The organism is Pseudomonas capsici, assembly GCF_017165765.1.
GTDB classification, from domain to species: Bacteria; Pseudomonadota; Gammaproteobacteria; order Pseudomonadales; family Pseudomonadaceae; genus Aquipseudomonas; species Aquipseudomonas capsici.
Genome location: NZ_JAFGZD010000007.1, coordinates 226,926 through 283,600, shown reverse-complemented (window position 1 = coordinate 283,600; position 56,675 = coordinate 226,926). Strand labels below are relative to the sequence as shown.

General features: G+C 58.7%; 56 protein-coding genes and 1 other RNA gene (2 of these 57 cut by a window edge). 27 read left to right on the top strand and 30 right to left on the bottom strand.

Annotated features, from left to right (window positions below):
- The 6 genes from JSY17_RS12730 to JSY17_RS12705 all read right to left on the bottom strand — a co-directional run.
- A protein-coding gene (locus JSY17_RS12730) for an ABC transporter permease (RefSeq protein ID WP_206401849.1) crosses the window boundary here: on the bottom strand, positions 1–1,444 show its 5' portion. It extends 173 nt beyond the left edge of the window; the window shows 1,444 of its 1,617 coding nt (coding positions 1–1,444); its start codon is at positions 1,442–1,444; its stop codon lies beyond the left edge, outside the window.
- A gap of 135 nt (positions 1,445–1,579) precedes the next feature.
- On the bottom strand, positions 1,580–2,581 hold the full coding sequence (locus JSY17_RS12725; protein ID WP_206401848.1) for an extracellular solute-binding protein: 1,002 nt from the start codon (positions 2,579–2,581) through the stop codon (positions 1,580–1,582).
- A 185-nt stretch (positions 2,582–2,766) separates the two neighbouring features.
- A complete protein-coding gene (locus JSY17_RS12720) occupies positions 2,767–3,987 on the bottom strand; it encodes a 2-octaprenyl-3-methyl-6-methoxy-1,4-benzoquinol hydroxylase (protein ID WP_117182619.1) in 1,221 nt (406 codons plus the stop codon).
- Between the two features lie 51 nt (positions 3,988–4,038).
- Complete coding sequence (gene ubiH, locus JSY17_RS12715; protein ID WP_122371981.1) at positions 4,039–5,226, bottom strand: 2-octaprenyl-6-methoxyphenyl hydroxylase; 1,188 nt, start codon at positions 5,224–5,226, stop codon at positions 4,039–4,041.
- Positions 5,223–6,557: a Xaa-Pro aminopeptidase gene (gene pepP / locus JSY17_RS12710; RefSeq protein WP_122371980.1), complete on the bottom strand. Its 1,335-nt coding sequence runs from the start codon at positions 6,555–6,557 to the stop codon at positions 5,223–5,225. Before pepP ends, ubiH begins: the two co-directional genes overlap by 4 nt.
- Positions 6,558–6,630: 73 nt before the next feature.
- The gene (locus tag JSY17_RS12705; RefSeq protein WP_117182622.1) at positions 6,631–7,185 is read right to left on the bottom strand and encodes a YecA/YgfB family protein; all 555 of its coding nucleotides are present in this window, start codon (positions 7,183–7,185) and stop codon (positions 6,631–6,633) included.
- Between the two features lie 148 nt (positions 7,186–7,333).
- On the opposite strand from JSY17_RS12705, the gene JSY17_RS12700 reads away from it, so the two are divergent.
- The 4 genes from JSY17_RS12700 to JSY17_RS12685 all read left to right on the top strand — a co-directional run bounded on the left by JSY17_RS12700 (position 7,334) and on the right by JSY17_RS12685 (position 8,790).
- On the top strand, positions 7,334–7,543 hold the full coding sequence (locus tag JSY17_RS12700; RefSeq protein ID WP_117163697.1) for a TIGR02449 family protein: 210 nt from the start codon (positions 7,334–7,336) through the stop codon (positions 7,541–7,543).
- Positions 7,540–7,869: a cell division protein ZapA gene (locus JSY17_RS12695; protein ID WP_117163698.1), complete on the top strand. Its 330-nt coding sequence runs from the start codon at positions 7,540–7,542 to the stop codon at positions 7,867–7,869. Before JSY17_RS12700 ends, JSY17_RS12695 begins: the two co-directional genes overlap by 4 nt.
- A gap of 30 nt (positions 7,870–7,899) precedes the next feature.
- Positions 7,900–8,078: non-coding RNA, 6S RNA (ssrS, locus tag JSY17_RS12690), on the top strand.
- 91 nt (positions 8,079–8,169) lie between these two features.
- Entirely contained in the window at positions 8,170–8,790 is a 621-nt protein-coding gene (locus JSY17_RS12685; protein ID WP_117163699.1) for a 5-formyltetrahydrofolate cyclo-ligase, read from the top strand.
- 51 nt (positions 8,791–8,841) lie between these two features.
- Here JSY17_RS12685 and JSY17_RS12680 read toward each other — a convergent pair whose 3' ends face one another.
- Positions 8,842–8,994 (bottom strand): hypothetical protein, encoded by a 153-nt coding sequence (locus tag JSY17_RS12680; protein WP_038399728.1) that lies wholly within the window; start codon positions 8,992–8,994, stop codon positions 8,842–8,844.
- A gap of 188 nt (positions 8,995–9,182) precedes the next feature.
- On the opposite strand from JSY17_RS12680, the gene JSY17_RS12675 reads away from it, so the two are divergent.
- A complete protein-coding gene (locus JSY17_RS12675; RefSeq protein ID WP_206401847.1) occupies positions 9,183–9,632 on the top strand; it encodes an EVE domain-containing protein in 450 nt (149 codons plus the stop codon).
- A gap of 6 nt (positions 9,633–9,638) precedes the next feature.
- Here JSY17_RS12675 and JSY17_RS12670 read toward each other — a convergent pair whose 3' ends face one another.
- The gene (locus JSY17_RS12670; protein WP_206401846.1) at positions 9,639–10,049 is read right to left on the bottom strand and encodes a flagellar basal body-associated protein FliL; all 411 of its coding nucleotides are present in this window, start codon (positions 10,047–10,049) and stop codon (positions 9,639–9,641) included.
- 130 nt (positions 10,050–10,179) lie between these two features.
- Here JSY17_RS12670 and JSY17_RS12665 point away from each other — a divergent pair, with 130 nt between their 5' ends.
- From JSY17_RS12665 to glpT, 6 genes are all read left to right on the top strand, one after another.
- On the top strand, positions 10,180–11,157 hold the full coding sequence (locus JSY17_RS12665) for an NADPH:quinone oxidoreductase family protein (RefSeq protein ID WP_206401845.1): 978 nt from the start codon (positions 10,180–10,182) through the stop codon (positions 11,155–11,157).
- Positions 11,158–11,445: 288 nt separating this feature from the next.
- Positions 11,446–13,317 (top strand): S-type pyocin domain-containing protein, encoded by a 1,872-nt coding sequence (locus tag JSY17_RS12660; RefSeq protein WP_206401844.1) that lies wholly within the window; start codon positions 11,446–11,448, stop codon positions 13,315–13,317.
- Complete coding sequence (locus JSY17_RS12655) at positions 13,314–13,589, top strand: bacteriocin immunity protein (protein ID WP_117182627.1); 276 nt, start codon at positions 13,314–13,316, stop codon at positions 13,587–13,589. Before JSY17_RS12660 ends, JSY17_RS12655 begins: the two co-directional genes overlap by 4 nt.
- 33 nt (positions 13,590–13,622) lie before the next feature.
- A complete protein-coding gene (locus JSY17_RS12650; RefSeq protein ID WP_206401843.1) occupies positions 13,623–14,396 on the top strand; it encodes a cell envelope integrity protein TolA in 774 nt (257 codons plus the stop codon).
- A gap of 252 nt (positions 14,397–14,648) precedes the next feature.
- Positions 14,649–15,527 carry a hypothetical protein gene (locus JSY17_RS25680; RefSeq protein WP_232849421.1) on the top strand — a complete coding sequence of 293 codons (879 nt, stop codon included), beginning with the start codon at positions 14,649–14,651 and terminating at the stop codon, positions 15,525–15,527.
- 294 nt (positions 15,528–15,821) lie between these two features.
- Positions 15,822–17,165 (top strand): glycerol-3-phosphate transporter, encoded by a 1,344-nt coding sequence (gene glpT / locus JSY17_RS12640; RefSeq protein WP_117163707.1) that lies wholly within the window; start codon positions 15,822–15,824, stop codon positions 17,163–17,165.
- A gap of 1 nt (position 17,166) precedes the next feature.
- Here glpT and JSY17_RS12635 read toward each other — a convergent pair whose 3' ends face one another.
- The 6 genes from JSY17_RS12635 to JSY17_RS12610 all read right to left on the bottom strand — a co-directional run bounded on the left by JSY17_RS12635 (position 17,167) and on the right by JSY17_RS12610 (position 23,321).
- On the bottom strand, positions 17,167–17,841 hold the full coding sequence (locus JSY17_RS12635; protein ID WP_117163708.1) for a gamma-glutamylcyclotransferase: 675 nt from the start codon (positions 17,839–17,841) through the stop codon (positions 17,167–17,169).
- A gap of 202 nt (positions 17,842–18,043) precedes the next feature.
- Complete coding sequence (locus JSY17_RS12630) at positions 18,044–19,012, bottom strand: CDP-6-deoxy-delta-3,4-glucoseen reductase (RefSeq protein WP_206401841.1); 969 nt, start codon at positions 19,010–19,012, stop codon at positions 18,044–18,046.
- Entirely contained in the window at positions 19,012–20,478 is a 1,467-nt protein-coding gene (gene ubiD, locus JSY17_RS12625; protein WP_206401839.1) for a 4-hydroxy-3-polyprenylbenzoate decarboxylase, read from the bottom strand. The genes JSY17_RS12630 and ubiD overlap by 1 nt, the downstream gene beginning before the upstream one ends.
- 199 nt (positions 20,479–20,677) lie before the next feature.
- Positions 20,678–21,937 carry a transcription termination factor Rho gene (rho, locus tag JSY17_RS12620; RefSeq protein WP_025257997.1) on the bottom strand — a complete coding sequence of 420 codons (1,260 nt, stop codon included), beginning with the start codon at positions 21,935–21,937 and terminating at the stop codon, positions 20,678–20,680.
- Between the two features lie 227 nt (positions 21,938–22,164).
- Complete coding sequence (gene trxA, locus JSY17_RS12615; RefSeq protein WP_117163711.1) at positions 22,165–22,494, bottom strand: thioredoxin TrxA; 330 nt, start codon at positions 22,492–22,494, stop codon at positions 22,165–22,167.
- A 122-nt stretch (positions 22,495–22,616) separates the two neighbouring features.
- Entirely contained in the window at positions 22,617–23,321 is a 705-nt protein-coding gene (locus tag JSY17_RS12610) for a FadR/GntR family transcriptional regulator (protein ID WP_117163712.1), read from the bottom strand.
- A gap of 251 nt (positions 23,322–23,572) precedes the next feature.
- Here JSY17_RS12610 and JSY17_RS12605 point away from each other — a divergent pair, with 251 nt between their 5' ends.
- From JSY17_RS12605 to ppx, 5 genes are all read left to right on the top strand, one after another.
- Positions 23,573–24,358, top strand: coding sequence for a transporter substrate-binding domain-containing protein (locus tag JSY17_RS12605; RefSeq protein ID WP_117163713.1), 786 nt, complete (start codon positions 23,573–23,575; stop codon positions 24,356–24,358).
- Between the two features lie 29 nt (positions 24,359–24,387).
- Complete coding sequence (locus JSY17_RS12600; protein WP_117163714.1) at positions 24,388–25,053, top strand: amino acid ABC transporter permease; 666 nt, start codon at positions 24,388–24,390, stop codon at positions 25,051–25,053.
- Positions 25,050–25,700: an amino acid ABC transporter permease gene (locus tag JSY17_RS12595; RefSeq protein ID WP_162881662.1), complete on the top strand. Its 651-nt coding sequence runs from the start codon at positions 25,050–25,052 to the stop codon at positions 25,698–25,700. Before JSY17_RS12600 ends, JSY17_RS12595 begins: the two co-directional genes overlap by 4 nt.
- The gene (locus JSY17_RS12590) at positions 25,687–26,424 is read left to right on the top strand and encodes an amino acid ABC transporter ATP-binding protein (RefSeq protein WP_117182632.1); all 738 of its coding nucleotides are present in this window, start codon (positions 25,687–25,689) and stop codon (positions 26,422–26,424) included. The genes JSY17_RS12595 and JSY17_RS12590 overlap by 14 nt, the downstream gene beginning before the upstream one ends.
- A 108-nt stretch (positions 26,425–26,532) precedes the next feature.
- Positions 26,533–28,035, top strand: coding sequence for an exopolyphosphatase (gene ppx / locus JSY17_RS12585; protein ID WP_117163954.1), 1,503 nt, complete (start codon positions 26,533–26,535; stop codon positions 28,033–28,035).
- On the opposite strand, the gene ppk1 is transcribed toward ppx, so the two are convergent.
- Both ppk1 and hemB read right to left on the bottom strand, forming a co-directional pair.
- Positions 28,022–30,229, bottom strand: a complete 2,208-nt coding sequence (gene ppk1 / locus JSY17_RS12580; RefSeq protein ID WP_117182633.1) for a polyphosphate kinase 1 — start codon at positions 30,227–30,229, stop codon at positions 28,022–28,024. The two genes, ppx and ppk1, sit on opposite strands and share 14 nt — an antisense overlap.
- Positions 30,230–30,245: 16 nt before the next feature.
- Positions 30,246–31,256 carry a porphobilinogen synthase gene (gene hemB, locus JSY17_RS12575; protein ID WP_117163718.1) on the bottom strand — a complete coding sequence of 337 codons (1,011 nt, stop codon included), beginning with the start codon at positions 31,254–31,256 and terminating at the stop codon, positions 30,246–30,248.
- Positions 31,257–31,488: 232 nt separating this feature from the next.
- Between hemB and JSY17_RS12570 the strand changes: the two genes are divergently transcribed.
- Positions 31,489–32,133: a DedA family protein gene (locus tag JSY17_RS12570; RefSeq protein ID WP_117182634.1), complete on the top strand. Its 645-nt coding sequence runs from the start codon at positions 31,489–31,491 to the stop codon at positions 32,131–32,133.
- A gap of 64 nt (positions 32,134–32,197) precedes the next feature.
- On the opposite strand, the gene JSY17_RS12565 is transcribed toward JSY17_RS12570, so the two are convergent.
- The gene (locus JSY17_RS12565; protein WP_122372015.1) at positions 32,198–34,075 is read right to left on the bottom strand and encodes an FTR1 family protein; all 1,878 of its coding nucleotides are present in this window, start codon (positions 34,073–34,075) and stop codon (positions 32,198–32,200) included.
- A 336-nt stretch (positions 34,076–34,411) separates the two neighbouring features.
- Between JSY17_RS12565 and JSY17_RS12560 the strand changes: the two genes are divergently transcribed.
- From JSY17_RS12560 to JSY17_RS12545, 4 genes are read left to right on the top strand one after another with little or no spacing between them, the layout of a single operon-like run.
- Positions 34,412–35,806, top strand: coding sequence for a COG3014 family protein (locus tag JSY17_RS12560; protein WP_206401838.1), 1,395 nt, complete (start codon positions 34,412–34,414; stop codon positions 35,804–35,806).
- A 13-nt stretch (positions 35,807–35,819) separates the two neighbouring features.
- Positions 35,820–36,191, top strand: a complete 372-nt coding sequence (locus JSY17_RS12555; RefSeq protein ID WP_117185847.1) for a YcfL family protein — start codon at positions 35,820–35,822, stop codon at positions 36,189–36,191.
- A 26-nt stretch (positions 36,192–36,217) separates the two neighbouring features.
- Positions 36,218–36,805, top strand: a complete 588-nt coding sequence (gene lpoB, locus JSY17_RS12550) for a penicillin-binding protein activator LpoB (protein ID WP_404823347.1) — start codon at positions 36,218–36,220, stop codon at positions 36,803–36,805.
- A gap of 3 nt (positions 36,806–36,808) precedes the next feature.
- Positions 36,809–37,546 (top strand): penicillin-binding protein activator LpoB, encoded by a 738-nt coding sequence (locus JSY17_RS12545; protein WP_206401837.1) that lies wholly within the window; start codon positions 36,809–36,811, stop codon positions 37,544–37,546.
- Between the two features lie 74 nt (positions 37,547–37,620).
- Here JSY17_RS12545 and JSY17_RS12540 read toward each other — a convergent pair whose 3' ends face one another.
- From JSY17_RS12540 to JSY17_RS12530, 3 genes are all read right to left on the bottom strand, one after another.
- The gene (locus JSY17_RS12540; protein WP_122372019.1) at positions 37,621–38,253 is read right to left on the bottom strand and encodes a LysE family transporter; all 633 of its coding nucleotides are present in this window, start codon (positions 38,251–38,253) and stop codon (positions 37,621–37,623) included.
- A 66-nt stretch (positions 38,254–38,319) separates the two neighbouring features.
- Complete coding sequence (locus tag JSY17_RS12535) at positions 38,320–38,913, bottom strand: mechanosensitive ion channel family protein (RefSeq protein WP_117163725.1); 594 nt, start codon at positions 38,911–38,913, stop codon at positions 38,320–38,322.
- 16 nt (positions 38,914–38,929) lie between these two features.
- Positions 38,930–40,840: an ATP-binding cassette domain-containing protein gene (locus JSY17_RS12530; RefSeq protein ID WP_206401836.1), complete on the bottom strand. Its 1,911-nt coding sequence runs from the start codon at positions 40,838–40,840 to the stop codon at positions 38,930–38,932.
- Between the two features lie 46 nt (positions 40,841–40,886).
- Here JSY17_RS12530 and JSY17_RS12525 point away from each other — a divergent pair, with 46 nt between their 5' ends.
- A complete protein-coding gene (locus tag JSY17_RS12525; RefSeq protein WP_206401835.1) occupies positions 40,887–41,351 on the top strand; it encodes a TIGR02444 family protein in 465 nt (154 codons plus the stop codon).
- On the opposite strand, the gene JSY17_RS12520 is transcribed toward JSY17_RS12525, so the two are convergent.
- Positions 41,348–42,340 carry an AlgP family protein gene (locus tag JSY17_RS12520; protein WP_206401834.1) on the bottom strand — a complete coding sequence of 331 codons (993 nt, stop codon included), beginning with the start codon at positions 42,338–42,340 and terminating at the stop codon, positions 41,348–41,350. The two genes, JSY17_RS12525 and JSY17_RS12520, sit on opposite strands and share 4 nt — an antisense overlap.
- 216 nt (positions 42,341–42,556) lie before the next feature.
- Here JSY17_RS12520 and JSY17_RS12515 point away from each other — a divergent pair, with 216 nt between their 5' ends.
- Positions 42,557–43,231, top strand: a complete 675-nt coding sequence (locus JSY17_RS12515; protein ID WP_117163728.1) for an FKBP-type peptidyl-prolyl cis-trans isomerase — start codon at positions 42,557–42,559, stop codon at positions 43,229–43,231.
- A gap of 60 nt (positions 43,232–43,291) precedes the next feature.
- Here the strand turns inward: JSY17_RS12515 and rsd are convergent, their stop codons facing one another.
- From rsd to JSY17_RS12475, 8 genes are all read right to left on the bottom strand, one after another.
- Complete coding sequence (rsd, locus tag JSY17_RS12510; protein ID WP_117163729.1) at positions 43,292–43,765, bottom strand: sigma D regulator; 474 nt, start codon at positions 43,763–43,765, stop codon at positions 43,292–43,294.
- Positions 43,766–43,938: 173 nt separating this feature from the next.
- Entirely contained in the window at positions 43,939–44,454 is a 516-nt protein-coding gene (locus JSY17_RS12505) for a disulfide bond formation protein B (protein WP_122372022.1), read from the bottom strand.
- 218 nt (positions 44,455–44,672) lie between these two features.
- Positions 44,673–45,917 (bottom strand): heme biosynthesis protein HemY, encoded by a 1,245-nt coding sequence (locus JSY17_RS12500; protein WP_117180469.1) that lies wholly within the window; start codon positions 45,915–45,917, stop codon positions 44,673–44,675.
- Complete coding sequence (locus JSY17_RS12495; protein ID WP_206401833.1) at positions 45,914–47,032, bottom strand: uroporphyrinogen-III C-methyltransferase; 1,119 nt, start codon at positions 47,030–47,032, stop codon at positions 45,914–45,916. The genes JSY17_RS12500 and JSY17_RS12495 overlap by 4 nt, the downstream gene beginning before the upstream one ends.
- Positions 47,033–47,082: 50 nt before the next feature.
- Complete coding sequence (locus JSY17_RS12490) at positions 47,083–47,862, bottom strand: uroporphyrinogen-III synthase (RefSeq protein WP_122372024.1); 780 nt, start codon at positions 47,860–47,862, stop codon at positions 47,083–47,085.
- Complete coding sequence (gene hemC, locus JSY17_RS12485) at positions 47,859–48,800, bottom strand: hydroxymethylbilane synthase (protein ID WP_117180472.1); 942 nt, start codon at positions 48,798–48,800, stop codon at positions 47,859–47,861. The genes JSY17_RS12490 and hemC overlap by 4 nt, the downstream gene beginning before the upstream one ends.
- 227 nt (positions 48,801–49,027) lie before the next feature.
- A complete protein-coding gene (locus JSY17_RS12480) occupies positions 49,028–49,774 on the bottom strand; it encodes a LytR/AlgR family response regulator transcription factor (protein ID WP_117163735.1) in 747 nt (248 codons plus the stop codon).
- A complete protein-coding gene (locus JSY17_RS12475; protein ID WP_117163736.1) occupies positions 49,771–50,838 on the bottom strand; it encodes a sensor histidine kinase in 1,068 nt (355 codons plus the stop codon). The genes JSY17_RS12480 and JSY17_RS12475 overlap by 4 nt, the downstream gene beginning before the upstream one ends.
- Positions 50,839–50,985: 147 nt before the next feature.
- On the opposite strand from JSY17_RS12475, the gene argH reads away from it, so the two are divergent.
- Positions 50,986–52,380 carry an argininosuccinate lyase gene (argH, locus tag JSY17_RS12470; RefSeq protein ID WP_117180473.1) on the top strand — a complete coding sequence of 465 codons (1,395 nt, stop codon included), beginning with the start codon at positions 50,986–50,988 and terminating at the stop codon, positions 52,378–52,380.
- Positions 52,381–52,430: 50 nt separating this feature from the next.
- Here the strand turns inward: argH and JSY17_RS12465 are convergent, their stop codons facing one another.
- A complete protein-coding gene (locus tag JSY17_RS12465) occupies positions 52,431–53,105 on the bottom strand; it encodes a glutathione S-transferase family protein (protein ID WP_117180669.1) in 675 nt (224 codons plus the stop codon).
- Positions 53,106–53,281: 176 nt separating this feature from the next.
- Between JSY17_RS12465 and JSY17_RS12460 the strand changes: the two genes are divergently transcribed.
- From JSY17_RS12460 to JSY17_RS12450, 3 genes are all read left to right on the top strand, one after another.
- On the top strand, positions 53,282–53,557 hold the full coding sequence (locus JSY17_RS12460; RefSeq protein ID WP_117163738.1) for a hypothetical protein: 276 nt from the start codon (positions 53,282–53,284) through the stop codon (positions 53,555–53,557).
- A 194-nt stretch (positions 53,558–53,751) separates the two neighbouring features.
- Positions 53,752–54,000 carry a TIGR02647 family protein gene (locus JSY17_RS12455; RefSeq protein ID WP_025257964.1) on the top strand — a complete coding sequence of 83 codons (249 nt, stop codon included), beginning with the start codon at positions 53,752–53,754 and terminating at the stop codon, positions 53,998–54,000.
- Between the two features lie 185 nt (positions 54,001–54,185).
- Positions 54,186–56,675: the 5' portion of a class I adenylate cyclase gene (locus JSY17_RS12450; RefSeq protein ID WP_206401832.1), read on the top strand. It continues 357 nt past the right edge of the window; only the first 2,490 of its 2,847 coding nucleotides appear in the window; the start codon lies at positions 54,186–54,188; its stop codon lies off the right edge, out of view.

Genomic DNA, 56,675 nt, shown 5'->3' with positions numbered 1-56,675 from the left:
GCATCTCCTTGAGCACGTCGACGAAGACCAGCAATGCCGCGCTCAAGGCCCCCGGCACCAGCAGTGGCAGATACACTTTGAAAAACAACTTTGGCCCACTGACCCCAAGGCTGCGGGCAGCCTCCGGCAGCGAAGGACGAATCCGCGACAGGCTGTTTTCAAGCGGTCCATAGGCCACCGCAATGAAGCGCACCAGATAGGCCAGCACCAGAGCCGACAGGCTGCCCAGCAGCAAGGGTTTGCCAGCGCCACCCAGCCAGCCGGAGAGCGGGATCACCAGTTGTCGGTCCAGATAACTGAAGGCCAGCATGATCGAAACGGCCAGCACCGAACCGGGCAGTGCATAGCCGAGATTGGCCAGACTCACGCCGGAGCGAATCGCTGGAGTGGGCGCCATGCGTCGGGCAAAAGCCAGAATCAGCGCCACGCAAACGGTGATGAACGCAGCAATGCCACCCAGATAGAGCGTATGCAGGATCAGACCGGTATAACGCTCATCCAGATCGAAACGCCCACGCTGCCAGACCCAGACGATCAACTGCAGCATGGGCACGGCAAAGGCGCAGATGAACACCAGCCCGCACCAGCCACTGGCCGCCAGCGCTTTCATGCCCCGCAGATGATAGAGCGCCTTGCCTCGTGGCCGCTCGTTGGTCGCCCGACTGGCGCCCCGCGCACGGCGCTCGCCATAGAGCACCAGCATGACGGCCAACAGCAGCAGGCTCGCCAGTTGCGCGGCACTGGAAAGGCTGAAGAAGCCGTACCAGGTCTTGTAAATGGCCGTAGTGAACGTATCGAAGTTGAATACCGACACCGCGCCGAAATCCGCCAGGGTTTCCATCAAGGCCAGTGCCACACCGGCACCGATGGCCGGGCGCGCCATGGGCAGCGCCACCCGCCAGAAAGCCTGCAACGGCGACTGCCCCAGCACCCGGGCCGCTTCCATCAGGCCTTTGCCCTGCGCCAGAAACGCCGTGCGTGCCAACAGATAGACGTAGGGATAGAACACCAGCACCAGAACGATGATCACCCCGCCCGTGGAGCGCACGCGGGGCAGTCGCAGGCCGTTGCCGAACCATTCCCGCATCAGGGTCTGAACGGGGCCGGAGAAGTCCAGCAGGCCGACAAAGACAAAGGCGAGCACATACGCCGGAATCGCGAAGGGCAGCATCAAGGCCCAGTCCAGCCAGCGCCTGCCGGGAAACTCGCAGAGGCTGGTCAGCCACGCCAGACTGACGCCCAGCAGCGTGACACCGATGCCCACTCCCAGCACCAGAATCAGCGTGTTGCTCAACAGGCGAACCATCTGGGTTTCCAGCAGATGGGACCAGATCTCCCGGTCGATGCTCTCCCAGGACAGCAGCAACACGCTCAGCGGCAACAGCACCAGAGCGGCGATGGCAAAAACCAGGGGATACCAGCGACGTTGGACGGGATGGGCCAAGGGATATCTCGGAAATCATGAGGAAACGTGTAGGAGCGGATTTATCCGCGAAGCAGTTTGGGCCTCGACATCATCAGTGTCTGGCGGGCTGCTTTCGCGAATGAATTCGCTCCTACGGGGCGTGGCGGTATTAAATCAATTCCAGCCAGCACGATCCATCATGCGAATCGCTTCGGCCTGACGCTTGCCCGCCACTTCGACAGGAATGGTGTCAGCCTTGAACGCGCCCCAACTGGCGACTTCTGCCGATGGCGCGACTTTCGGATTGGCCGGGAACTCCTGGTTGGTGCCAGAGAAGATGGCTTGCGCCTCTGGCCCTGTCATCCACTCCACCAGCGCCTTGGCGGCCTCGGGGTGTGGTGCGTATTTGGTCAGGCCAATACCCGACAGGTTGACGTGTACACCACGATCCGACTGGTTCGGCCAGAACAGCTTCACTGCCAGGTCGGGGTTTTCCTTGTGCAGGCGGCCATAGTAATAGGTGTTGACGATGCCGACGTCGCATTGTCCGGCATCGATGGCCTCAAGCACCGCAATGTCATCGGAGAACACATCGGTGGACAGGTTATTGACCCAGCCCTTGAGAATCTTCTCGGACGCTTCGGCACCATGGGTTTCGATCAGGGTCGCTGTCAGGGACTGGTTGTAGACCTTCTTGGCGGTGCGCAGGCACAGACGCCCTTCCCAGTTTTTGTCTGCCAGGGCTTCGTAGGTGCTCAGCTCGGCAGACTTAACGCGATCCGTCGAGTAGGCGATGGTGCGCGCACGCAGGCTCAGGCCGGTCCAGGCATGGCTGGAGGAACGGTATTGGGACGGGATATTGGCATCGATCACCGGCGAGGTGAACGGCTGCAGAATACCCATCTGCTCGGCCTGCCACAGGTTACCGGCATCGACGGTCAGCAGCAGGTCAGCCGTGGCGTTTTCGCCTTCGGCCTTGATGCGCTGCATCAGCGGAGCTTCCTTGTCGGTGATGAACTTGATCTTCACCCCGGTCTTGGCCGTGTAGGCATCGAAGACCGGCTTGATCAGTTCATCGATACGCGATGAATACACCACGACCTCGTCAGCGGCCTGGGCAGTACTGCCGAGTACTGTCAGTGTCAAAGCAGCCAGAAGACGCTTGCTAGCCTGCATGGGAGTCTCTCGCGTTCGAAAAATGAGGCGAAATGGTAGTTAATCCCATTTTCGATCACAATCGAACAGCCACCCGAGGCGTTACCGAATGTTTCAACGCCATATGGCGGATGGCTGCCAATGATGCGGAAGGCGTCGCCAGCAAGCTGCCTCCCGCAATCGAACTGGCCTGACAGCACTTGCTCCTACAGGCGGGCAAGCTCCGGCAGCTCTCCTGACAAGCCCAGCGCTTCACGCACAAACATGGCCTTGGCTTCCGGCATCTGGTTGACCATCTTCAGGCCGGTGTTGCGCAGCCAGCGCAGCGGCAGCGGGTTAGCCTGGAACAGGCGCTCGAAACCTTCCATGGCCGCCATCAGGGCCAGGTTGTGTGGCATGCGACGGCGCTCGTAACGGCCCAGCACCCGAACATCGGCCAGACGCTCGCCACGCTCGGCAGCATGCAACAGCACTTCGGCCAGCACCGCAGCATCCAGGAAGCCCAGGTTCACGCCCTGCCCGGCCAGCGGGTGAATGGTGTGGGCAGCATCGCCAATCAGCGCCAGCCCCGGCGCGACATAACGTTTGGCATGACGCTGACGCAACGGCACACACACTCGCGGGTCGGCGGCCAGCACCGTTCCCAGGCGGTCCTCGAAAGCCCGCTCCAGCTCGCGACAGAAGGCTTCGTCATCCAGCGCCATCAGGCGCTCGGCCTCAAGCGGAGTCACCGACCAGACGATGGAGCACCAGTGCTCGCCTTCACGCTCCAGCGGCAGGAACGCCAGCGGACCATCGTCGGTAAAACGCTGCCAGGCCGTTCTGCGATGTGAGTCTGCGGTGCGCACGCTGGTGACAATGGCGTGATGCAGATAATCCCATTCCCGGGTCGGCGTGCCTGTCAGGCGGCGCACCGCCGAATTGGCACCATCGGCCGCAATGACCAGCGGCGCACGCAACTGACGACCGTCGGCCAGGGTCAGCAGCCAGTCATCGCCGGAGTGGCGCATGTGCTCCAGACGGGCATTGCCCAGCAAGCCGATATCGCTGTCGTGCAGCCGTTCCAGCAAGGCATCCTGCACCACGCGGTTTTCGACGATATGGCCCAGCACTTCGGCATGCACGCTGGATGCAGAGAAATGGATTTCGCCGGTACCGCTGCCATCCCACACATGCATCTGCCCATAAGGGCTGGCGCGACGGGCGGCGATGCCTTCCCAGACATCAAGGCGTTGCAGAATCCGTTGGCTGGCCGCCGACAGGGCACTGACGCGGGGCTCGAAGGACGATTGCGGGTCGAAGGGTTTGACGCTCAGCGGGCCGCCATCGACCACGACCACATCCAGGCCACTGCCTTGCAGGGCCAATGCAAGGGCGCTGCCGACCATTCCGGCTCCGACAATCAGCACATCTGCGCGGGTTTCCATGCTTAGATCGTTCTCGCTTGCGGCCAAAGCCGTGTTCTAAAAGTTCGTGGGTCACACATCGGATCGAGTCCCCAGGCCCATGGCCTGGCGGGCAAACCAGCGTTTGGCCGGTGGCAGCAGGTCCAGCCCCAGCAATCCGAGGTTACGGCCTGCCGTGATCACCGGCTGCGTACTGCCGAACAGCCGGGTGACCTTGTCGGAAAAGCCCACGGTCATCTGTTGATCGAGGCGCTGCCTTTCGCGATAGGCCAGCAGGGTCGTCAGATCACCCGGTGACTTGTCGCTTTCCAGCAGGGCTTCAGCCAGGGCATCGGCATCACGCAGCGACAGGTTGAAACCCTGACCGGCAATCGGATGCAGGCTGTGAGCGGCATTGCCCAGCACAACCAGATGCGAGCGAACCTGTTCTTCGGCTTCCACCAGAGAAAGCGGATACACATGGCGCGTACCGACCTGACGCAAGGTGCCAAGGCGGTAACCGAATACATTCTGCAGTTCGCTGAGGAAGCTGCGGTCATCCAGCGCTGCAAGCCGCTGGGTGTCATTGCCCTTGCGGGTCCAGACCAGCGCACAGCGGTTTTCCGGCAAGGGCAGCAGAGCCATGGGGCCGTCATCGGTGAAGCGCTCGAACGCCTGCCCGCAATGGGCTTCGCTCGGGGTGATATTGGCGATCAAGGCGCTCTGATCGTAAGTACGCTCGCGTACCGCAATGCCTAACTGCTCGCGCAGGCTGGAGCGGCCACCATCGGCCAGCACCGCCAGATCGCACTCCAGTTCGGTTTCGTCATTGAGGGTCAGTCGATAGCCATCGGCCAATACCTGCATGTGCCTGACCTCAGCGGGCACGCGCCATGTCACGACCTCGCGATCCAGCCCCGCCCACAGGCATTGACCGAGCCAGGCGTTTTCCACCACATAACCCAGCGCAGGAACACCTTCTTCCATGGCGGCAAGACGGGTCGCACCGAAGCGCCCGCGATCAGACACCTGAATCTGCAGGATGGGCTCGGCACGCCGGGTGATCTGCTGCCACAGGCCAAGACGCTCATAAATGCGCCGCGCTCCGAACGACAGCGCCGAAGAGCGAGCATCGTAGCTGGGCTGATAACTGTCGCCCGGTGCAAAAGGTTCGATCAGTACGATCTTCCAGCCTCGCGCCTTTGCACCTGCCTGCAAGGCCAGAGCAAGGCTGGCTCCCACCAGACCACCCCCGATGATTGCAAGATTGAAACGGCTCATGCGGCCTGATTCCGTGCAGCGGCCATCAGGGCCTCGATTTCAGCGACGGTCTTGGGCACGTCACCGGAAAGAATCTCGCACCCTTTCCTGGTCACCACTACGTCATCCTCGATTCGCACACCGATACCTCGCCATTTCTTCGCGACATTCTGATTGTCGGGAGAGACATAAATCCCCGGTTCCACGGTCAGCGCCATGCCGACCTCCAGTACCCGCCATTCGCCGCCGACCTTGTATTCGCCGACATCATGCACGTCCATGCCCAGCCAGTGCCCGGCGCGGTGCATGTAGAACGGCTTGTACGCTTCGGTCTCGATCAACTCGTCCACATCGCCCTGCAACAGGCCCAGCTCCACCAGCCCGGCAGTAATAACCCTGACCGTCGCTTCGTGTGCCTGGTTCCAGTGCTTGCCGGGGCCGATGGCCGCAAACGCCGCTTCCTGAGACTTGAGCACCAGCTCATAAATCGCCTTCTGCTCTGCCGAGAATTTCCCGCTGACCGGAAAGGTGCGGGTGATGTCGCTGGCATAGCAATCAATCTCGCAACCGGCATCGATCAACACCAGATCGCCATCCTTGAGCGGCGCGTCGTTCTGCTGATAGTGCAGGATGCAGGCATTACGGCCCGAAGCGACGATGGACCCGTAGGCAGGCATTCTGGCCCCGCCCTTGCGAAACTCGTAATCCAGCTCGGCTTCCAGGCTGAATTCATGGAGCCCGGCACGACTGGCCTGCATCGCCCGGATGTGGGCGCGAGCGGAAATCTGCGCAGCCTCGCGCATGACCTTCACTTCCGCTGCCGATTTATACAGGCGCATATCGTGAAGCAGATGATCCAGCGCAACGAACTCGTTCGGCGGTTGCGCCCCCAGATGAGCCTTGGAACGAATCGTATTGATCCACTCCATCAGATGCCGGTCGAATTCAGGGTTGCTGCCCATGGCCGAGTACACCCGCTCCCGTCCTTCGATCAGGCCCGGCAGGATGTCGTCGATATCGTTGATCGGGAAGGCATCGTCGGCCCCGTAATCCCGAACGGCACCTTCCTGACCGGCACGCAGCCCGTCCCACAGTTCTCGCTCCGGGTTGCGCTCGCGGCAGAACAGCACGTACTCGCCATATTCGCGCCCCGGAATCAGCACCACCACAGCCTCGGGCTCGGGAAAGCCGCTCAGGTACTGGAAGTCACTGTCCTGCCGGTAGACATGCTCGACATCACGATTGCGAATCGCAACAGCCGCAGCCGGAAGAATGGCGATGCTGTTGGGCACCATCTGGGCCATCAGGGCCTTGCGTCGGCGGGCGTATTCGGACTTCGGGATATGGATCATGGGCAGACGGGGTCCCCTGGTTGAGCAAGCCGGTCAGGGCTGTCGAAATCCTGACCCGGCATGCGATGAACAATCAGTGCAGGGAAGGCTTGGGCTGTGGCGCAACGGCCTTGCTGCACTCCGTGTACAGCAGCAGTGGCGCGACACGCAGGTACTCCATGACTTCCATGTAGTCGCTTTCGCCGTCCTCGGATTCTTCCAGTGCATCCTGTACCTGGGCGATGGCCGCCAGATCCTGCAGCACTTCAGTGGCTTCGATGCTCAGAACCGCATCTCCGACCGCCAGGCCAAAGCCCGACAGGAAACCCTGGCACCATTGGCCCAGTGCGGCAGCGCGCTCGGCCAGCGGCTCGTCGTCGCCGGGCAGCAACAGCACGACGGTCATGTCGTCGCTGGTCAGTTCGCCCTTGACCATCTCCTGCAGACCGATCAATGCCTGACGAACATTGTCCTCAGGCTCGGTCTCGAGCAGTACGGAAGCATCGGCAAACCAGCCTTCGCTATCGAAGCCGGCACCGGCACAACTGCGCCCCAGCAACAGGCCGTGCAGTTCGGCAGGGGAAACCGGATGGCCACTGGTATTGAGCAGAGTGGCAAATGCTTTGTACGGGGAATTCTGAATGGGCATGGGCAGCTAGTCGCCAAACGGCGCAATGTCTAGAATGAAGGCCTTGTATCCTAGACTATCCGCGCAACAAGATCATCAACACGGCGGTTAGAGGCAGTGGCGTTACCTGACTGCGTGCCATTCATCAGAAAGTATTCAGTGGAAAACAATGGAAGACACCGATCTGCAAGCCCTGATGAACCGGCTCGAATTGCTGCTCAAGCACACCGAGCAACTTAAAAGCCAAAATGCACTCCTATTAGCTCAGGAAAAATCCTGGCGCGAGGAACGCGCCCACCTCATTGAAAAGAACGAAATCGCCCGGCAGAAGGTCGAGTCCATGATTTCGCGCCTCAAGGCCCTGGAGCAAGACTCATGAGTAATGGCAACAGCGTTACCGTTCAAATCCTCGACAAGGAATATTCGATCATTTGCCCTCAGGAAGAGCGCACCAACCTGGTCAGCGCCGCCCGCTACCTGGATGGCAAGATGCGTGAAATCCGCAGCAGCGGCAAAGTGATCGGCGCAGACCGCATTGCGGTCATGGCTGCCCTGAACATCACTCACGACCTGCTGCACAAACAGAATCTGCCTGACGTGCAAACCAGCGGTTCGACCCGCGAAAAGGTGCGCGACCTGCTGGAAAGAGTCGATCTGGAGCTGTCCACAAACACTCCGGCAACACCCGATTCACCTCGAGGCTGATTATTTCCGGTCATTTCTGTATACTTGCGCCGCTCCCTGGAGTGCTTGCCAGTCGGTCATGTCCCTGAGCCGATACGCACAACCACGGGGGTTGCACGTTGGGGTCGGTGTGCATGTCCGCTTGACGGAAAGCCTTAAGACCTCCTGCAATCACCACCTTGAACTTTCGGGTTCAAGGGCTACACCGACAGCGGTTCGTCGGGGAGTCCCAATTCAATCCATTGCCAGTCCCGCTGTCTGGCAATGTCGATTCCGTCTCCGGTTTCAACCTCACGGATCAGCCTGCATGACCTTGCGTTCATGACCAGCAACCCGACACTCACACGCCCGCAACTGCGCCGCCAGCTACGCAAGGCGCGTCGTGCGTTGACTCCCGGCCAGCAACGCGCTGCCGCTCTGGGCCTGTATCGCCAACTGGCACAACATCCCCTGTTTCGCCGCGCCCGTCATGTCTCGCTCTACCTGCCCATGGACGGCGAGATCGATCCACGGCTTTTGCTGCGGGCCGCCCAACGTCGGGGCAAGGCGACTTACCTGCCGGTGCTCGATGCCTGGCCACGTACCAAGATGGTTTTCCAGCGCGTGCGCCCTGGCGAGAAATTCATCCCCAACCGTTTTCGCATCCCGGAACCGCGCATCAATCGCGCACGGCAACGCAGGATCTGGGCACTGGATCTGATCCTGATGCCTCTGGTCGGATTCGATGACGAAGGCGGACGCCTGGGAATGGGCGGCGGTTTCTATGACCGCAGCCTGGCGTATCTGGCACGCAGAAAGACCTGGAAAAAACCGCTGCTGCTGGGCCTGGCCCATGAGTGTCAGAAAGTCGAACGGCTCGCGCAGGCAAGCTGGGATGTTCCGCTGCAAGGCACGGTATCGGACAGCCGCTGGTATCTGGCACAACAGGAAGAAGAGAAGTGACGCGACGGGAGCTACAGGCATAGCCCCCGGAAAAGAAAGAAGCTTAAAACATCAATGCCGCCCGGGCACCTTTTGTTGCTGCTGAGTGATCTCGACAGGTGCATCCACCTTGTTGGCCCACAGGCTCTGCGCATAACCGGTAGTCACGATACCCAAGCCGAACAACGCCACTAAAACCCACAGTAAATCCGGCTTGCGTTTCATTGACTGCCCTCCTTCGACAAATCAATACGCTGCCAACAGCCGCTCTCGTAAAGGCCATGTAACAGCAGGGTGCTTAAAAAGGCGGCATTTTGCGATAACGTGAACCAGTACGCAAATAGTGGCGCCAACCGACTGTCGGTTTGTCATAAAAACATCCCGATGTTGTGTATTCCCATGGAGAACACCCAATGGCCTATTGGCTGATGAAGTCAGAACCCGACGAACTCTCGATCAGTGACCTGCAACGCCTCGGCAAAGCCCGCTGGGATGGCGTGCGCAACTATCAGGCCCGCAATTTCATGCGCAGCATGTCGGTGGGAGACGAGTTCTTTTTCTATCACTCCAGTTGCCCGGAGCCGGGAATTGCCGGAATCGGCAGGATTATCGAAGCCGCCTACGCTGACCCCACGGCCCTTGAGCCGGAAAGTCACTACTTCGACGCCAAGGCCAGCGCCGAAAAGAACCCATGGAGCGCAATCGATGTCGCCTTCGTGGAGATCTTCCCGAAAGTGCTGGGGCTGGGTTACCTGAAACAACAGGCGGCGCTCGAGCAACTGCCTCTGGTGCAAAAAGGCAGCCGACTCTCGGTCATGCTGGTGACCGCCGAACAATGGTCGGCGATCCTGGCACTGCGCTGAAGGACGTTACTGAACGATAAAGTTGTTGAACAGCAAGTCTTCGACGATCGGCTTGCCCTCTTCGCTGGTCATCACTTGCTGGACCTGCTTGAGTGCTTCCTGACGAATCTTTTCCTTCGCATCGGCGCTGCTCATGGAGTCGACAGTCTGCTGGGTAAACAGGGCAACCAGCAGATTACGGATCAGCGGGTCATTGCGCTTGACCGCCGTCTGGGCATCGGCACCGGTAACGCGCAGGGCGATATCGGCCTTGTAGACGCGCAACTTCGGCCCGCCATCAAGGGCATAGTTGCCCACAAACGGAGGTGTCAGGGAAACATAGGCCGCCTTGGGCTCTGCGCCCTCGCCTTCTTTGGCTTCTTCCTGCGCCAGGGCAGGCAGCGACAAGGCCAACAACATCAAGATCCACGCTTTCACAGTCCACTCCTCAATACGGGTTGCCGCGTAGGTTACAGCTTATACACGCTTATAAGGCCGGGCCATGCTCATTGACCCGAAAACCTGCATATCCGACCTTATCGGCCATTACCGGAAAAGGAATAGCCCGATGAAAGCCCTGCTGTGCAAAGCCTTCGGTCCTGCCGACACCCTGACCCTGGAAAACGTCGACAGCCCCGCTATCAAGAAGAACGAAATCCTGCTCGATGTACAGGCTGCGGGCGTCAACTTCCCGGACACGCTGATCATCGAAGGCAAATACCAGTTCAAGCCGCCTTTCCCCTTTTCACCGGGCGGCGAAGCAGCAGGCATCATCTCGCAGGTCGGTGAAAAGATAACCCACCTCAAACCCGGCGACCGGGTCATGGCCCTCACCGGTTGGGGCAGCTTCGCCGAGCAGGTTGCGGTACCGGGCTACAACGTACTGCCGATTCCCGAAGCCATGGACTTCACCACCGCCGCCGCTTTCAGCATGACCTACGGCACCTCCATGCACGCCCTCAAACAACGCGCCAACCTGCAACCCGGCGAAACCCTGCTGGTGCTCGGCGCCTCGGGCGGCGTGGGCCTCGCCGCCGTGGAAATCGGCAAAGCCCTGGGGGCTCGCGTCATTGCCGCCGCCAGCAGCGCCGAAAAACTTGAAGTTGCCAGAAATGCCGGTGCAGACGAGCTCATCAACTACAGCGAAACCAGCCTCAAGGACGAAGTGAAACGCCTGACAGCAGGCAACGGCGTCGACGTCATCTACGACCCGGTCGGCGGCGACCTCTTCGACCAGGCCATACGCTCCATCGCCTGGAACGGCCGCCTGCTGGTCGTCGGCTTCGCCAGCGGCCACATCCCCGAACTACCCGTAAACCTCGCGCTATTAAAAGGCGCATCCGTAGTGGGCGTGTTCTGGGGTTCTTTCGCGCAAAGACAACCCCAAGAAAATGCCGCGAACTTCAAGCAATTGTTCGATTGGTATGCAGAAGGAAAGTTGAAACCGCTGGTATCGCAGGTTTATCCGCTGGAAAGAGGGGCCGAAGCGATTGAGGTGTTGGGGAAAAGGAGTGCGGTGGGGAAGGTGGTGGTATCGATTGGTTAAAAGCAGGTTAAACCTGGGTCGCTGCAAGGGTGACTCAGGTGAGCATTTTTAAAATCGGAAAGTCATGAAGTTAAACAGGCAAATCGGCGGTGTTCTCACTGTCCAGCTCACGAATAAATTCGCCCCTACAACTAGTGCGGCGAAATTATAACCATTAATAAATATTTATTGCCCTCCAAAAAACCTGACAGACACTTAAGTCACAACCCACTCTAAAAACAACATACATATACCGCACCACCCACCATCAAATTCGTAACGTTCAGCCATACAAACAAGGAGAACTGTATGGCTACACGAAGGAAGCGACAAACCAACGTATTACATGACACTACAACCGGAACGGTAAATATATCCCCCAGTAGCAACCCTGCGCCTCAAAATACCGGATTCTTTGATCGAAGTTTCACTAATACGGGCTCTTCAAAACGTAGAAAACGGCGTCGACGATTACATGCTCAAGCCCGGCAACAGGCCGCTCAGGCTAGAGCGGCTGCAGAAGCCCAAGCCCAGGCTGAACAGCAGGCACGCGCTCAGGCTCATGCTCAAGCACAAGCCGCAGAACAAGCACGCGCTCAAGCCGCCGCTCAGGCACAGCGTGAGCAGGCGTATAGGCAAACAATCAACGACCTCACCCAGACTCAACAGGTAGTCAAATCTGATCTTGCCCTGCGCTACGAACAGACCACACAAGAGCTGCCTGCAACGCTGCTAGACGAGATTCAAACTGACCTCGCCCCCCTGACGGGCAACCCGACCAGTCAACAGCTTGCGGATCTGATCCTTCAGGAAAAGTCCCGGATCAACTATCTGCTGGCCGGCAAACAGGCCGAGCTTGAACAACGCAACCTCAAAACACTGACGCATGGCGAAGCACTGTCGGCCAGCACACCGGAGCAGTATCGCCACTACCTGGAATCCCGCAGCCAGGGCGATCCGCAGCGAGCTCAAGAAACCCATCAGGCCTGGACGGATGCCGTCAACAATGAACATGAAGCCAGGCTGCTCGCCGAATCGGCAGCATTTCTGGAACAGCGTTCCACAGAGTTATCCGAGCACCATGCCCGGGTGTCTCAAGCCCGCCAGAACACCGCTCCATCACCACGAGCAGGCGCCGAGCGCTTGTGGTCGGCAATCACCCCATCGAGCACCTCAAGTCCCTCCGAAGCTCTGGAAAAGGCCGGGCAGATCGCTAAAGAGATATTCATCAAAACGGCAATCAACCGACTGAAGCTTAACCCCGGAGTTGCCTTGGCACTGTACTCGCCAACGTTAGGCGATGCCGAACGCACAGCCACCATCGTTGCAAGCCCGGTTTCGCAACTCAACCTGCCACCTGATGTGGACATGGAATACGTTGCCAGCGTCAAGGGCAGCATCGATGTTCCGCAACGGCTGGTCATGGAAGATGACGGGCAACAATCGGTCGCCAAGTGGGTGGCAGCGGACGGCGTAAAAGTCGGCACCAAAGTTCGTGTCCGACATTTCACATACAACGCTCAGAACAATACCTACGAATTCATTCGTGACGGCGATACCCGGCCAGCATTGGTCTGGACTCCAATTGAGCAACCGGCAGACAGCTCCACCCGTTTTCCAGGCCAGAAACCGGTCTTGCCGGTCGACCCAGGCGTGGATGTATCGCCACAGGGCACCCGCGTTGACGAACTGCCGAGCTTCGTCAATGACGACCCCGACGATTACATCCTGGTATTCCCGCCAGGCTCCGGCCTGCCTGACACGTATCTGCTTTTCAAGGACCCGCGAACTATTCCGGGGGTCGCGACAGGATACGGAAAACCGGTAACAGGTACTTGGCTAGGCGAAAGCACCCGCGCGCAAGGAGCTCCCATTCCTTCGCAGATTGCGGATCAGTTGCGGGACAGGCAGTTCAGTAGTTTTGGCAGATTACGAGAAGAAATCTGGAAGGCGATAGCCAGTGACCCAGAGCTTCAGAAGCAATTTAATCCTTACAACCTTGAGCTTATGAAGTCAGGACGCGCTCCCCAACCAAAGCAGGCTGATCAAGTGGGGAGACGAAAAACATTTGAAATTCATCATCAGCATGAAATAGCAAACGGCGGAGCTGTTTACGACATTGACAACTTGAGGGTACTTCCCCCCAAACAGCACATTGAACATCACAGGAGACTGCAATGAACCTCAAAAGAAAACTCGAAGATTACACAGAGCAAGAGTTCCTAGAACTTATCAACGAATTCACCAACCCTAGAAACCTCCCAGGGAAAGAATTTGAAAGACACACGAGATTTTTATTGGACCATTTTAAAGAAATAACGGAGCACCCTGACGGGTCAGATTTGATTTATTACGCAGAAGTCCCCACCAATCAGGGCATTCTGGAAACCGTAAGAGAATGGCGCGCTCAGAACGGAAAACCAGGATTCAAGAAATCCGATAACCATCAATGACTAATGACAACCTTCAGACAGGAGTAAGAAATCATGGAAGAACTTCAACACCATCTTCATAAACTGCCGAGCTTTCTAAAAGCAGAACTGACCGCACAAGCTGGCAACACGAACGGACTCAGTGAACTGCAAATCATCAGGCAATATTACAATTCTACCGATCAACTCATTAACAGCAAACGTGCAGGGTTGGCGCAAGAACACGTTGATGCGGCAGTTGCAAATTTTGGTGGAACACCCTGGAGCAAGGAGGATCTGGAACTCAGCGAACAACTTCGCAATATGCCGGGTATACGATCAATGGATCCCTACTCCATGAGTATTAATGCTCATTTCTTTTTGGAATCCAACCGTTTCCTGAATGAGCTCAAGCCCAGGATGAAGGAGATTGAAGCCCGACTTGTAGCCGAGCAAGCGCAACGCCAGGCCGCCGAAGTCGCTCGTCTCCAGGCTCAACGCGCCGCTGAAGAGGCTGCGCGGATCAAAGCCGAAGAAGAGGCTCGCGAACTGGCCAGACGTCAGATCGAAGAAGCAAAACAGGCCGCTCTGGCGCTTGCACGCCGTCAGGTCGAGGAGGCTGCACAAGCACTGGCCACACGTCATAACCAACCGCAGGTTACCAATCAATCGGTAGCGTGGACTCCAGGACCAGAAACCAGTCAGCAGATCACATTGGCACTGAGCAATCTTGGTACAAGCATCGAGGTGGCGATCACGGCGTTTCATGAGGTGCTCCAGCCGCATGCGAACCTGTCCGACAGCGCTCATTTTGATGAGGTCCTGAAGATGAGCCAGGCAGCGGCCTGAGTCTTCGCGAATGGATTCGCTTCTACGAAAGTTGTAGGAGCAACCGGGCGGCGTTCCGTTTTATTTGCGAAAGCCCAACAATACCATCGCAAGGAAAACAACTCTGCTACGACCTACCAACAGCCCGAATTCAACAGGAAATCACTTCCGAGCATTTCAAAATAAAAAGAAATAAATTCCACTTTCATAAAAGGAACCACTGGACGTGGAAGAACCACCTACAACGCGTAGAAATAACTATGGAGAACTGTCATGCGCGTTGGAAACACTCATACACCTTTATCTGGCTATCTGGCCGAATCAAGCCCACCGACAACCACAGGAACTGCTGGAGCTTCCACAAGCAGGACCTCTGCTCAAGACGCAAATCCTGAGCTGAAGGATCGCACCAAACGAGGAGCAAGTGGTGTACAGGGCACCACAGCCGTCTTCAATGAAAAGCTTAAAAAAAGCGATCTGTCAGCAGGAGACATTCTCATATTGATGGATCAACCTGACAACACAACACTCACTCATAAAATAATAAAAACCGGCCAGCTTTTACCTTCTCTTTCTCTACTGCGCCATAACAGAGGCGACTCGGCTCTGGTACATGCCGTCATGTGGTCGAAAACACCAAACAATCCGGGCAAGGTCGAGGCAAAAGGAAAAGGCGAATCAGAGATCGTAGAGATGCGAGGTGGAACTCAACTTTCGTCATCTTCAGGTCCAGTGCAACAAGGTTTGTACAAGGTGTACTCGCCCAAGGATAAAAATCTGGGCGACTGGGCTGCACAGATTGGACAAGTCTGGAGCGAAGACAAGACGATTCCTTATTCAAAACTCAAATGTGTATTGAGCGTCGTAAGAAACTCCAATTTCAAGAGTGGCGCCAAGGATGCGAGCGACAAATATGGAGACCAAGCGTTTGAAAACACGCCCCGAATCCAGGGCGCATTTTGCTCACATTTCGTACTTGCCGCTTACCAAGCGGCAGCAAAAAGAACAGGTACACCATTAACTGGCGCATTGAAAACCGATGCAGAAGCAACCTCTGTAAGAACACTGGAGCATTTTCTGAAAAAGGATGAACAAGGCTTTGACTTCAAGGGTTACTTGAAAATCGAACCCCAGGATGTGATCTACAAATAGCGAAAAATCGGCTTGTCAAAAAAGCCTTACAGACCTCTCGCGCACGACCTTACACATCTGGAACGTCGTGCCGGGAACCTGATGAGAGAACAGATGGACATCGCTCAATACGATGAAGATCAAGCCTCCTAACAGATAGCCAGCACTAGATCATCAACGTCCCACCTCCTAATGTTCACAAAAGAACACGATCAACCTCACATTTCCTACACGGCCTCTAGAAAAGTACTGCTTTTTTCTGTAACGAAAATGTAACATTCGCTTTCGCAAAAAATAAAAACCCGGAGCGTCTGCATGTTTGCGTTTTTCCGTCCTGCCAAGCACTTGGCACCCCTACCCGAAGAAAAGGTCGACAGCACTTACCGCCGTCTGCGCTGGCAGATCTTCGCCGGTATTTTCATCGGCTACGCCGGTTACTACCTGCTGCGCAAGAACTTCTCCCTGGCCATGCCTTACCTGATCGAAGAAGGCTATACGCGCGGTCAGTTGGGGGTGGCCATGTCGGCCATCGCGATTGCCTATGGCTTGTCGAAATTCCTGATGGGGCTGGTTTCGGATCGTTCCAACCCGCGCTATTTCCTGCCGTTCGGGCTGCTGGTGTCGGCCGGGGTGATGTTCATTTTCGGTTTCGCGCCCTGGGCGACGTCCAGTGTCACGATCATGTTTGTGCTGCTGTTCATCAACGGCTGGGCGCAAGGCATGGGCTGGCCGCCGAGCGGACGGACGATGGTGCACTGGTGGTCGCAGAAAGAGCGCGGCGGTGTAGTGTCGGTCTGGAACGTGGCGCATAACGTGGGCGGCGGCCTGATCGGCCCGCTGTTCCTGCTGGGCATGGGCTGGACCAACGACTGGCACGCCGCATTCTATGTGCCGGCAGCCGTTGCCCTGATGGTAGCGGTCTTCGCTTTCGCGACCATGCGCGACACTCCGCAATCGGTTGGCCTGCCGCCCATCGAGCATTACAAGAACGATTATCCGGAAGGCTACGATGCCAGCCATGAAGAAGAATTCAGCGCCAGGGAAATCTTCGTCAAATACGTGCTGCGCAACAAACTGCTGTGGTACATCGCCTTGGCCAACGTGTTCGTTTATCTGTTGCGCTATGGCGTGCTGGACTGGGCACCGACCTACCTCAAAGAGGCCAAGCATTTCACGGTCGACAAGACTTCATGGGCCTACTTCCTGTACGAGTGGGCCGGTATTCCGGGCACGCTACTGTGTGGCTGGATGTCGGACAAGATCTTCAAGGGCAACCGCGGCCTGACCGGCATGGTGTTCATGTTCCTGGTGACCGTCGCCACGCTGGTGTACTGGCTGAACCCGGAAGGCAACCCGACCGTCGACATGATCGCTCTGGTTTCCATCGGCTTCCTGATCTACGGCCCGGTGATGCTGATCGGTCTGCAGGCACTGGAACTGGCACCCAAGAAAGCAGCCGGTACTGCGGCAGGCTTCACCGGGCTGTTCGGTTACCTGGGCGGCTCGGTCGCGGCAAGCGCGGCAATGGGCTACACCGTTGACCACTTCGGCTGGGATGGCGGTTTCGTGCTGCTGATCGGCGCGTGCATCCTGGCCATGGCGTTCCTTGCACCGACGCTACGTCACAAACAGGTTGCCAGCACGTCTCGGGAAGCCTGAGTCACAGCGCAACCGGCTTGGACCGGCAACGCTTGAGCCGCGCCTCCAGATTCAGATCTGGCATGGCGTGGCTGCGCAGGGCGTTGGCGGTCTGCTCGACGTAATCGCGGGTCGTGCCATACCGCCCGCTCGCGCTGGCCAGCACCTGGCTCAGCACACTGTCCGGCAGGTTGCCCGCATAGCTGGGCAAATGCCGCTCCAGCACAAATCCCAGAGCCTGCACCTGTGTGCCATCTTCAAGACGGCAGCTCAGCCAGTGCGGGCGATACGAGGGATAAGGCATCTCGCGCTGCCAGAGCGCGAACAGGGATTCTTCAAGGCATTCATCCGGCAAGCGATAGGCGAATCCCGTGCAGGAACCGCCACGGTCCAGACCGAATACCAGACCTGGCACCTCCGGCGTGCCCCGATGTTCGTGGGACCACAGGTACAAGCCACGGTGATAGCCATGAACCCGTGCGCGCTGACGCTCGACTGCCTTGCATTCCGGGCGCCAGATCAGCGAGCCATAAGCGAACAGCCAGACAGGGCCGCCCTTGTGGCGACGCAGAGTGGCGTTCATTGAGGCGAGCAGTTGCTCGCGGGTGAGTTGCGGGCCAAGATCGATTACTGGCGGATATTTCAGACCAAGGCCGTCATGCACGGCCGCCGCCAACTCATTGACTGGATTGTCCATTTGCCTCCCTGACAGTCTGACTGTCAGTCAACCGAGCCCTGAGGACCCGCTCATGGATAAGCGGCTTCAAGGTATCGCGGTACGGGTGCTACTACAGGACCGAGCCTGTATTGCCAGCTGCAACTGGCGATGCTTTTCATCGCCATAAGCTATAAGCGAATGAAAAAAATTGCAATCCGGTTACAAGGCCGCCAGTCAGAAGTTATGAGCGCGGTGCGTAGGCAAAAACGTCGGCACGCATCTGATGAGGGTCCATTCCGGCACCGACCAGAGCATCCAGGGTCGCGTAGATCATGGCCGGCGAGCCGCTTGCATAGACATGGATCGAGGACAGGTCGCGGATGTCATCGCGGACGGCTTCATGCAACATCCCGCAGCGCCCTTCCCAACCGCAAAGATCACTGACGACCTTGTGCAGGAACAGGTTGGGTAGCGTTGCCCATTCGTCCCACTGACGGATTTCGTAAAAATCCTCGGGACGGCGCACGCCCCAATACAGATGCACCGGATGGCTGAAGCCCTTGGCACGACAATGCTCGATCAGGCTGCTCATCTGTGCCATGCCCGTACCGGCGGCAATCAGGACCAGCGGGCCGTCGGGCAGATCGGCAAGATGGGTGTCGCCAAAAGGCAGTTCGACTCGTGCCATTGCATTGCGCTGAAGCTGTTCGATCAGCGTGCGGGCGCTGGCCTCACGGACCAGCACGTGCAATTCCAGATCACGCCCCCTGTGCGGCGCCGACGCCAGCGAGAAGGCTGACTTTTCGCCGTTCTCGCGCTCGATCATCAGGTATTGCCCGGCGTGATAGCGTGGCAGCTTGCCAGCTGGCGCCCGCAGGCCGACCCGCCAGACATCGCCGCCCACTTCCACGCATTCGCTGAGCTGGCAGGCGAACTTGCGTACCGGCAGTTGGCCAAGAGGCAGAACCGCATCCCAGAGCACTTCGCAGGTTTCCAGCGGCTCGGCCAGGCAGGTGTAGATTTCACCGTGGGTCAGCTCATCGCTGGCCTGCTTTACACGCCCCTTTACCAGCAGCGCCGAGCAGACATGGCAATTGCCATTGCGACAGCTTTGCGGGCACTCATAACCCAGACGCTGTGCAGCATCGAGAATCCGCTCGCCCGGCAGGGTTTCCAGCACTGCACCCGACGGCTGCAACGTTACACGCATCAATCTATTCCCAGTTGATTCCAGATTTCATCGACCCGACGTGTCGTCGCCTCGTCCTTGACGATAGTCCGGCCCCACTCACGCGTGGTTTCGCCCGGCCATTTGTGCGTGGCATCCAGCCCCATCTTGGAACCCAGACCGGAAACCGGTGAAGCGAAGTCCAGGTAATCGATCGGCGTGTTTTCGATCATCACCGTGTCGCGCTTGGGGTCCATGCGCGTGGTGATGGCCCAGATCACGTCGTTCCAGTCACGGGCGTTGATGTCGTCGTCGGTGACAATAACGAACTTGGTGTACATGAACTGTCGCAGGAACGACCACACACCCAGCATCACGCGCTTGGCGTGGCCAGGATACTGTTTTTTCATGGTCACGACGGCCATGCGATAGGAACAGCCTTCGGGCGGCAGGTAGAAGTCGGTGATTTCCGGGAACTGCTTTTGCAGGATCGGCACGAACACTTCGTTCAGCGCCACGCCCAGAATCGCCGGCTCATCAGGCGGACGACCAGTGTAAGTGCTGTGGTAGATCGGCTTGATGCGATGAGTGATGCGCTCGACGGTGAATACCGGGAAGCTGTCCACTTCGTTGTAATAACCGGTGTGGTCGCCATAAGGTCCCTCATCGGCCATTTCACCGGGATGGATCACGCCCTCAAGGACGATTTCTGCACTGGAAGGCACTTGCAGATTGTTGCCACGGCATTTGATCAACTCGGTGCGTGTGCCGCGCAGCAGGCCTGCAAACGCATACTCGGACAGGCTGTCAGGCACAGGCGTCACGGCCCCCAGAATGGTCGCCGGGTCCGCGCCCAGGGCAACCGCCACCGGGAACGGTTCGCCGGGATGCTTGATGCACCATTCCTTGAAGTCCAGCGCACCGCCGCGATGGCTGAGCCAGCGCATGATGACCTTGTTGCGACCGATCACCTGCTGGCGATAGATGCCCAGGTTCTGGCGTTCCTTGTTCGGACCGCGTGTAACCGTCAGGCCCCAAGTGATCAGCGGGGCGACATCGCCCGGCCAGCAGGTCTGGACAGGCAGCATGTTCAGATCGACATCATCGCCTTCGATGACAATCTCCTGGCACGGCGCATCCTTGACCACTTTGGGGGCCATGGAGATGACTTTCTTGAAGATAGGCAACTTCGACCAGGCGTCTTTCAGGCCCTTGGGCGGCTCCGGTTCCTTGAGGAAGGCCAGCAACTTGCCGATTTCCCGCAGCTCGTCGACGGATTCGGCCCCCATGCCCATGGCGACACGTTCCGGCGTTCCGAACAGGTTGCCCAACACCGGGATGTCAAAACCGACCGGCTTTTCAAACAACAGGGCCGGGCCTTTGGCGCGCAGCGTACGGTCGCAGATTTCCGTCATTTCCAGCACAGGGGAAATAGGCATCTGAATGCGTTTCAACTCTCCGCGCTGCTCAAGCTGCTGCACGAAATCCCTTAGGTCCTTGAATTTCATTAACCTGGCCACTTATTCAAATAGATGCACATCGTACCTGCTCTGCAGATTCGTGGCAGCCATGAACTGTGAAAACGGAACAATCCCGCTCCTGATTCCGTTCAGGAGCGGCCTATGAATTCGCTCCTGCAGGCTGGGTGTTCGCCAACAAAAATGGCGCCCCATGGGGCGCCATCTTCTACTGCGGTTCAGCCTGCGGTTACTTGCGTTTCATCGACAGGAAGAACTCATCGTTGGTCTTGGTCTGCTTGAGCTTGTCGACCAGGAACTCGATGGCAGCGACTTCATCCATCGGATGCAGCAGCTTGCGCAGGATCCACATGCGTTGCAGTTCGTCATCGGCAGTCAGCAGCTCTTCACGGCGGGTGCCGGAGCGGTTGATGTTGATGGCCGGGAACACACGTTTCTCTGCAATCTTGCGATCCAGAGGCAGTTCCATGTTGCCTGTACCCTTGAACTCCTCGTAGATCACTTCGTCCATCTTCGAGCCGGTTTCAACCAGCGCGGTGGCGATGATGGTCAGCGAGCCGCCTTCTTCGATGTTACGCGCAGCACCGAAGAAACGCTTCGGCTTCTCGAGGGCGTGAGCATCGACACCACCGGTCAGTACCTTGCCGGAGCTTGGGATCACGGTGTTGTAGGCGCGAGCCAGACGAGTGATGGAGTCGAGCAGGATCACCACGTCCTTCTTGTGCTCGACCAGGCGCTTGGCCTTCTCGATCACCATTTCGGCAACCTGCACGTGACGGGTCGGTGGCTCGTCGAACGTGGAAGCAACCACTTCGCCGCGTACGGTACGCTGCATTTCGGTCACTTCTTCCGGACGCTCGTCGATCAGCAGAACGATCAGGTGCACTTCCGGGTTGTTACGGGTGATGTTCGACGCGATGTTCTGCAGCATGATGGTCTTGCCCGCCTTCGGCGGAGCAACGATCAGACCACGCTGGCCTTTGCCGATTGGAGCGCACAGATCGATCACACGACCGGTCAGGTCTTCGGTGGAACCGTTACCGGCTTCCATCTTCATGCGCACGTTCGGGAACAGCGGCGTCAGGTTTTCGAACAGAATCTTGTTCTTGGCGTTTTCCGGACGATCGAAGTTGATCGTGTCGACCTTGAGCAGTGCGAAGTAACGCTCGCCTTCTTTCGGCGGGCGGATCTTGCCAACGATGGTGTCGCCGGTACGCAGGTTGAAACGACGGATCTGGCTGGGCGAGACGTAGATATCGTCCGGGCCAGCGAGATAGGAAGCGTCTGCGGAGCGCAGGAAGCCGAAGCCGTCCTGGAGGATCTCCAGCACGCCATCACCGGAAATTTCCTCGCCGCTTTTGGCATGCTTTTTCAGCAGGGAGAAAATCACATCCTGCTTGCGCGAACGGGCCATATTTTCTATGCCCATCTGTTCGGCCATTTCGAGCAGATCGGTAATCGGCTTTTGCTTGAGTTCAGTCAGGTTCATATGGGAATGACGTAATCATGTATGAAGGGAAATTAAGCTTTTGGCTTAATGAGGCCGCGCCGCAGAGAAGGCGACAGGATCGCGTACTAAATCGAAAAGGAGAGCGTCGGCGACGGCTAGCAGGGGGCAATGGAGAATCCATTGCGGGGCCGAATGTACCACTTGATTTTCCGGGCGTCTAGTACGAAGCCAGAAAAAACCCCGCTGTTCGCGGGGCTTTAAATACATCAAAGATTGGCGTCGATGAAGGCTGCCAATTGCGACTTGGACAAGGCGCCCACTTTGGTGGCTTCGACGTTACCGCCCTTGAACAGCATCAGCGTCGGGATACCGCGCACGCCATGCTTGGCCGGGGTTTCCTGGTTGTCGTCGATGTTCAGCTTGGCAACGGTCAGCTTGCCTTCGTAGGTGCTGGCGATTTCGTCCAGAACGGGTGCAATCATCTTGCATGGGCCGCACCACTCAGCCCAGTAGTCAACAAGCACAGGGCCCGCAGCCTTGAGGACATCGGCTTCGAAGCTGGCGTCGGTGACGTGTTTGATCAGGTCGCTACTCATGGAGATCTCCGAGGTCGTAGGCTAAAAACGACGCCCATCATAGCGGGCCTGATGTCATTCAGGAAGCCGGGGCTCATTGAGTCTGGCTATGGGAACCCATGAATATGGTTATAACCCCGTATTTAACTGGCGGGTGAAACAAAGACGATCCCCGTGCGCAGTGCAGCACCACGGATATGCTCCTGCATGGCCTTCTGCGCAGGACCGGAGGCATGCCGGGAAAGAGCCCGCAAAATCTTGCGATGTTCCTGCCAGGTTTCCATGACTCTTCCTGCACGAATAAAAGGCATTTTCTGACTTTCGAGGAAGATATCCGCACCCGCCGTCACAATGCCCAGCATGGCCTGATTGCCACTGGCGACCAGAATATGCCGGTGAAACTCGAAATCCAGCCTGGCTGCCGCCTCGAAATCCCCGGCGCGCAACTCCAGGCGCATGGCTTCGACATTATCCTCCAGCACATCCCGCTCGTCGGCGGTCAGGGTGACTGCGGCAAGACCAGCGGCAAAGCCTTCCAGCGCATAACGCAACTGAAAGGTATCGGCCGGAGAAACCCGAGCATCGAAAGGCCAGGAAAAACCGGTCGTGCGCTGTTCTGGTTCAGAAATCGACTGAATGAACACGCCTTTGCCCGGCTGCACGCTGACAATTCCCAAGGCACTGAGCGACGACAGGGCTTCGCGCAACGAGGCCCGGCTGACGCCCAGCAACACCGCCAGATCCCGTTGCGAGGGCAGGCTGTCGCCAGGTTTGTAGCCTTGCTCGGCAATCAGTTTGCGAATGGCTCGAAGGGCCGATTCGGGTACTGCGAGGGCGTTCTGCGGCATCACTGTTCAGGCCAGTCAGTCCAGTAAAAACTCCTTTTATCGTCATCTCGATAATCCGGCAAGCGACGCCCAGCACTGGGGCGACGCGGCTTTCAGGCGCGCCAAAGCAGGGCATGCCTCTCGCCAACTGTTCAGACCAGTAAGACCAAATACAGCCCGCAAAGCCCGACTTATGGCCCAAACGGTCTGAATGGCATGGGCTGTGCACTGGGGGACAGGCCAACATCTTTCGTTCCGTTCGGAGATTCCCCATGACCAAGCGTTACAGCGCACTGCTTACTGCCTTGTTTGCCAGCCTGATGCTGAGCCAGGCCCCCGCCCAAGCCAACGGCCTGGATGACGTCGTAGCGCGCGGCACTCTGAAAGTCGCTGTACCTCAGGACTTCCCGCCGTTTGGCTCCGTAGGTCCGGACATGAAACCGCGCGGCCTGGATATCGACACAGCCCAACTGCTGGCCGACAGACTGAAGGTCAAACTCGAGCTGACGCCGGTCAACAGCACCAACCGCATCCCGTTCCTGACCACCGGCAAGGTCGATCTGGTGATTTCCAGCCTCGGCAAGAACCCGGATCGCGAGAAGGTCATCGATTTCTCCCGTGCCTATGCGCCTTTCTACCTGGCGGTATTCGGTCCACCCGAGTCACCAGTCAAGGAAATCAGTGACCTCAAGGGCAAGACCATCAGCGTGACCCGTGGCGCTATCGAAGACATCGAGCTGACCGCCGTCGCTCCCGAAGGCGCAACCATCAAGCGCTTTGAAGACAACAACTCGACCATCGCCGCTTACCTGGCGGGTCAGACCGATCTGATCGCCAGCGGTAACGTGGTGATGGTCGCCATCAGCGAGCGCAACCCGAAACGCATTCCGGCCCTGAAAGTGAAACTCAAGGACTCGCCGGTCTACGTCGGCGTGAACAAGGGTCAGCCTGAGCTGCTGGGCAAGGTCAACGAAATCCTCAATGCCGCCAAGGCCGACGGTGCGCTGGAAAAAGCCTCCGTGACCTGGCTCAAGCAACCGCTGCCAGCCGATCTCTGATCACTGCTTTCTGATCACAGGACCTGCCAATGGCCTATCAATTCGACTTTACACCGGTCCTGCAAAGCGCTGATCTCTTGCTGCGCGGGGCCTTGTTCACGCTGGAACTGACTGCCATTGGCACCTTGCTCGGGGTCGGCCTGGGCATCGTTGGCGCGGTCGTGAGGGCCTGGAAGATCCAGCCCTTCGCCACGATCTTCGGCATCTATGTCGAGCTGATCCGCAACACCCCGTTCCTGGTACAGCTGTTTTTCATCTTCTTCGGCCTGCCGTCTCTGGGCTTGCAGATTTCGGAGTGGCAGGCAGCCATTCTGGCAATGGTCATCAACCTGGGTGCCTATTCGACGGAAATCATCCGCGCCGGCATCCAGGCGATTCCCAAGGGGCAACTGGAGGCCGCCGCCGCACTGGCCATGAACCGCTATGAAGCGTTTCGTCATGTGGTGCTGGCTCCGGCGCTGAGCAAGGTCTGGCCGGCACTGAGCAGCCAGATCATCATTGTCATGCTCGGCTCGTCGGTCTGCTCGCAGATCGCCACCGAAGAACTGAGCTTTTTCGCCAACTTCCTGCAGTCGCGCAACTTCCGCGCCTTCGAGACTTACATCGTCACCACGCTGGTCTACCTGTGCATGGCGTTGCTGATCCGGCAATTGCTGGCCTGGGTCGGGCGTCGCTACATATCGAGGAGCCGCTGATGGATTTCACCCTCTGGGACATCCTGCGCAACCTGCTGACAGGCCTGCAATGGACAGTGGCCCTCTCGCTGGTGGCCTTTGTCGGAGGCGGGCTGATCGGCCTGCTGATAATGGTCATGCGCATCTCGGACAAAACCGGGCCACGAGGCGCAGCCACTCTTTATATAGAACTGTTTCAGGGCACGCCGCTGCTGATGCAGTTGTTCCTGGTGTTCTTCGGCGTGGCACTGATGGGTGTGGACATTTCCCCCTGGGCCGCCGCTGCACTGGCCCTGACGCTGTTTACCAGCGCCTATCTGGCCGAGATCTGGCGCGGTTGCGTCGAGTCGATATCGAAAGGCCAGTGGGAAGCTTCCGCCAGCCTGGCAATGACGCCCATCGAGCAGATGCGCTACGTGATCCTGCCGCAGGCACTGCGCATCGCCGTGGCACCGACGGTCGGTTTCTCGGTGCAGGTGATCAAGGGCACAGCCGTGACCTCGATCATCGGCTTCACCGAGCTGACCAAGACCGGCAGCATGCTGGCCAACGCTACCTTTGAACCCTTCATGGTCTACGGCTTCGTTGCCCTGGGCTACTTCATCCTTTGCTACCCCTTGTCGCTCTGTGCGCGCCATCTGGAAAGGAGACTTCATGCCTCTGCTTAGAATTTCCGCCCTGCATAAATATTATGGCGACCATCACGTGCTCAAAGGCATCGACCTTTCTGTCGAGGAAGGCCAGGTCGTGGCGATCATCGGGCGCAGTGGCTCGGGCAAGAGCACGCTGCTGCGCACCCTCAACGGGCTGGAGTCGATCAACGATGGCGTGATCGAAGTCGACGGCGAATACCTGGACGCTGCACGCGCAGACCTGCGCACCTTGCGGCAGAAAGTCGGCATGGTGTTCCAGCAGTTCAACCTGTTCCCGCACCTGAGCGTCGGCGAAAACGTCATGCTCGCCCCTCAGGTCGTACAGAAAGTGCCCAAGGCCGAAGCTGCAAAGCTGGCCAGGCAAATGCTGGAGCGTGTAGGGCTGGGCGAGAAATTCGACGCCTTCCCGGATCGTCTTTCCGGCGGTCAGCAGCAGCGCGTGGCCATCGCCCGAGCCCTGGCGATGTCGCCCAAAGTGTTGCTGTGCGATGAAATCACCTCGGCGCTGGACCCGGAACTGGTCAACGAAGTACTCAGCGTCGTGCGCCAGCTAGCTGCCGACGGCATGACCCTGATCATGGTGACCCACGAAATGCGCTTCGCCCGTGAAGTCGGCGACAAGCTGGTGTTCATGCATCAGGGCAAGGTTCATGAAGTGGGCGACCCGAAAGAGCTGTTCGCCAACCCGAAAACCCCGGAACTGGCAAATTTCATCGGTTCGGTAGAAGGGAAGCAGTAGCAGATTCATTCGCGAAGATTCCCCCACAGAGCGGTTCCCATGCCTGATACGTTGGCGGCAGGCATGGATCGTGGCACGATGGCGCGGTTATCGAACGAGATTTTGATCATGCCGCACACCAAAGCCAAGAATCTTTCCCTGATCGCAGCGATCGACCTGGGCTCCAACAGCTTTCATATGGTCGTTGCCAAGGTGCATCAGGACGAGATACGCATCCTTGAGCGCCTGGGTGAAAAGGTTCAGCTGGCGGCGGGCATCAATGACGAGCGCCAGCTCAACGAAGAGTCCATGCAGCGCGGGCTCGATTGCCTCAAGCGCTTCGCCCAACTGATCAACGGCCTGCCACTGGGCGCGGTACGTATCGTGGGCACCAACGCCTTGCGTGAAGCACGCAACCGCAACGAATTCATCCATCGCGCCGAAAAAATCCTGGGACATCCCGTGGAAGTCATTTCCGGCCGCGAGGAAGCACGCCTGATCTATCTCGGCGTCTCGCACACCCTGGCCGACACACCGGGCAAGCGTCTGGTGGCCGATATCGGCGGCGGCAGCACCGAGTTCATCATTGGCCAGCGCTTCGAGCCCCTGCTGCGTGAAAGCCTGCAGATGGGCTGTGTGAGCTTCACCCAGCGCTACTTCAAGGACGGCAAGGTCACCCCGGCCCGTTACGCCCAGGCGTACACCGCGGCACGCCTTGAAATCATGAGCATCGAGCACGCCCTGCACCGCCTGAAATGGGATGAGGCCATCGGCTCGTCCGGCACCATTCGGGCAATAGGCGTGGCACTCAAGGCCAACGGCTATGGCTCGGGCGAAGTCAACGCCGAGGGTCTGGCGTGGCTCAAGCGCAAGCTGTTCAAGCTGGGCGATGTCGAGAAAATCGACTTTGACGGCATCAAACCCGACCGCCGTGCGATCTTCCCCGCCGGTCTGGCGATTCTGGAAGCGATCTTCGATGCTCTGGAACTCAAGCGCATGGACCATTGCGAAGGCGCACTTCGCGAAGGCGTGCTGTATGACCTGCTGGGCCGACATCACCACGAAGACGTACGTGAGCGCACCCTCGGCTCGCTGATGGACCGCTACCACGTAGACCTGGAACAGGCCGCCCGCGTGGAACGCAAGGCGCTGCATGCCCTGGAGCAAGTCGCCGAAGCCTGGGACCTGGAAGACGAAATCTATGCCGAGCTGTTGAGCTGGGCCGCCAAGGTGCATGAAGTCGGGCTCGATATCGCCCACTATCACTACCACAAGCACGGCGCCTACCTGATCGAGCACTCGGATCTGGCCGGATTCTCACGCGAAGACCAGCAAATGCTCGCGCTGCTGGTGCGCGGTCATCGTCGCAATATTCCCAAGGACAAGTTCGCCGAGTTCGGCGATGAAGGCGTCAAGCTGATTCGCCTGTGCGTGCTGCTGCGCTTTGCGATTCTGTTCCATCACATTCGTGGCACCCAGGAGATGCCACGTGTGATTCTGCGTGCCGACGGCCCGAATCTGGACGCCGAGTTCCCGGCAGGCTGGCTGGAAAACAACCAGTTGACCCAGGCCGACTTCGCGCTGGAAGCGGAGTGGCTGACCCGGGTCGGTATCGTCTTTACTGCACGCTGAGTACCGGAATGCTCAGGCGCTCCAGCAGGGTCGCCTGGGCGCTTCGAGCGTTCTGATTACCGGTCGGCGTGCTGCGCACGTAACGTCCGTCAGGCTGCAACAGCCAGCTGTGAGTGTTGTCGGTCAGATAACTCTCCAGTTCCTTCTTCACCCGCAGGGTCAGCTTCTTGCCTTCCACCGGGAAGCAGGTCTCGACGCGCTTGTCGAGGTTACGCTCCATCCAGTCGGCACTGGACAGGAACATCTGCTCGTCGCCGCCATTGAGGAAGTAGTAGACCCGCGTGTGCTCCAGGAAGCGACCGATGATCGAACGCACCTGAATGTTGTGCGAGACACCGGCAATGCCGGGACGCAGGCAGCACATGCCACGCACTACCAGATCGATGCGAACCCCTGACTGGCTGGCCTTGTAGAGTGCCCGAATGATTTTCGGGTCGGTCAGCGAGTTGAACTTGGCGATGATGTGAGCCGGCTTGCCGTCGAGCGCGAATTGCGTCTCGCGGGCAATCATGTCGAGCATGCCTTTCTTGAGGGTGAACGGCGCGTGAAGCAGCTTCTTCATGCGCAGGATCTTGCCCATGCCGATCAACTGGCTGAACAGTTTACCGACGTCTTCGCACAGGGCATCGTCAGAGGTCAGCAGGCTGTAGTCGGTGTACAGACGGGCATTGCCCGCGTGATAGTTACCGGTCCCCAGATGCGCGTAACGCACGATCTCACCGCCTTCGCGGCGCAGGATCAGCATCATCTTGGAGTGGGTCTTGAAGCCGACCACACCGTAGATCACCACCGCACCGGCCGCTTGCAGACGGCTGGCCAGTTGCAGGTTTGACTCTTCATCGAAGCGGGCGCGCAGTTCGATCACTGCCGTGACCTCCTTGCCGTTACGCGCAGCGTCGACCAGCGCATCGACGATTTCCGAGTTCGCGCCGCTGCGGTACAGCGTTTGTCGCACGGCCAGCACATGCGGGTCTTTCGCGGCCTGACGCAGCATATCGACGACCGGGGTGAACGACTCGAACGGGTGCAGCAACAGGATGTCCTGCTTGCTGACCACACTGAAAATGTTCTCGCTGTTCTGCAGCAGCTTGGGAATCGCTGGCGTGAATGGCGTGTATTGCAGCTCCGGGTGGCTGTCCAGGCTGGTAATGCTGAACAGACGCGTGAGGTTCACCGGGCCATTGACCTGATACAGCTCGGACTCGGTCAGGTTGAACTGCTTGAGCAGGTAGTCCGACAGATGCTTGGGACAGGTATCCGCCACTTCCAGACGCACCGCATCGCCGTAGCGACGCGAGAACAGCTCGCCGCGCAGGGCGCGAGCCAGGTCTTCCACGTCTTCGGAGTCCAGCGCCAGGTCGGCGTTACGGGTCAGACGGAACTGGTAGCAGCCCTTGACCTTCATGCCCTGGAACAGATCATCGGCGTGGGCATGGATCATGGACGACAGGAACACGTAGTTGTCGCCAACCCCGCCCACATCTTCCGGCACCTTGATGATGCGCGGCAGCAGGCGCGGGGCCGGAATGATCGCCAGACCCGAGTCGCGACCGAAGGCATCGATACCTTCCAGCTCGACGATGAAGTTCAGGCTCTTGTTGACCAGCAACGGGAACGGGTGCGTCGGGTCCAGGCCGATCGGGGTAATGATCGGTGCGATTTCATCGCGGAAATAGCGGCGGACCCAGGTCTTGAGCTTGGTGGTCCAGTAACGGCGACGGATGAACCGGACCTGATGCTTTTCCAGCTCCGGCAACAGAATGTCGTTGAGAATCGCGTACTGGCGATCCACATGCCCATGAACCAGCTCACTGATCCTGGCCAGGGCCTGATGCGGCTGCAGACCATCGGCACCCGCCTGCTCGCGGGCGAAGGTGATCTGCTTCTTGAGGCCTGCAACACGAATCTCGAAGAACTCATCGAGGTTGCTGGAGAAGATCAGCAGAAACTTCAGCCGTTCCAGCAGTGGATAGGACTCATCCAGAGCCTGTTCCAGTACCCGGATATTGAACTGCAACTGCGATAGTTCGCGATGGATATACAGGCTGCTGTCGTCCAGGTTCGGGACAACGATAGCAGGCGCCGCTACGGGCGCCTCGATGGCATGTATAACTTCAATTTCAGGCTCAACCACTGGCGTAGCCTCCTGAACATTGACTTCAACAGTGGCTTCGGTGAGTCCTTCGGTATTCATGAATGTTCCTGTGAGGCTATTGCCCTTTTAACAGTTGAGCAGCACGGACGGCGAAGTAAGTAAGAATGCCATCAGCACCTGCGCGTTTGAAGGCGGTAAGGGATTCGAGAATCACCCCCTCACTCAGCCAGCCGTTCTGGATCGCAGCCATATGCATCGCATATTCGCCGCTCACCTGATAGACAAAGGTCGGGACCTTGAACTCATCCTTGACCCGGTAAAGGATGTCCAGATAAGGCATGCCCGGCTTGACCATCACCATGTCCGCACCTTCAGCCAGGTCGGCGGCCACTTCATGCAATGCTTCATTACTGTTGGCCGGGTCCATCTGGTAGGACGCCTTGTTGGCCTTGCCCAGATTCAGTGAAGAACCTACCGCATCGCGGAACGGACCGTAATAGGCGCTGGCATATTTCGCCGAATAAGCCATGATCCGGACATTGACGTGCCCGGCAAGTTCCAGCGCTTCACGAATGGCCTGGATACGACCGTCCATCATGTCCGAAGGCGCAACCACCTGAGCGCCGGCGTCGGCATGGGACAACGCCTGTTTTACCAGTGCATCGACAGTGATGTCGTTCTGCACATAGCCTTCTTCGTCGATGATGCCGTCCTGACCATGAGTGGTGAACGGGTCCAGTGCCACATCGGTGATCACGCCCAGCTCCGGGAAACGCTCACGCAATGCGCGGGTCGCACGCTGGGCAATACCGTCCGGGTTCCAGGCTTCGGCGCCATCCAGAGACTTTTTCTCCAGCGGCGTCACCGGGAACAGCGCCAGCGCCGGAATCCCCAGAGCAACCCAGCCCTCGGCCTCTTGCAGCAGCAGATCGATAGTCAGACGCTCGACGCCAGGCATCGAGGCAACGGCTTCACGACGGTTTTCACCATCAAGTACGAAAACGGGAAGAATCAGATCATCGACGGTCAGTACGTTTTCGCGGACCAGCCGACGAGAGAAGTCGTCGCGACGATTACGGCGCAGGCGAGTGAGAGGAAACAGGCGGTTTGCGGGGGTAAAGCTCACGGCGAGACTCCTGTAGCCCGCATACGCGGGCAAGCGCGACAGTTATAAGCCGCCATTATGACCAATGTGTGACAGTCATAGTGTGACCTGCGACGGTGGGCCGCAGAAAAGGCCTACAACAAGGACGGGACATTGTGGTTGTAGGAATCTTTAACGTCGAGACACATATCGACACTTTCATGATTGTCCTAGGCGAGTTAGGCTGCGCGTTCATTTCGCCAGCATCCAGACAATGCTCCAGAATTTCTTGAATGATTTCGGCTATTTTGCCCTCTTCCTGGGAACCTTCTTTGAAGGCGAGACCATCCTGGTTCTTGCCGGATTTCTGGCTTTCCGCGGATACATGGACCTCAACATGGTCATCCTCGTGGCTTTCTGCGGAAGCTACGCGGGCGACCAGCTCTGGTATTACATGGGGCGTAAACACGGCCGCAAACTGCTTGCACGCAAGCCTCGATGGCAGCTCATGGGCGACAAGGCACTGAGGCTGGTACGCAAACACCCTGACATCTGGGTACTGAGCTTCCGCTTCGTCTACGGCCTGCGCACGGTCATGCCCGTGGCCATCGGCATGTCCGGCTATCCGCCCCTACGCTATCTGGTGCTCAACGGCATCGGTGCCGCAATCTGGGCTGCGGCCCTGGGCTCGGCGGCTTACCACTTCGGTGCGGTGATGGAAAGCCTGCTGGGCAACATCAAGAAGTACGAGCTGTGGGTCCTGGGTGGCCTGCTGCTGCTCGGTCTCGTCCTGTGGCTGCGTCGCCGCATCAAGAACGCCCGCATCGCCCGCCAGGAAAAACTCTGCTGCGCCTCGGCAGCGGCGTCAGACATAGACGTCGAAGCCCCGGTCGACCTTCAGAAGAAGACGGACAAATAAGCGGCAAGCTACAAGCGGCAAGCCTCAAGCTTGTAGCTTGTAGCTTGTAGCTTGTAGCTTGTAGCTAGCCTACCGCCCTCCTTCCTCTTCCGTACAACACCGCAATCGCCAGCAGCGCAACCGCCTGCGCACTGAGCGAATACGCATCGGCGTGAATGCCCAGCCAGTCGAATTCGAAGAACGACACCGGACGTGTGCCGAAGATGCCCGCTTCCTGCAATGCCTTGACGCCATGCCCGGCGAACACCACCGACAATGCACACAGCAACGCAGCGTTGATGCCGAAGAACAGGGACAACGGCAGCTTTGCGGAACCCCGCAGGATCACCCAGGCCAGCCCCACCAGCAGCACCAGCGCCGTGGCACCACCGGCCAGTACGGCGCTATGTCCCGCAGGACCTGCCTGGAGCCACAGGGTTTCGTAGAACAGGATGACTTCGAACAGCTCTCGATAGACCGAGAAGAACGCCAGCACGGCAAAACCGAAACGTCCGCCACCGCCGACCAGACTGCTCTTTACATAGTCCTGCCAGGCAGCGGCATGGCGACGATCATGCATCCAGACCCCAAGCCACAGCACCATGACGCTGGCGAACAATGCGGTTGCGCCTTCCAGCAGTTCACGTTGCGCACCGCTGACATCGATGACGTAAGCTGCCAAGGCCCATGTCGCCAGCCCCGCCAACAGCGCCAGGCCCCAACCGGCGTTGACACTGCGAACGGCCGATTGCTGGCCGGTGTTGCGCAGGAACGCCAGGATCGCTGCCAGTACCAGAATCGCTTCCAGACCTTCACGCAGCAGAATCAGCAGGCCGGAGATATAGCTCAGGGAAACGCTCAGGCCATCGCTGCCCAGCAAGGCCGCGGACTCCTTGAGTTTGGCCTTGGCGGCTTCCAGCTTCTGTGCCGCCTGAGCCAGCGGCAGGCCGTCCTGCAATGACTGCCGGTAAGCCATCAGCGCTTTTTCGGTGTCTTTGCGTACATTGGCGTCGACGTTATCCAGCGAACTTTCGACCAGTTCGAAGCCTTCCAGATAAGCCGCAACCGACAGGTCGTAAGCCTGTTCATGATCGCCCGCACGGTATGCCGCCAGGCTCTTGTCCAGCGTGGTGCCGGTGTAATCGAGCAGTTGCGCCGGACCGCGCTGGACCTGCGGCGGTTGCGCACGCTGGGCACGGAAGGTCGCGGCGGCTTCAGGGCCTTCGGCGGCACTGACTTCCGCAGGCGTCTGACGCGCCAGGTCAGCCAGATTGAAGGTCTTGGCGGGCGTACTCACCGGCTGGGCACTGAAGCTGGCAATGTAGGTCGCGATATCCCAGCGCTGGCGATCGTCCAGTTGGTCGGCAAAGGCTGGCATATCGGTGCCGGTGATGCCGAGGCCTACTGTGTTGTAGATATCGTAAAGACTCAGTCGATCCAGCCGCGCCGCATCACGCAGGTTGGCAGGCGCGGGCGTCAGGCCAATGCCGGCCGGGCCGTCACCGGCACCGGTGTCGCCATGGCAGACCGAACAGTTCTGCGCATACAGCGGAGCACCGCGGGTCGGATCAGGCGTGATGACCGGGGCCTGGCTGACTTCATAGGCAACAGCCAGCCGTGCCCCCAGTTGCCGGGCCTGACGAGCGACAAGCGTGCCGTCCTCACGCTTGATTACCGCGTCCTTCAGGGCGGCCACCCCCTGCTCCAGTGCATCGCGTTCGGCACGCTGCGGCAAGGCAACGATCAGGCCCTGCAATGCGCCGAGAAATTCGATCTGTTCCCGGTATTCGGCTTCATCGACAATCTTGCCGTCAGCTACGGTGGCCGGGTAGTCGGCACCTATATAGTCCAGCAGATGCAACGCCTGGGCAGCGCCATCGACGGGGTCGGCCAGCAGGCCGAAGCTGCATAGCGCAAGCAGCGGCGCCAACAGCCAGACCATGAAACGGGAATGCAGGGGCATGAATCAATCTCGACAGGAATGCAATGCGCTGCATTGTTCCTTTCCATCTGCCTCGACTCAATACTCGACCCCGATATTTGTGACAAAACATTACCAAAATCCCGATACAGCATTGTTGTGGCTCAAAAGATCAGGTTCCCGCTGACAGGCCGATTCCAGACAGCGCAAAGCAACAGGCATCCAATGACATCAAAATGCCATTGCACACTCAAAAACCCGCCCTATAATCCCCCGGCTTTTTCCTGCCGGAGAAAAAGACAAATACTCATGCAGCATTTTTGCTGCTTGTCCAAATGGACTGACGTAGCCGCCTTTGGCTACAGAATGGAAATCATCATGCCCTCCCGTTTTCTTACCGTATTCGCGCTGGCTGCCTCTGTCCTGCTGGCAGGCTGCTCCGTGTTCCGCAGCTATGACTCCGAACTGAAGGAAACCAACCAGCAACTGGCCAGCGGCAATGTCGATGCCGCCCTCGGTACACTGGAAAAGAACAACACAGGCGAAGAAAAAGACCTGCTCTACTACTTCGAGAAAGGCGAACTGCTGCGCTCCAAGGGAGACTTCACCGGTAGTCAGGCCGCCTGGCGTACTGCCGATCAGGTGGTGTTCAAGTGGGAAGAGTCGGTCAAGTTAGACACCGACAAATACCTCGCTCAGTTCGGCAGCTTTCTGATCAATGACAAGGTGCGTCGCTACGAAGGCTATGACTATGAAAAGGTCATGCTGACCACCCAGATGGCGCTCAATCTGCTGGGCCAGAACGATTTCGAGGGAGCCCGCACCGAAATCAAGAAGACCCACGAACGTGAAGCCGTGATCGCCAACCTGCGCGACAAGGAATACTTCAAGAGCGAGCAGGAAGCCGAAAGCAAGGGCGTGAAAACCAGCGTCAAGGACCTTAAAGGCTACCCGGTCGAGTCACTGGATGCGCCCGAAGTCGTCAACCTGAAGAACAGCTACCAGAGTGCGTTCAGCCACTATCTGGCAGGCTTCGTCTACGAAGCATTGGGGGAAAAAGACCTTGCCGCGCCGGGCTATCGCAAGGCAGCAGAACTGCGCCCCAATACCCCGTTGCTGGAAAAATCCCTGGCCGATCTCGATGCGGCTGCCAGCAAGGATGGCAGCAGCGAGGTACTGATCGTGATCCAGAGCGGCTTTGCTCCGGCCCGTGATTCGGTACGCATCCCGCTGCCGCTGCCGATCAGTAACAATCTGGTCATCACACCGCTGTCGTTTCCGGTGATCAAGCCGGATACCAGCACCCCGATCGTCAGCCAGATCACCCTGGACGGCCAACCGCTCAACCTGACGCTACTCAACAGCACCACCGACATGTCGCGCCGTGCCCTGCGTGACGACATGCCGGGCATCATCGTGCGCACCACATTGCGCGCCATTACCCGTGGCGTCGCGCAGAAACAGCTCAACGACGTCAACCCGCTGGCCGGTCTGGCAGTCGGTATCGCCTCGGCCATTACCGAAGGTGCCGACACCCGCACCTGGCGCACCCTGCCAGACAACACACTGGTGGCAAGGCTGCGTCTGACGCCGGGCATGCATCAGGTCGTACTGCCAAGCACGCTGGGCGGCACACATGTGCAGGTCAAGGTCGATCAGCGTTATCAGGTCGTCACCCTGCGCGCCTTGGGCAATCAGGTATTCACCAGTGGACTCGCGGCCCAGGTCACTCCCCTGAATGTCCCGCAAGCCCTTGCCGTCAAACAACCCTGAACGGAGATACCCCATGCGTATCAAGATCTTCGGCGCACTGGCGCTGGCCCTGCTTGCAGGCTGCGCAACCCCGCCACCTCCGGCCCCGGGTAGCGCAGCCAGTAAAGTGGTCGCACTGGGCGACATCAAAAGCATTGAGGTCGGTGCCATGCGTGTGGCTCGGGAAAATGGCTTCCTGACCGTCAAGGTTCAGTTGACCAACACCAGCAGCCGCAACAAGACGATGTACTACCGATTCGCGTGGCTGGGTAACGATGGCTTCCCTGTCGCAGACGAAGAAGCCTGGAAAAGCACGATGATGTACGGCTCGCAAAGCACCACGCTGCCAGCCATCGCACCCAATCCGCGGGCAACCGATTTCCGCCTTGAAATCAACACGCCTTGATCCGCTCACAGAAGAGTTCACACATGCTGTTTACACGTCTTTGCTTCATTGCCGCCCTCGCCCTGCTGGCCAGCGGTTGCGCCAATAACTCTCCGGTTCTTGGCAGCAAGAACATCAGTTACGGAGATACCAAGGCCGTCGAAACGATTACCAACGAATTCGGCTCCACTGACCTGCAAATGATCGCCGAGAGCATGACCCGCTCACTGGCGCAGTCCGGCATCCTGCAGGGTCGTCCGGTGGTCCAGGTCTACGATGTGAAGAACAAGACCAGCGAGTACATCGACACCCGCGAAATCACCACCACCATCAAGACCCAGTTGATGAAGAGCGGCGTAGCCCGTTTCGCCAGCGACAACACCGAGATGCAGAGCCAGGTCGACCAGCTCAAGCTGCAGAACCAGAGCGGTCTGTACAAGCAGAGCACCATCGCCAAGACCGGCAACATGGTCGCCGCCAAATACCGTCTGGAAGGCTCGATCAGCTCCATCGTCAAACGCAGCGAGGACTACAAGGACGTTTTCTATAAATTCAGCCTGCAACTGGTCGACGTCGAAAGCGGCCTGGCAGAGTGGATGGACGAAAAAGAAATCCGCAAGACCACGGAGCGTTAAGTGATGCGTGCATGGATTGGCATTATCGCCATGGCCTGCGCCCTCTCGGTGCAGGCCGCCCCAAGGATCGCCGTGACAGGCATGGCCTATCAGGAACGTGTGGAGCAATACATCCACACCGTTTCGGCGAAAAGCGACATGAGAGCCAACTACTACAGCGCAAGCGGCTCGTCGAGCTATGAAGAATACGAAGCCCGCACCAGCTACATCGAACAGAGCGAGCTGCAGAAATTCAGTGGCGACATCAAGGGCGAGATCCTCAAGTCCGGGCTGTTCCAGCTGGTGCAGGGTACGCCTTACAAGACCGGCTCCAAAGAAGATGTGTACGACGTCATCGCACGCATCAAGAGCGGCCACTTCAAAGGTGCCGACTACGTATTGTTCGGAACACTGTCGGACATCGACTTTCGTCAGGACGTGGGCGAAATTGCCAACACCAATAGCTATTCGGCCATCATGGGGCTGACGGTGGTCGGTGATTTCAGCCTGATCAACACCCGCACCTACGAAATCACCTCGGCCTTTACCGCCATGGGCGAAGCCCAGGACACCAAACTGGTCAACAGCCGGGACGTCAAGATCTCCCTGAACCGGGGCCGCGTGGTGCGTGATGTCTCAAAATCGATCGGCGTCGACGTGGCGCGTCAGTTGCGTGAGCAATTGCGGGGTGAAATCGAATATACCGACCAACCCATCCAGCAGAACCTGCCACGAGACGAAGCGCCACGGATCTTGAGATAAGAGGGGAGCGTAGCTGCAAGCCACAAGCTTCAAGCTTCAAGCTTGCGGCTTGTAGCTTGTAGCTGGTTCTACCCCTATGCCGTCCCGCGATGCAGCGTCGCCAGAAAGCCCGCCGCCCCCACAAACAGGCTGGCGAAGGTGCGGTTCAGGCGACGTTGTTGCTTCGGGGTTTTCAGCAGACGTAGCACGCGGGACGCAAGCCCGGTGTAACCGGCCATCACGATCGAATCCACGGCGACCATGGTCAGCGCGATGATCACGTACTGCATCAGCAGCGGCTGGGCAGGGTCGATGAACTGCGGCAGGATTGCCAACATGAACACCAGCGCCTTGGGGTTGCTGATGTTGACCAGAAAGCCCCGGAATACCAGGCTCAGCGGCTTGCCGATCGGGCGAATTGCCGACTCGTCGGACAGATCCCCAGGCAGCGCCCGCCATTGCTTGATGCCCAGGTAAACCAGGTAGGCCACGCCAAACCATTTGATCAGGTTGAATGCCAGCTCGGATGCGCCCAGTACGGCACCAAGACCCGCCGCGACAATCGCGATCTGCGCCACCAGCGCGATCTGCAGGCCCAGCGCATTCCAGTAGCCGCGCCAGAAACCGTATTGCAGGCCACAGGACATCGACGCAATCGCGCCAGCCCCAGGAGACAGACTGATAATCCAGCAGGCGGCAAAAAAAGCCAGCCACGTTTCAAGCGCCATCACACACCTCAAGTCCGGCAGAGCCCAATAGCCGCTAACTTAGTGTGTAATGCATTTGATGACTAATTATTTCTGCTCGCCCAGCGGTTTTTCAACCATCACCTGCGGAATGACATCGCTGCCACGCCAGCGGCGAACCGCTTTCTGGAAGAACTGACTGTTAGGCACCTGCACCAGCGCACCACCCGCCTCGGGCATTTCGATCAGGGTGGTGAACATCAGGTTGATGGCGACGACCCGGCCTTTGACGCCGGGCTTGTCCAGTGTCTCGACCAGCTCGACCACATCACCGATGCGGAAAGGGCCGATGGTGAAGATCAGGATGGCGCAGAGCAGGTTGGACAGCACACTCCACATGGCGAAGAACGCCACGGCGGCGACTGCGACAAAACCCGACAGCGCGGTCCACAGTACGGTGGCGGAAACGCCGAGCCGCCCCAGCACGAAGACAAACGCACTGCCCATGATCAACCAGCGCAACCCGCCACGCACCGGTACCAGCAGTTCCGGCGGCAGCGGATAACGTTCGCCCAGCCCCGTCAGAAAACGACCAACCACACGTTGCAGCACGTAACCCGCCAGCAGAATCAACAGGATCTGCAGGCCCAGCCAGAGCGGTTCGATCCAGTAGGCCGTCAGCGGCAACCCGAAAAATTCCATCAGCCCCTCACTTCAATTACGACAATGCTTCCAGTTCGGCCTGCATTGATTCCAGCAGTTCCAGCGCTTCCATCCAGGCCTCTTCCAGCTCGGACTCCCGCGTCTTCAGACTGGCCTGTTCCGCCAGCAGATCGCGCAGCTTGTCCTTGTTGGCAGCCTCATAGTTGGTACTGTCGGCCAGGGCCTCTTCGACCTTGGCCAGTTTCTCGTGCAGGCTTCCCAGCTCACGCTCCAGCTTGTCGGCTTCGCGCTTGTGCGGAGCCAGTTGCTGACGCAAGGCCGCGGCCTGCTGACGCTGGGCTTTCTTGTCGGTCTTGTCGGCATTGACCGGTGTGTTGCTGACCGGCGCATTGCGCAAACGGTAATCCGCCAGCCAGCGCGTGTAGTCGTCCAGATCGCCGTCGAACTCCTGAACCCGGCCATCGGCGACCAGCAAGAAGTCATCGGTGGTGCTCTTGAGCAAGTGCCGATCGTGGGAAACCACCAGTACCGCACCACTGAATTCCTGCAGGGCCATGGTCAGCGCCAGACGCATTTCCAGATCCAGGTGGTTGGTCGGTTCGTCGAGCAGCAACAGGTTGGGCTTTTCCCAGGCAATCAGGGCCAGGGCCAGACGCGCCTTTTCACCACCGGAGAAATTCACCACCGGCTCGTCCAGGCGAGCGCCACGGAAGTCGAAGCCACCGAGGAAGTCGCGCAGGGTCTGCTCGCGCTCGGTAGGCGCCAGACGCTGCAGATGCAGCAAGGGGTTGGCCTTGGCATCCAGAGAGTCGAGCTGATGCTGGGCAAAATAGCCGACCGTAAGGTTCTCGCCACGCACCAGACGGCCACTCAAGGGCTCAAGCTCACCTGCAAGGTTCTTGATCAGGGTCGATTTACCCGCGCCGTTAGGCCCCAGCAGACCGATACGCGCCCCCGGCGTCAGTTGCAGTTTGACCTTCTCCAGGATGGTCTTTTCGCCATAGCCCAGGCGTGCTTCGGACAGATCCAGCAACGGGCTGGAGATTTTGTCGGACTCACGGAAAACGAAGCTGAACGGCGAGTCCACATGCGCGGCGGACAACTCCTCCATGCGCTCAAGGGCCTTGATCCGGCTCTGTGCCTGACGAGCCTTGGTGGCCTGGGCCTTGAAACGCGCGATGTATTTTTCCATGTGCGCACGTTGTGCCTGCTGCTTCTCGTAAGCCTGTTGCTGCTGGGCCAGACGTTCGGCACGGGCACGCTCGAAGGCGCTGTAGCCACCGCGATAGAGGGTGATCTTGCGTTGTTCGACGTGGGCAATGTGATCGACGACCGCATCGAGGAAGTCGCGGTCGTGGGAAATCAGCAGCAAGGTGCCGGGATAGCTCTTGAGCCAGTCTTCCAGCCAGAGAATGGCGTCGAGGTCCAGGTGGTTGGTCGGTTCGTCGAGCAGCAACAGGTCCGAAGGACACATCAGGGCCTGCGCCAGGTTCAGACGCATCCGCCATCCACCGGAGAAACTGCCGACCTGACGCTCCATCTGCTCGTTGGTGAACCCCAGGCCCGCCAGCAATTTGCGGGCCCGGGCATCGGCCGTGTAGCCGTCGGCACTGTCGAGTTCGGCGTGCAGTCGTGCCTGGGCGGCACCGTCCTGAGCGGCTTCGGCTTCAGCAAGCTGACGCTGAACCTCGCGCAGACGCAGGTCGCCGTCCAGAACGTAGTCCACGCCCAGACGCTCAAGGGTATCTACCTCCTGACGCATGTGTGCGATGCGCCAATCGGCAGGCAGCAGGCAGTCGCCGGAGTCAGGCGTCAGCTCACCGCGCAGCAAGGCGAAGAGGCTGGATTTACCGGCACCGTTGGCACCGATCAGACCGGCTTTCTGGCCGGCGTGCAGGGTCAGCTCGGCGTCTTCTAGCAGACGTTGCGGACCACGCTGTAAGGTAAGGCTTTGAAGTCGAATCATAATGGCGGCGGAGTCTACCAGCTTCGTCTCAAACAGGTAGCTCACTATGCCTTCTGACCTTTGGAGTTTCACCCTCGATTTCTATGCCAGACCTGGCGTCGAAGAAGCCTGTCTGCGCCTGCAAACCAACGGGGCCAATGTGTGCATGGTGCTTCTGGGTGTCTGGCTGGGCAAACGTGGCGTGAAATGTGATGCGCGGCGATTACAGGAAATCGGACAGTTGGCGATGCCATGGCACGACGAAGTCGTGCGCCCTCTCAGAGAACTGCGAACGCAGTGGCGCAACGCGGCACAACTCGACCCGGCACTGGGATCGTTGCGTGAGCGAGTGAAAGCGCTGGAACTGGAAGCCGAGCAGCAATTGCTCGCACGATTACAGACACTGACCCAGGACTGGGCAGTCGATGAAGCAGAAGATTTGCAGAACTGGTTGAACGGGCTGACTGCAGAGGCCACCGACAAGGACCGCGACGCGCTGCAAATGCTGCGCGTCGCGGCAGATCAGCCTTAGGATGCGCTGTTTGGCGTGACGCTATTGGCTGTCGATGGAGCCGTCGCGGCCGGTGCTGCCGGCGCAGCGGCTGGAGCAGCCGTCGTCGCTGGCGTGGCAGGTTTGGCAGCAGCCGGTTTCACCGCTGGCTTGGCCGCAGGTTTGGCTGCCGTTTTTGCAGCGGGCCTGGCTGCTGGCTTCGCGGCAGGTTTGGCAGGTGCTTTGGCCGCCGCTGGTTTTGCAGCCGTGCTGGCAGCAGGTTTGGCCGCTGCTGGAGCTTTGGTTGCGGCAGGCTTGGCTGCGGCTTTGGCAACGGGCTTGGCAGTTGCTTTTGCAGCGGCAGGTTTGGCGGCAGCGGTTTTAGCTGCAGTTTTTACCGGAGCCTTGGCAGCAGCAGGCTTGGCAGCCACTGGTTTGGCGGCAGCCGGAGCTTTGGCGGCTGTTGATTTCGCGGCTGGCTTGGCAGCAGCAGATGCAGCTTTGGCAGCTGGTTTAACGGCAGGTTTGGTTGCAGTTCTGGCTGGTGCCTTGGCGGCAGGTGCTTTGCTCACGGCTTTTGCAGCCACGGTTTTTGCAGCAGGAGCCTTGGCCGGGGCTGCAGGCTTGGCAGCACGGGTGTCCAGAATCTTGCCGACCGCCTCTTTGACGCGACCAACACCCTGGGCAAGCTTCAGGCTCTCTTGAGCGTCGCGCTTGAGCTGCAGAATGTAGGTGCGGGTTTCGGTCTGGCGATCCTTGAGGGCGTCGAGCAGGTCTTCAAGTTCTGCAATGGCATTCTTCGCCTTGGCCTGCGCCTTTGCCTTGCCGGAGGCCGCAGCGTCCTGCAATTTGGTGCGCGACTTGTGCAGTTTTTCCTGTGCTTTACCACGTTGTTTTTCAAGCTTGGCGAGCAGTTTCTCGGCATCGGACAAGGCTTGGGAGCAGGCGTCTTCCAGATGTTCGAGCAAGCTGCCCGACAGTTGTTGGAGCAGGTGCAATGGAGTGTTTACTGGCTTCTTTTTGGCCGACATGACTTACCTCCTGGCTGACGAAATTGCGGCCCATACTAGACCTCTGTCCGCAGCGCCGCTAGGGCATCTTGACAGCGTCGAACGCACCCTGTTGCATACGACAACAAATCATTGACGCAACTGCTGCGGGAGCAATACAAAATTCTCTTGCCAGGACTCATCACCGCAGGCCCTCGCACTGGCATAATCGCTGACATCCCGGGCCGGAGAGCATTCATGTCGCGCTACCTGTTAACGTCGTTGTTCCTTTTGATTCCTCTGGCACACGCCGGTGAAACCACTCCGACGAAGGAATCCCGCGACCTTGCCTACAGTCTTGGCGCAAGCCTGGGCGAGCGACTGCATCAGGAAGTCCCGGACCTGGACCTGACGGCACTGGTAGAAGGTCTGAAACAGGCTTACCAGGGCAAGCCTCTGGCGCTCAAGCAAGAACGCATCGACCAGATTCTCAGGGAGCATGACGCAGCATTGGCACAAGCCGAAGCCTCGGGCACCGATGCCCAGAGCGAGGCGGCCCTGGCGGCAGAGCGGCGTTTCATGGACAGCGAGAAAGCCAAGCCCGGTGTGAAGACACTGGCCGACGGCATTCTGATGACCGAACTGACTCCCGGGACAGGTCCCAAGCCAGAAGCCAATGGCCGGGTAGAAGTGCGCTATGTCGGGCGCCTGCCCGATGGCACGATCTTCGATCAAAGCACCCAGCCGCAATGGTTCCGACTCGACAGCGTGATCAGTGGCTGGACCACCGCCCTGCAAGGCATGCCGGTCGGCGCGAAGTGGCGTCTGGTGATTCCGTCTGCGCAGGCCTATGGCGCAGAAGGCGCAGGCGATCTGATCGATCCGTTCACACCACTGGTTTTCGAAATCGAGCTGGTCGCTGTCTCGCAGTAACCCGCGCCCGAAAATGCGAAAGGGTGCAAATGCACCCTTTGGCGATACGACAGGAATGAATCAGGCCTGGGAAGCGGCCTCTTCCTTGTGGGAGTTGTGCAGGACTTCGATCAGGCAGTCTTCCAGCTCGAAGCGCTCATGCAGCAGGCCACCCAGCGTCTTGAACTCATTGGCAAACCCTGCGCCATCGGAGCAATCGCCTTTTTCGCAGCGGTCGTTGAAAGCCAGAGCAAGCTTGGTGATACCTTCCAGACGCGGATAAATCGTATCGGCCAGTTCCAGCCCGCGCTCGTCGTTGAACGCTTGGGCTTCACTGTTGAGCTGTTCGTAGATTTCGAAATGGCCTGCCGAAACATAGTCGACCAGAATTTCACAAAACTTCAGCAGCGCACCACGATCCGCAGCCAGGTGTTCGGGCGTGTCGCCAAGAACATCATAGGCTCGAATCAATTCATGACGGTCCTGTAGCCAGCGATCAATCAGCAGATTGACGCCACCCCATCGTTCCTGAGCATTCCGACAACTTTCCAGCATGATGTTCTCTCTTCCCTTAAGGGGCATGCGGTCCTTTGCTCGTCTTACCATATCGCAAGAACCGAGCCTGTAAAAGCGTCAGGACAGCATACTCCCAATGACGCGTGCGGCTCAGATTATGCCCGCACGACAAGGCCATCAAGGTACGCAGGCGAGAAAGTTCATACAAGCGTTTAATACCTTCCTTCAGTGTCAGCGAAGAACCAATGATGCAACCCACTGAAAAGTGGATACAACGCCAGCAGGCACAGGATCACAAAAGCCAGCAGGCTCCACTCCGGCAGAGTGATGTCGAACAGTGACCAATTGATTTCTGCACACACGTAGGCACCCTCGCTACCGCTTTCGAGAGAAAGAGCATTGAGCACATGCTGATACCGGGCGACGACAGGCATCAATTCTTCGGCAGACGCGGTCTGCAGCCATATATGAAACCCCGCCACCAGAGCACCCGACAGAGCCAGGGCCAGCAGGACCAGGCAGTAGCGGTGCCAGCCGGACTCCCGAGGCGCATGTATGGCCGCCACCAGACAGACCAGACTGCATCCGGTGATGAGTGCTCGCTGTAGAAGGCAAAGGGTGCAGGGAACCAGGCCAAAAGCATGTTGCAGATAAAGGGTAGCGCCGATGATCAGTACACTTGCGATGAATGCCAGGAAGAACAAGGTACGCGTGCGGGCCAGATACATGGCAAATCCGTAACGAATAAGACGAGACAGTTACGGTAGAGGAAAGCACACAACGCTTTCAAGGCGACGAAGTACGGATGCGTCGCTGTTTACAGGAGAAACAAAACACCAGATCAGGGAGATTTTTTACCGGCTACCGTAGGAACAATCCAACGCCTGAATTGGCGATGAGTTCATGACGCGAAAGCCCTGAAAAAGGGCTTTCGCGGCACCCGGACTCAGGTACTGCTCAATGCCGGAAGCGGACGAGCCAGAAAACGCTCATCGAGCATTCCCAGACCTTCCTGAAACAGCTGATTGCTGCGATCGGTCTCTCCCAGTCGAGCCAGCAGACGAGCCAGTTCGGCACAGGTTTCCGGATTGCGCTGCAAACGCAGGCTGCTCTCCAGATAATCACGGGCCTTGCCCCAAAGCCGGGCCTGCTGACAGATGCGTCCGAGACTCAGCAGCAGGCTCGGGTCATCCGAATGCTGCTTCAGCCAGGCTTCGGCAACCTGCAATTGCTTCGACTCGTCAGTGCCACGCACCAGACCATAAAGTCTTGCCAGGTGACTGTTGTAGTCTTTCTTGAGCGCCGTACGCAGCACCTCTTCGGCCTGGGCTTCGGCCCCAAGACGACGTAGTTGCTCGGCATACGCCAGCACCAGTTGCGGCTCCTGTCGCTGGGCAGAGGTAAGATCCTTCCAGGCTTTTTCCAGTGATGGCAGCCCGGTCAGAACGCCATCGCCTTCCTCGCGATAGGCCGCCAGGGTAAGGTTTTCACCCCAGGCGCGACGCTCGAGCTCGGCCAGTTCCCTGGGCGGCAGCACCTTGTCCTTGCGCAGTTCGGGCAGCAGCCGGATCAGGTCGGACCAGTCTCCTCGCTGCTGATACAGGCGCTGCAACTGCCGCAGCACCTGCGGGTTGTGCGGATGCCGCTCATGCATGGCCTGCAAGGTGGCAAGCGCCCCATCGGTGTCCCCACGGTCCTGCTGCAGTTGCGCATGACTCAGGGCAATCGCCAGTTCCGCCTGAGGCTGACGTTCCAAGGCGCGCTCCAGCAGACTGTCACTTTCTTCGTAGCGGCCCTGTTCGTTGGCGGCCCGCGCAGCACCAAGGTAATACAGCAACGGCTGAGGATCGGATTCGGCGGCGCGATGCAGATGACGCTGCGCGCTGGCCCAGCGGCCCTCGGCAAGATCCATCTGCCCCTGCTCGATTGCCAGTTGCACGCGACGGCGGCGATTGCGACGCGACCATGGATTGACCACACCACCGGATGTAGTGAGCAATGTGATCAGAAGCCGGGCAATGAAGATCAGCAGCAGAAACGCCACTAACAGGCCAAGGGTTGCCCACAGACTCGATTCATAGCGGAAGTTCTGATAGGCGATCAATACGTAGCCGGAGTGCTCGGCAATCGCGATACCAATCAGCGCTGCAACAGCGATGGCAATGAACAGCAGCACATAGACACGCTTCATGGGCTGATCCCCCGAGCCTCGGCAGGCTGACCTGCTGCATGACGACGTTCAAGGTAGGCCTGGACTGCACTCAGACTCTGAGCCAGATCCGGCGTCACCACCGAAACCGGTTGTTTGATCAGGGTATCCAGACGCTCGCCGATCACCTTGCTCTGCGGATCATCCTGATTGAAGTTGCCCATCAGGACGCTTTTGGCTTCCAGCAGTGACTGGGTATAGATCTTCGGCTCGCCATTGAGCGCTGCCCATTGCGCCTGCTCGATTGCAAGGCTCAGGGCCAGACGGACCTGGGCCAGACTCTGGCCTGCCAGGACCGGACGAATGTCCTTGTCGGCATTGAAGTCGATGCGGAAGTAATGGGAGATATTGCTCCACCAGCGGGCCCAGTAACTGTCGTCGTTCTTGTCCGGAGTCAGGCCCAGGAGCGGTTCGCCTTTATCTTCGTACTCGGGAGCCAGCCTGTTGAGCTGAACGGACTGGTCGCGCAGGGCGGCCAGTTGCAGGAACAGGCCGGTACGGTCAGGTTGCTCGATACTGCGCAGCGCTGCCAGGCTCTTGGCCAGTTGCTCGCGAGCGGCAAACGAACCCGGATCATCCTGTTCGCGCAGAATTTCATCGGCCCCCTGAACCAGCGCCTGGGCACTGTTGATGTCCTGCAATGCCGACAGGCGCAGACTGGCAAGACGCAACAGGTGTTCGGCTTCGGCCAGACGCCAGTCCTTGCGGCTTGCGCCAAGCACGGTTTCCAGACGCTGGCTCAGACGCTGCTGGTCGCCCTGCAACTGAGCCACCAGACGACGGCTGTCTTCCAGTTGATCGACAGGTGGAAATTGAGCAAGACGCGCACTCAGTTCCTGATCGTTTTCGGTCAGTAGCCGTGTCTGCTGAGCGATACCTTCGACCTGTCCTCGCTGCTGCAAGTGACCTTCCTGCAGCATGCGCAGTTGCCATACCCCCCAACCGGCGACGGCAACGCCTGCAACAGCAAGCAGCAGGGCCAGAAACACCAGACCATTGCTGCGAGTACCCGCACGCACGGGGCGCACTGGATCGGGTGTGGATGTCGATGTTTTCAGCACCGATTCTTCATCTTTAGGCAAGGCTGTTTCGCTCACGTATCCATCCTTTGCATTTGGGCGTAGTCGCGTAAACGACAACTCGTCGCTCAGTACGCCTTGACGACAGGCTGAGGCTGATCCCGCAAAGCGGCCAGCAACGCCGCGGCGTTCGCGCCACGACAATCAACCACGGTTTGAGCCCCGGCGGCACGCGCCATTTCGGCAACCCTGGGGCTCGGTACGAATAAAGGCAACCCGGCCAGTTTCGGCCAGGCATCACCTGCCAACTGGAGCAGATGTTCAAAACCCTGCCCACTGCTGACCACCAGCCCGTTCAAGCGTTCCGATTCGACGCGCTTTGAAAGGGTCGAAAGCGGATACTCTGGCAGAAAACGGCGGTACAGCGGCAAGTAGTCGACACTAACACCTTGCTCGCGCAGACGCTCTGCCAAAAGCTCGCGCCCTTCATCCCCGCGCATGATCAGCACCCGGCTGCCCGGTATGGAGATAGCCTCCTGCAATTGGGGCAGTTCAAGCAAGGCTTCGCTGTCATCGCCCCGTTCGGGCCATTTCACACCGATCAGGCCATAGTCGAGCAGAATCTGTCCGGTCGCCGCGCCTACGCTGAACCAGGGCTGGATAAAGGGTTGCGGCCAGATCTCGTCCACCAGTTCCAGCCCAAGACGGGCCGCTGGCTTGCTGACCACAATGATCGCGCTATAGAGAGGCAGATCGAAAATCTTCGAGCGGTGCTCGGGAGGGATGGGCAACGGCTCGATTTCAAGCAGAGGCAGACTGCTGCTGAACACCCCGTTGTCGGCCAGCACCTTGGCCAGCGCTGCCGATTCTTCGGCGGGACGAGTCAGCAACAGACGCCAGCTATTCATTCTTCTCGAGCCTCGCCATAAACAGCCTTGAGAATCTTGCCTGCACCCTGGGCCAGCAAGTCTTCGGCGACCTGTACACCCAACGCCTGGGCGGATGTCTGTGGTGCACGGGCCTCGGCATGCAGCAACAGGCCGCCTGCCGGATCACCTACCAGACCGCGCAGCCACACCTGATCGCCTTCCAGAACGGCATAGCAGGCGATAGGCACCTGGCAGCCACCGTTGAGATGTTTGTTCAAGGCCCGCTCGGCAATCACGCGCACGGCGGTATCGCCATGATGCAGCGGCGCAAGCAATGCGTGAATCTCGGCATCGGCGCTACGGCACTCGATACCGACGGCGCCCTGTCCGCCGGCTGGCAGGCTGTCCTCGACACTGATGGCCGAAGTGATGCGGTCTTCGAAACCCAGACGTATCAGGCCGGCCGTGGCAAGAATGATTGCGTCGTACTCTCCGGCATCGAGCTTGGCCAGACGGGTATTGACGTTGCCGCGCAGAAAGCGGATCTCCAGATCAGGCCGACGTGTCAGCAGTTGAGCCTGACGCCGCAGACTCGAAGTGCCCACGATGCTGCCCGCAGGAAGCTGCTCCAGACTGCTGAAGTTATTGGAGACGAATGCGTCGCGCGGATCTTCGCGCTCACAGATGCAGAACAGACCGAGGCCTTCGGGGAAATCCATCGGCACGTCTTTCATGGAATGAACGGCGATATCCGCTTCGTTTTCCAGAAGCGCCGTTTCCAGTTCCTTGACGAACAGGCCCTTGCCGCCGATTTTCGACAGCGGCGAGTCGAGCAGTTTGTCGCCACGGCTGACCATAGGCACCAGCGTCACGATCAGGCCCGGATGAGCCTGTTCAAGCCTGGCTTTGACATATTCGGCCTGCCAGAGGGCCAGCGCACTTTTACGGGTGGCAATGCGGATTTCGCGAGAAGACATGAATCAATCCGTGCTTGATAATTGCGACGGATAATAACAGCACAACCGGAACGACTTCAGCGCTGACTCAAAAAGTAAAATCGGCTTCATGACCCGGATCAACGAAATGACAGTGGCTAAAGCGCGCCCCGACCGAACCCGATGCCTCCACAACGGCAACACTCTGTGGACTGGAACCGGCCCGACATCCTGCAAGCCTTCCGGCGAGGGCAGCCACTTTTTCGTACCTACAACTGTTGCATCATCTTGCGCACCCCGGCGACATGCCGGCGGCTGACGATCAAGGCGTCGCCATTGAGGCCTTTGAGGAACAGCTGGAAATGCCCCAGCGGCGTGCGCTGCAAACGCTCGATCCGCTCTCGCGCCACCAGCGCATTGCGGTGGATACGCACGAATCGGTCACCAAACTCGTCTTCCAGCGCCTTGAGCGGTTCATCCAGCAGGACTTCGCCGCCTTCATGGCGCAGGGTGACGTACTTGTGGTCGGCAATGAAAAAGATCACCTGATCCAGCGGGATCAGCTCAATGCCTTTACGGGTTCGCGCACTGATATGGCTGCGCGGACCGCTGCCACTTTCGGCAGCCGGGCGGGTCATCGCGGCCAACTGCACGCGATTGGGGCGCTCGGCTTTTCTCAACGCCTCGACGAGATTCTCGGGGCGCACAGGTTTGACCAGATAACCGACGGCACTGACCTGAAAGGCGTCCAGTGCAAATTCGTCGTGCGCAGTACAAAAGACGACAGCGGGCGGAGTTTCGCGCTCGCACAGTTTCGCTGCGACCTGAAGGCCGTCGAGACCCGGCATGCGGATATCGAGCAGCACGACATCTGGCTTGAGGTTTTCAATCAGCGCCAAAGCTTCTTCGCCATTGGTAGCGCTGGGTTCAAGTACCCTGTAACCCTCGATTTCACCGACCAATCGGCTCAGTCGCTCGCGGGCCAGGGGTTCGTCATCAACGATCAGGACATTCATATTGCTCTGGCTTCCTGCGTGAGTCTCGCACAAGGATAGCGTAGACAGGTGTAGTGACGACCGTTACGGCGCTCCACGCTCAGACTGGCGTGCGGGCCAAAAAGTGCCGTAATGCGTGCACCTATATTCAACAGGGCCTGTTGAGTACCGTTGGAAGTCTGCCGTGTGGCAACTTCTTCATAGGGATTGCTGACACACAATATGAACTCTCCCCCTTCATAGTCTGCCTCGACGGTAACTATGCCCCCTTCGATGCGCGGGGCAATGCCATAGATCAAGGCGTTCTCCAGCAATGGCTGCAACGTCAGCTGGGGAATGGGCAAATCATCCGGAATTGCGCTCACCCTCCAGTCCAACTGTAGACGCTCGCCGAGACGATATTGCTCAATCGATAAATATCGTTTCGCCAACGCCAGTTCTTCATGCCAGGTCACCAGGCTGCCGGGCTTGGCGAGACTGGCGCGAAACAGGTCCGACAGATCCAGCACGGCCTGCTCGGCCTTGAGCGGATTGCTGGACACCAGGCTGGCAATGCTGTTGAGCGTGTTGAACAGAAAATGCGGTCGAATCCTGGCCTGAAGCGATTCGATCCTGGCCTGCAGTTCACCCTGCTGCTGCTTGCGCCACTGACTCTGCAGATAAAAGTAGCGCAACATCAATGCAGACATGATCAACGCGATCAACGCATAACGGATATAGCGCTCGACCATGCTGCCCGGCGAAACCCTGCCGGTCAGTTGGCAGACATCCGTTACTGCCGCACACAACAAGGTTAGCCCGACTACCAGCATGCAGCTGAGAATACCTGCAAGACCGGGTGAAAGACGTGCCAGCCAGGGGCGCAACCCGCACAGCAGAGCCGCCGACAGCAGCACGATCCACTGCACGAACATCGACATCAGCGCCAGACACATCCAGTCGAACCCCTGATTCATGGGCTGAAGCAGGACAATGACAAGCACCAGCAGCTCGGCCAGCACGATGAGCACCAGCAGCGTCTGCGGCAAGCATAGTTCAGGCAGGAAAAAGTCCTTGCCGGGGTTCGGTCTGGAATCGGGTTTCATAGGTCCTCTCGCATGAGCCAAGTCTCGTCCCTGGCATCGTCAGCGGCAAGCCATCCGAGAATAAAAAAGCAACAACCTGTTATCATCGTCAGCGCCCTTGTGCCACGAACCGGGCACGCCACTTTCAGCAGAGCAACGAGCGAATCCATGAGCACCGACAAGACCAACCAGTCCTGGGGCGGCCGTTTCAGTGAGCCCGTCGACGCCTTCGTCGCGCGCTTCACGGCCTCCGTCACCTTCGACCAACGCCTGTATCGTCACGACATCATGGGTTCTATCGCCCACGCCACGATGCTGGCTCAGGTCGGCGTCCTGACCGAAGCCGAGCGCGACACCATCATAGATGGCCTGAAAACCATCCAGAGCGAGATCGAAGCCGGCAGTTTCGAATGGCGCGTCGATCTGGAAGACGTGCACATGAACATCGAGGCGCGTCTGACCGACCGCATCGGCATCACCGGCAAGAAGCTGCACACCGGTCGCAGCCGCAACGATCAGGTCGCCACCGATATCCGCCTGTGGCTGCGTGACGAAATCGACCTGATCCTTGGCGAAATCACACGCCTGCAAAAAGGACTGCTGGAACAGGCCGAGCGTGAAGCCGAAACCATCATGCCGGGCTTCACTCACCTGCAGACCGCCCAGCCAGTGACGTTCGGCCATCACATGCTGGCCTGGTTCGAAATGCTCAGCCGCGACTACGAACGTCTGGTCGACTGCCGCAAGCGCCTGAACCGCATGCCACTGGGCAGCGCCGCGCTGGCAGGCACCACCTACCCGATCGACCGCGAACTGACCTGCAAGCTGCTGGGTTTCGAAGCCGTAGGCGGCAACTCGCTGGACGGCGTCTCGGATCGCGACTTCGCCATCGAATTCTGCTCGGCCGCTTCGGTTGCGATGATGCATCTGTCGCGCTTTTCCGAAGAGCTGGTGCTCTGGACCAGCGCCCAGTTCCAGTTCATCGACTTGCCGGACCGCTTCTGCACGGGCAGTTCGATCATGCCGCAGAAGAAGAACCCGGACGTGCCGGAACTGGTTCGCGGCAAGAGCGGCCGCGTGTTTGGTGCACTGATGGGCCTGCTGACCCTGATGAAGGGCCAGCCGCTGGCCTACAACAAGGACAACCAGGAAGACAAGGAGCCGCTGTTCGACGCAGCCGACACCTTGCGCGACTCGTTGCGCGCCTTTGCCGACATGATCCCGGCCATCAAGCCGAAACACGCCATCATGCGTGAAGCGGCGCTGCGCGGCTTCTCCACTGCCACCGACCTGGCGGACTATCTGGTGCGCCGCGGCCTGCCATTCCGTGACTGCCACGAAATCGTCGGTCATGCCGTGAAGTACGGTGTGGAAACCGGCAAGGATCTGGCAGAAATGAGCCTGGAAGAGCTGCGTAAATTCAGCGATCAGATCGAGCAGGACGTATTTGCCGTGCTGACCCTGGAAGGCTCGGTCAATGCCCGTAACCACATTGGTGGCACAGCTCCGGAGCAAGTCCGGGCAGCTGTCGTTCGCGGTCAGGCGCTGTTGGCCAGCCGTTAACGCTGAGGGTACAAATTGTGTGGGAGCGGACTCATCCGCTCCCCACACGTTCAGCCAGCCTTGCGCCCTACCGCCTGCACACGCGCCAGGAATGCTGGCAGCTCGGCTTCCCTGTCGTCCGCTACCCGTTGCACATTCGGATTGAGCGCCAGACGCTCAAGCAGAGCCCGCGCGCCCGGCATATCCCTCAACAGATCCAGACCAAACAGTTTCTCTGCGACCTGATGGGCAAGATCGACGCTGTAAAGAAAATACAGATCCGCCAGAGTGAAGTGCCTGCCCGCCACATAGGGAGCAAAACGGGCACGCTGGGCCAGGGCCTGAAACCCCTTGAGCAAGTCCCGGCGAGCCTTGGCCTTGAGGTCCTCGGGAGTGGGCCGCCCGCCGAAGAATACCTCGACGTAACACAGCCGCGCCGGCAACTCGATATACAGTTCGATTTCCTTGGCGACGGTCCAGACCTGAGCGCGGGAGAATGGGTCCTCGGGAAGCAGTGCGCGACCGGGCTGGGTTTCCTCGATGTAACGCAGGATGACATCCGTCTCACTGATGAAACCCTGGTCGGTTTCCAGTATCGGCACCTTGCCTCGTGCACTGATCGCCAGTACCTCGGGATTCTGGCATCCATGCAGCGCAATCACTTCAAAGGGCAGTTGCTTCTCCAGCAGCGCCAGCTTGACCATATTGAAATAATTGCTTGCGGCAAAACCATAAAGCTTCAGCACGTCGGCCTCCATGACCATTAAGTTTTGTGTGCCGGTACTTTATATATTTGTCCAGAAATGTCAGTGGGTTAAGCACCCCTTACATAACTTAAAGACCGCTCTGACAGACAGGCCCCACCGAAGCCGACACGGTAAAAGAATCCAGTTAAACTGCCCCTCTTCACTGAGGATTTACCATGACCGACACAATCGATAACGATGAAGAAGAGTTCACCGCATCGACCCTGATCGAAGCGATTGAAAACCAGATCGAGGCGGATAATCCGCCAGCTGCCAAGGCCACCTACAACAAGCTGACGCTGGTTGGCTATGAGCGTGAAGACATCCTCGAATTGATGGCTCATGTGCTGGCAATCGAGATTGATGCCATGCTCGAAGAAGATCGGCCATTCAATACCCAGTGGTACGAAACCGCTCTGCGCGCCCTGCCGGAACTGCCACCCGAAGCCTGACTTCCGATATTCCGGCAAGAGATATGCTGCAAAGACTTCAGGCACTGGCTACACTGCAAAAGCCCCTCTGCCACTCAACCCGTGGGGCTTTCCTGCAAGCTGGCGTAAACGGTCGTACAGAACCGACGTGTCAAACAGCCTTGTCGATTCTGTAACCCTCACGATCCAGCCAACTAAAAAAGTCTGGAGTCCTTATGTCGTATACCCCTGAGCTGGTTGCCGAACTGGAAATCCTTGCACTGTTCAATCTGGGTAATACCCAGGAAGGCCTCAAAGTCCACCATGTGGCCGCCCCGACAGCCATTGCGGCTGCCAAAAGACTCTTTGAAAAAGGACTGACCACCCAAGTCGATGGTGGCTATCTGACCAGTCTCGGGCTTGAAGCTGCCGAGCATGCCCAATCGCTGCTGACCATCCTGAACGTCTCCGAAGAGGCCGCCTGAAAAGCCGCCGGGCCTGTCGCGCAAACAAAAAGGTGCAGCAGGCCCTCCATTTATGGGAATGTAAGCCGATAGAAAACCGGCGTCAGAATAATAACCCTACCGTGCATGTATCCTCTTGGGCTGTAGTCTTCTTCGCCATCTGCTAACCACTTCAACGCCTGCGCAGGCCAGATGCTTGAGTTGCGATGACGCGTAATCCTGAAATTCGTCCCGACCTGGATGAGGGCATCGACCGCAAGGTGCTCAGCCAGCTACGTAACCGCTTCCTGACTCTCAATGACGGGCGGTATGCCCGTGCCATGGAAGGGCTTTCGACGCGCCAGCAGAGCGTGCTGACGCTGCTGCCACTATGCTTTCATGTCAATCATCCACTGCTGCCCGGCTATGTTTCCGGCAGCACACCCGCAGGCGTCTCTCATTACGAGCCCGATGCCCTGGCGCTGGCAGAAGCACAGCGGCTGACCCGCTCCTTTTCCTACAAGGCCCGCCACGGCAATCCACCACAGCCCATCCACGGCCTGTTCCTGATGGGCAGCCTCGGAACCCTGGCCCAGGCCGAGCAGAGCGATATGGACGTCTGGGTCTGCCACGACTCGGATCTGGCCCCGGAAGCCATCGCCGAGCTGCGCAGGAAGTGTCAGGCGCTGGAAACCTGGGCCGAGTCCATGGGGGCAGAAGCGCATTTCTTTCTGATCGACGCGCAACGTTTCCGGGCCGGAGATCGCGACACCCAGCTCAGTTCCGATGATTGCGGCACAAGCCAGCACTATCTGCTGCTGGATGAGTTCTACCGCACCGCCATCTGGCTCGCCGGTCGTACGCCCATGTGGTGGCTGGTGCCGGTCTATGAAGAAGAACGCTACGCCGAATACACCCACACGTTGCTGTCCAAACGTTTCATTCGCGCCGACGAAGTGCTCGACCTTGGCCCCATGACCCACATTCCGCCCGGCGAATTCATCGGCGCGGGGCTCTGGCAACTGTTCAAAGGCATCGAATCGCCTTACAAGTCCGTCCTCAAGCTGTTGCTGATCGAGGTCTACTCCAGCGAGCACCCACGCGTTCAGTGCTTGAGCCTGCGCTTCAAGCAGGCCGTATTCGCCAACAGACTGGACCTGGACGAACTTGACCCTTACATGGTCGTGTACCAGCGGATCGAAGAGCATCTGCAGGCCCGCGGCGAATCGGAGCGGCTGGAGCTGGTACGTCGCAGCCTGTATCTGAAGGTCAACAAAAAGCTTACCGGCCCGGCTCGCCAACGCAGCAATAGCTGGCAGCGCCTGTTGCTGGAGCGCCTGACCCGGGAATGGGGCTGGGATGAACGACAACTGGCGCTGCTGGACAGTCGCAGCCAGTGGAAAGTCCGGCAGGTGGCCCATGAACGCCGCTCGCTGGTCAACGAGCTGAATTACAGCTATCGCTTCCTGGTGCAGTTCGCCCGCACGCAAAACGCACCCAACGCCATCACGGCCCGCGATGTCAGCGTGCTGGGCCGACGCCTGTATGCCGCCTTCGAACGCAAGGCCGGCAAGGTCGAGTTCATCAACCCGGGCATCGCACCCGACCTGGCTGAAGACACGCTGACACTGGTGCATTCGCCCAACAAACGCGAGCCGGGGAAAAACCAGTGGGCCTTGTATAACGGCAACCTGGGCGTTCAGGAATGGCAGAACTTCTCGCCCATCAAGCGCAGCCGGGAGCTGCTAGAACTGCTGACCTGGTGCCATCGCAATGGCGTGATCGACACCAGCACCCGACTGGCCTTGCATCCGGGCTCCAGCGATCTGAGCGAGTTCGAGCTGTTCAATCTGCTGGGAGCCCTGCAACAGACGATCCCGCTGCCACTGAGCGAAGTCAGCGACGAATACCTGCTCAAACCCAGCGTGCCCAATGAAATATTGCTGCTGGTGAACGTGGGCGTCGATCCGCTCAGGCACCATCGCGATCTGAATATCCTGATGACGACCGAGCGCACCGACTCGCTCAGCTATGCAGGCGTGCGGGAAAACCTGGTGCTGACGCTGGATCAGATCACTCTCAACAGTTGGAACGAAACGCTGGTCAGCCGCTACGACGGGCCTCATGCGCTGCTCGACTGCATGAGCGAACTGCTGAGCAATCTGCCCGAGGGCGATAATCAGCCGCGTATACGTGTACGCTGTTTCTGCCACAACCGCGCTCCAGCCATCGCGCAGCGGGTCGAAGAACTGATCAATACCGCCCAGTTGCTGCTCGCCAGAGGCCTGAACCATCGCTACCTGATCCAGGTGCAGCAGCAGTATCACGTGCTGAAGATGACTCCCGGCCAAGTGGGTCATGTGGTGGTCAACAGTCTGGCGGGGCTGTTCAATTATCTGGGCGAGGAATCGCCGCTCTACAGCCCGCTGCATCTGGACCCGCAAGCCCTGGACGATCACGATCTGGCGCTGATCCTGCCCTATGGGCAGCCGGAATGTATCCAAGTGTTCTATCGGGTCAACGAGCCGGACGCCGACCTGTATGTGCTCGACGAACACAATGCGCTCTGGCATCAGCGCTTGCCCTATCACGACGAACAGAGCCTGCTGTTGCCTCTGCAGCGTTTCTTCCATTCACTGGTTTATCGACGCGGCGCATCCCTGCCACTGGATAACCCGGCAGAACCCGTCTTGCTGGACATGCTGTATTACCAGGTA

Coding starts and splice junctions, on each gene's coding strand:
- JSY17_RS12545 (WP_206401837.1), top strand. CDS start 36,809: ATGCGTGCATGGATTGGCATTATCGCCATGGCCTGCGCCCTCTCGGTG.
- JSY17_RS12720 (WP_117182619.1), bottom strand. CDS start 3,987: ATGGAAACCCGCGCAGATGTGCTGATTGTCGGAGCCGGAATGGTCGGC.
- JSY17_RS12490 (WP_122372024.1), bottom strand. CDS start 47,862: ATGAATAGCTGGCGTCTGTTGCTGACTCGTCCCGCCGAAGAATCGGCA.
- ubiD (WP_206401839.1), bottom strand. CDS start 20,478: ATGAAATTCAAGGACCTAAGGGATTTCGTGCAGCAGCTTGAGCAGCGC.
- JSY17_RS12695 (WP_117163698.1), top strand. CDS start 7,540: ATGAGTAATGGCAACAGCGTTACCGTTCAAATCCTCGACAAGGAATAT.
- rsd (WP_117163729.1), bottom strand. CDS start 43,765: ATGCTGGAAAGTTGTCGGAATGCTCAGGAACGATGGGGTGGCGTCAAT.
- JSY17_RS12520 (WP_206401834.1), bottom strand. CDS start 42,340: ATGTCGGCCAAAAAGAAGCCAGTAAACACTCCATTGCACCTGCTCCAA.
- hemC (WP_117180472.1), bottom strand. CDS start 48,800: ATGTCTTCTCGCGAAATCCGCATTGCCACCCGTAAAAGTGCGCTGGCC.
- ubiH (WP_122371981.1), bottom strand. CDS start 5,226: ATGAGCCGTTTCAATCTTGCAATCATCGGGGGTGGTCTGGTGGGAGCC.
- JSY17_RS12455 (WP_025257964.1), top strand. CDS start 53,752: ATGTCGTATACCCCTGAGCTGGTTGCCGAACTGGAAATCCTTGCACTG.
- ppx (WP_117163954.1), top strand. CDS start 26,533: ATGCCGCACACCAAAGCCAAGAATCTTTCCCTGATCGCAGCGATCGAC.
- ppk1 (WP_117182633.1), bottom strand. CDS start 30,229: ATGAATACCGAAGGACTCACCGAAGCCACTGTTGAAGTCAATGTTCAG.
- JSY17_RS12705 (WP_117182622.1), bottom strand. CDS start 7,185: ATGCCCATTCAGAATTCCCCGTACAAAGCATTTGCCACTCTGCTCAAT.
- JSY17_RS12685 (WP_117163699.1), top strand. CDS start 8,170: ATGACCAGCAACCCGACACTCACACGCCCGCAACTGCGCCGCCAGCTA.
- JSY17_RS12570 (WP_117182634.1), top strand. CDS start 31,489: ATGCTCCAGAATTTCTTGAATGATTTCGGCTATTTTGCCCTCTTCCTG.
- JSY17_RS12480 (WP_117163735.1), bottom strand. CDS start 49,774: ATGAATGTCCTGATCGTTGATGACGAACCCCTGGCCCGCGAGCGACTG.
- JSY17_RS12610 (WP_117163712.1), bottom strand. CDS start 23,321: ATGCCGCAGAACGCCCTCGCAGTACCCGAATCGGCCCTTCGAGCCATT.
- JSY17_RS12655 (WP_117182627.1), top strand. CDS start 13,314: ATGAACCTCAAAAGAAAACTCGAAGATTACACAGAGCAAGAGTTCCTA.
- JSY17_RS12665 (WP_206401845.1), top strand. CDS start 10,180: ATGAAAGCCCTGCTGTGCAAAGCCTTCGGTCCTGCCGACACCCTGACC.
- JSY17_RS12605 (WP_117163713.1), top strand. CDS start 23,573: ATGACCAAGCGTTACAGCGCACTGCTTACTGCCTTGTTTGCCAGCCTG.
- JSY17_RS12530 (WP_206401836.1), bottom strand. CDS start 40,840: ATGATTCGACTTCAAAGCCTTACCTTACAGCGTGGTCCGCAACGTCTG.
- JSY17_RS12460 (WP_117163738.1), top strand. CDS start 53,282: ATGACCGACACAATCGATAACGATGAAGAAGAGTTCACCGCATCGACC.
- rho (WP_025257997.1), bottom strand. CDS start 21,937: ATGAACCTGACTGAACTCAAGCAAAAGCCGATTACCGATCTGCTCGAA.
- JSY17_RS12535 (WP_117163725.1), bottom strand. CDS start 38,913: ATGGAATTTTTCGGGTTGCCGCTGACGGCCTACTGGATCGAACCGCTC.
- JSY17_RS12565 (WP_122372015.1), bottom strand. CDS start 34,075: ATGCCCCTGCATTCCCGTTTCATGGTCTGGCTGTTGGCGCCGCTGCTT.
- JSY17_RS12635 (WP_117163708.1), bottom strand. CDS start 17,841: ATGGACAATCCAGTCAATGAGTTGGCGGCGGCCGTGCATGACGGCCTT.
- JSY17_RS12475 (WP_117163736.1), bottom strand. CDS start 50,838: ATGAAACCCGATTCCAGACCGAACCCCGGCAAGGACTTTTTCCTGCCT.
- JSY17_RS12630 (WP_206401841.1), bottom strand. CDS start 19,012: ATGCGTGTAACGTTGCAGCCGTCGGGTGCAGTGCTGGAAACCCTGCCG.
- glpT (WP_117163707.1), top strand. CDS start 15,822: ATGTTTGCGTTTTTCCGTCCTGCCAAGCACTTGGCACCCCTACCCGAA.
- JSY17_RS12555 (WP_117185847.1), top strand. CDS start 35,820: ATGCGTATCAAGATCTTCGGCGCACTGGCGCTGGCCCTGCTTGCAGGC.
- pepP (WP_122371980.1), bottom strand. CDS start 6,557: ATGATCCATATCCCGAAGTCCGAATACGCCCGCCGACGCAAGGCCCTG.
- JSY17_RS12515 (WP_117163728.1), top strand. CDS start 42,557: ATGTCGCGCTACCTGTTAACGTCGTTGTTCCTTTTGATTCCTCTGGCA.
- JSY17_RS12500 (WP_117180469.1), bottom strand. CDS start 45,917: ATGAAGCGTGTCTATGTGCTGCTGTTCATTGCCATCGCTGTTGCAGCG.
- JSY17_RS12700 (WP_117163697.1), top strand. CDS start 7,334: ATGGAAGACACCGATCTGCAAGCCCTGATGAACCGGCTCGAATTGCTG.
- JSY17_RS12680 (WP_038399728.1), bottom strand. CDS start 8,994: ATGAAACGCAAGCCGGATTTACTGTGGGTTTTAGTGGCGTTGTTCGGC.
- JSY17_RS25680 (WP_232849421.1), top strand. CDS start 14,649: ATGCGCGTTGGAAACACTCATACACCTTTATCTGGCTATCTGGCCGAA.
- JSY17_RS12660 (WP_206401844.1), top strand. CDS start 11,446: ATGGCTACACGAAGGAAGCGACAAACCAACGTATTACATGACACTACA.
- JSY17_RS12675 (WP_206401847.1), top strand. CDS start 9,183: ATGGCCTATTGGCTGATGAAGTCAGAACCCGACGAACTCTCGATCAGT.
- JSY17_RS12725 (WP_206401848.1), bottom strand. CDS start 2,581: ATGCAGGCTAGCAAGCGTCTTCTGGCTGCTTTGACACTGACAGTACTC.
- JSY17_RS12505 (WP_122372022.1), bottom strand. CDS start 44,454: ATGTATCTGGCCCGCACGCGTACCTTGTTCTTCCTGGCATTCATCGCA.
- JSY17_RS12560 (WP_206401838.1), top strand. CDS start 34,412: ATGCCCTCCCGTTTTCTTACCGTATTCGCGCTGGCTGCCTCTGTCCTG.
- JSY17_RS12525 (WP_206401835.1), top strand. CDS start 40,887: ATGCCTTCTGACCTTTGGAGTTTCACCCTCGATTTCTATGCCAGACCT.
- JSY17_RS12600 (WP_117163714.1), top strand. CDS start 24,388: ATGGCCTATCAATTCGACTTTACACCGGTCCTGCAAAGCGCTGATCTC.
- JSY17_RS12650 (WP_206401843.1), top strand. CDS start 13,623: ATGGAAGAACTTCAACACCATCTTCATAAACTGCCGAGCTTTCTAAAA.
- argH (WP_117180473.1), top strand. CDS start 50,986: ATGAGCACCGACAAGACCAACCAGTCCTGGGGCGGCCGTTTCAGTGAG.
- trxA (WP_117163711.1), bottom strand. CDS start 22,494: ATGAGTAGCGACCTGATCAAACACGTCACCGACGCCAGCTTCGAAGCC.
- JSY17_RS12590 (WP_117182632.1), top strand. CDS start 25,687: ATGCCTCTGCTTAGAATTTCCGCCCTGCATAAATATTATGGCGACCAT.
- JSY17_RS12540 (WP_122372019.1), bottom strand. CDS start 38,253: ATGGCGCTTGAAACGTGGCTGGCTTTTTTTGCCGCCTGCTGGATTATC.